Here is a 55,117-nt window from a genome sequence, read left to right as displayed (position 1 = left end):
CACCGCCGAGCCCGCCCGGCCCGGTCAGCCCACCCAGCCCGCCGATCCCGCCGGCTCCGCCGGACAGCAGGGCGAGGGCCGCGAGATTGCGGTTCTTGTTCTTGTTCTTCTTCTTGTTGTCGTCGTCCTGGAGCAGGGACATGGCCGAGAGCGTGCGCAGCGTGTCCCCGGGCATGGCCGCTAAGGCGTGCGCGGGCAGGCCGAAGGGCAGATCGTCATCGTCGTCCCGGTCGAGCAGGTCGTCCCAGGCCTTCTTCCAGTCGTCGGCGACATCGCCGTAGAAGTCCTTGATGGTGTCGATGGTTCCCACAGGAGTCCTTCCTGGTGCTGAGTGCTGAGTGCTGAGTGCTGAGTGCCGTGCCGCGGCAGCCCACGGCCAACCGCCGGCCGAGGGGCGGGGAGGGGAGGGGAGGGGAGGGGAGGGATGCGGGAGAGGTATCACCGCTGAATGTCCGGAAAAGGCATCCGAAGCGTTGAAAAACTTAGCAAGACGCACGGTAAGGAGGGAAGTAATAGAATTTTGCACTACTTGCGGATGTTTGCCTGATCTGTATATCGGCCTGAGCCATTGACCAGCACATATGCCAGAGGTGCGTGCCCCACCCCGGGTGGCCCGGCGCTGATTCCGTCGTCCCGGCTTCAGCCCTGGGAGTGAAATGTAGGGTTGTGAAGATGTGCGGACGGTACGCGTCGAGTCGTAGGCCCGAGGACCTGGCCGGAATCTTCGAGGTCGAGAAGTGGGAGCCCGAGGAGGCTCTGCAGCCCGACTACAACGTGGCCCCCACCAAGGAGGTCTACGCGGTTGTGGACCGGCCCCTGAAGGACGCGGACGACAAGCGGCCGGTCCGTCAGCTGCGCAGGCTCAAGTGGGGGTTGGTGCCGTCCTGGGCCAAGTCGCCCGAGGGCGGCGCCCGGATGATCAACGCGCGGGCCGAGACCGTGCACGAGAAGCCGTCGTACCGCCGCGCCTTCGCCGCCCGCCGCTGCATCCTGCCCGCCGACGGCTACTACGAGTGGGTCACCGCCAAGGAGGAGCGGGAACTGGAGGTCGAGGGCAGGAAGAAGCGGCCGCGCAAGCAGCCGTACTTCGTACTCCCCGCCGACGGCTCGGTGTTCGCCATGGCCGGGCTGTACGAGTTCTGGCGGGACCGGACGCTGCCCGACGAGCATCCACTGGCCTGGTGGGTGACCTGCTCGGTGATCACCACGGAGGCGGAGACCTCGCCGCTGGCGGTGGCGCCCGCCGAGGGCCCGCGGTCGCTGTTCGACATCCACCCCCGGATGCCCCTGATGCTCACCCCGGACCGCTGGGACGCCTGGCTCGACCCGGCCCGCACCGACGTCGAGGAACTGCGCTCGCTGCTCGCCCCACCGCCGGGGGGCCTGATGCGGGCCTACCCGGTCGCCACGGCCGTCAGCAACGTCCGCAACAACGGCCCGGAACTGCTGACCGAGCTGGAGGCACCGGAAGAGAGCACACTCTTCTAGCCGCTGCGGCCTTCCGCTCTTCTAGCCTTCTGGCGTGACCACTTCGAAGATCGTCGGTACGGAGGCGGGGGACGCCCGCATCACCTGGCACGAGGCGGAGAAGGCGCGGCTGGTGCTCGCCGTGAGCCATGGGGCGGGCGGTGGCATCGAGGCCCGCGACCTCCGCGCGATCGCCGCGGTGCTGCCTGGGCACGGTGTGACCGTCGCGCTCGTCGAGCAGCCCTGGCGGGTCGCCGGCAAGAAGGTCGCCCCGGCGCCGAAGACGCTGGACGTGGGCTGGCGGGGCGTGTGGCCGGCGCTCGCCGCGCCGGGGCTGCCGGTGGTGTCCGGCGGGCGCAGCGCCGGAGCCCGGGTCGCCTGCCGTACCGCCACGGAGCTGGGCGCGGCCGCCGTCCTCGCGCTCAGCTTCCCGCTGCACCCGCCGGGCCGCCCGGAGAAGTCGCGGGCCGGTGAGCTGCTGGGGGCCGGGGTGCCCACGCTCGTCGTCCAGGGCGGCAACGACCCGTTCGGGAAGCCGGCCGAGTTCCCGGAGGGCGACTACCGACTGGTCGAGGTGCCGGGCGCCGATCACGGGTTCGCGGTGCCCAAAAGGGCAGACATCGAGCCGGAACGGGCAGTGACCATCATCACGGACGCCGTCGTCGAGTGGATGGCGATCCTCGGGTGACGCCCGGGAATGTTGCGCGGCGGACCCATGTTTAAGCGGACAGAAGTGCTGGGGCACCAGCGCCGACGCCGAAGGAGAGGAAGTCCGCCGCATGGGTTCGACCATCTGCCCGAGCCGCAACAGCAGCGCTGACCTGGACTGGACAGTGCTGCACGCGGCCAAGACCGCTCCTATTCGAGCGGCGGCAGGCACGGGTCGTGTTCTATCCTCCGAGTCGAGTGGGATCGGTTTCGGTCCTGCCCTGGATCTTGAGGAGGTGGGTCCGGTCACTGGGACCGACGCAGGGACCGACAACGGCCAGGCGGAGCTGCCCGAGGGCCGGGGCGCGAGCGCGGAGTCGACCTCGGAGCGCACCGCGCGCTTCGAGCGGGACGCGCTGGAATTCCTCGACCAGATGTACTCGGCCGCGCTGCGCATGACACGCAACCCGGCCGATGCGGAGGACCTGGTGCAGGAGACCTACGCCAAGGCGTACGCGTCCTTCCACCAGTTCCGTGAGGGCACCAACCTCAAGGCCTGGCTGTACCGCATTCTCACCAACACCTTCATCAACTCGTACCGCAAGAAGCAGCGCGAACCCCAGCGCTCCGCGGCCGAGGAGATCGAGGACTGGCAGCTCGCCCGCGCCGAGTCGCACATGTCGACCGGTCTGCGCTCCGCGGAGTCGCAGGCGCTCGACCATCTGCCCGACTCGGATGTGAAGTCGGCGCTGCAGGCGATCCCCGAGGAATTCCGCATCGCCGTCTACCTTGCCGACGTAGAGGGCTTTGCGTACAAGGAGATCGCGGACATCATGGGGACACCCATCGGTACGGTGATGTCACGGCTGCACCGGGGTCGCCGTCAACTGCGCGGCATGCTGGAGGACTACGCGCGTGAGCGCGGGCTCGTCCCGGCCGGCGCCGGGGAGTCGAACGAAGCGAAAGGCTCGGGCTCATGAGCTGCGGAGAGCCGCACGAGACGGACTGCGGCGAGGTACTCGATCATCTGTACGAGTTCCTCGACAGTGAGATGCCGGACGTCGATCGCGTCAAGTTCAAGCAGCACTTCGACGAGTGCTCGCCCTGCCTGGAGAAGTACGGGCTGGAGCAGGCCGTGAAGAAGCTGGTCAAGCGGTGCTGCGGCCATGACGACGTGCCCAGTGACCTGCGGGCCAAGGTGCTGGGGCGGCTGGACCTGATCCGCTCCGGCCAGGCCGTCCCGGAGCACGACGTCACGGCCACCCAGACCGCACCGGTCACACAGGCCTCCCCGGTCGCCTCGCAGGAGAGCTGAGCGCTCCTCGCCGGGCGGTGCCGCCCCCGGTGGCCCGTCACCCGAATGTGCTAATCCTCCGGTCATAACCCCCCGACCCTCCGGCCCCCGCCTAGGCTCCGGAGCCTGGACGGGCATGGTCGGGGGAGGGGCGAGATGGAGGCGGTTCCGGCACGGGTGCGCGCCTACGTGACCTGTGTCGCCCTCTGCGCCCTGTGCTGTCTGCTGCCGCTGCCCGCCCTGCGCACACCCTGGTGGGCGGTGGCCCTGCTGGCCGCGCTGTACGCGGTCTGCGAGCACGTCGTACGACGGCGGCTCGGCGGCACCTTCTACCCGGTGCTGCTCGCCGGTGCCTTCCTGCTGCCGCCGCCGGCCGCCGCGCTGGTACCGCTGCCGGGCGCGTTGCTCTCGTACGTCGAGCAGCGGCCGCAGGCGCTACGGCGGATCTGGCGGGCCGCCGAACTGGCTCTCGCCGTGTGGGGCGCGGGGCGGGTCCACTGGGCCCTGGGCGGCCGGGACTCCGTCGTGGGCTGCGACTTCCCGTACGCGCTGCTGCCGTGTGCGGCGGCGGTACTCGCGTTCTGCGGGGTTCTCGCACTGCTGGACGGCGGGATCCTCGCCCTGGCCGAGCGCGTCCCGGTACGGCGGGCCTGGCGCGGGCTGCTCTCCCGCTCCCTCGCGCCGATCGGGGTGCACGGGCTCGCCGGGCTGATGATGGCCGTGCTCTGGCGCAGCCCCTTCGGTCCCGTCGCCGCGCTGCTCGTCCTGCTGCCGATGTGCCTGTCCTGGTGGGCGTTCGCCCAGTACCACCGGGAACGAGCCGCCCACCAGGCCACCATCCGGGCGCTCGTACAGGCCGTCGACATCAAGGACGGCTACACCCGCGGGCACAGCGAGCGGGTCGGACAGGCCTCCGTGATGATCGCGCGCGAGCTGGGCATGGACGACGAGCGGGTGGAGGTGCTCCGCTTCGCCGGGATCCTGCACGACGTGGGGAAACTGGGCGTCCCGACCCGGCTGCTGCGCAAGGACGGGCCGCTCACCCCGGACGAACGGCGGATCATCGAGCTCCATCCCGAGTACGGCCACGAGATGGTGCGCGGGATCTCCTTCCTCGGCGAGGCCAGGGCGGCGATCCTCCACCACCACGAGCGCATCGACGGCAGCGGCTACCCCTATGGTCTGGTCGGCAGTCAGATCCCCGAGTCCGCACGCGTGGTGGCCGTCGCCGACGCGTTCGACGCGATGACCTCGACGCGCTCCTACAGCCGGGCACGGCCGGTGGCGGCGGCGGTGCAGGAGTTACGGCGCTGCGCCGGCCTGCAGTTCGACGCGCGGGCCGTCGACGCCCTGGTCCGAGCGCTGGCCAGACAGGGCTGGCACCCCGCGGTGACCGCCGACGACGTCCCACCCGACCCACCGGTTCCCGGTCGTCCCAGAAACGAGGCCCAGAGCGTGGGCCGGGGTACCCCATGACGTCCGACGACCCGTCGCCCGCCCCGAACCGGACGGTCCCGGACGGCGCCGCGACTCCGAGGTCCACGCGGGAGGGGTTGTCCGGGGCCGCCGGCGGCGGGCGTGGGCTCGGTGGTCCGGTCGGGTTCCGGGGCGGCGGAGCCGGGGCTGCCGGAGGGGTCCCCGGATCCGGGTTCCGTCCTCCCGGCGTCCTGTGGGGCATCCGGGGCGTCGCGCTGCTTCTCGTCCTCGGCTGTTTCGGCGGCACGCTCTGGGCAGGACTCGCCGGCGGGGGGATAGCGCTCGCCTTCGGGGGGCTCGTCGCCGTCGGTGAGCTCAGCCGGCGGACCGGGACCGAGACGCGGGAGGCCGCTCCGCTCGCGGCCGCCGGAGGGCTCGCCTACGCCCTGCTCGGTGCCGATGGCGGGGCCGCCACGCACGACGGGGCCTTTCAGGTCGTCACCGTCGTCTGCGCGGCCTCGCTGCTCGGCAGCGTGCCCCACATAGCCGACGGGCGCCGGCCCACCCTCGACCGGCTCGCCCGCCGGGTGCTCACCGTCGGCTTCGCCGCCGTCTGCTTCCAACCCCTCTACAGCAGGGGCGTGTTGGAGCAGTGGGGCGGACCGGCGTACGCGCTGCTGCTGGTCGCGTTGCTGGTGCTCACCGCGCTGTGCGACGCCGTGCTCGCCGCCGCGCAGGCACACTCCCGCACCGGATGGCCGTTCGGGCCGCTGCTGCGGGACGAGCTGCGCGGACTGCTCGGCATCGGGGCCGCCGTCTGCGCCACCGGCGCGGTGATGGCGCTGGCCGTCGCCGTCGTCGGCCTCTGGGCGCTGCCCGTCTTCTGCCTGCCCCTCCTTCTCGCCCAGCTGTCCCTGCGCCGGTACGCGGCCGTCCGGGCCACCTACCGGCAGACCATCGCCTCCCTCGCCCGCGCCACCGAGATAGCGGGGTACACCCCGGCCGGACACGCCCGCCGGGTCGCCACGCTGAGCCAGGCTGTCGGGCGGGACCTGGGGCTGTCCGGAGCGGAGCTGACGGTGCTGGAGTACGCGGCGCTGATGCACGACATCGGCCAGCTGAGCCTGGTCGACCCGGTGCCGGCCGGGGCCACGGCCGCCCTGTCGCCGGCGCAACAGCGCCGGATAGCCCTGCTCGGCGGAGCCGTCGTACGGCAGACCGGGGTGGACGCGGCGGTCGCCGTGGTCGTGGAGCGGCAGGCCGACCCGTACCGGGAGCAGCCGCTCGCCGCGCGGATCGTGCGGGCCGTCAACGCGTACGAGGAGAAGACCCGGGACTCCGGGCCCGGCGGGCCGCTGACCGCACTGGAGGAGTTACGGCTGGCCACCGCGGGGGACTACGCTCCCGAGGTCGTGGAGTCCCTGGCCCGCGTGCTCTCCAGAGACTGTCTGACCTTGCGCGCGGCTGGGTAACCCATGGGTAATGAGCGGCCCTCCCGTCGTACGTGGTTGGATGCGAGGGAGAGGGTGATGTCCGGGGGCACAAGCCAGCCCACTGTGCGGAAATGGAACTGGCAGGCGGGAATCGTGAGGATCTTCGGCAAGGGACGGCACCGGCCCTCCGCCTCCTGGCGGCAGGCCACCGACCGCGCGTTCACGCTGATCGGTGACGGCCGGTACGAGGACGCGGGCGAACTGCTGACACGTGCTGCCGACCTGGAACCCTGGCTGTCCGAGTCCTGGTTCAACCTCGCCCTGCTGCACAAGTTCCGGCACGACTGGGAGCAGGCGCGGGCCGCCGGCCTGCGGGCGGTGGCCCTCCTCGACCGGGAGACCGGGGCGCCCGACTGGTGGAACGTCGGGATCGCCGCGACCGCGCTGCAGGACTGGCCGCTGGCCCGGCGCGCCTGGCAGGCGTACGGGCTGCGGGTGCCCGGCGGCGCCACCGCCTCCGCCGAGCCGGACGGGATGGACCTGGGCAGCGCTGCCGTACGGCTGTCCCCGGAGGGGGAGGCCGAGGTGGTGTGGGGGCGGCGGCTGGACCCCGCCCGCATAGAGGTGCAGTCCATTCCGCTGCCGTCGTCCGGGCGGCGCTGGGGCGAGGTCGTGCTGCACGACGGGGTGCCGCACGGTGAGCGGACGACGGCGACCGGGCACGCGTACCCCGTCTTCGACGAGATCGAGCTGTGGGCGCCGTCGCCGGTGCCGACCTGGGTGGTGCTGCTGGAGGCGGCGACGGAGGCGGACCGGGACGCGCTGGAGCAGCTGGCCGGCGACGCCGGGTTCGCGGCGGAGGACTGGTCCTCCTCGGTGCGGCTGCTGTGCCGGATGTGCTCCGAGTCGCGGATGCCGTCCGACGAGGGCGACGGGGTGCATCTGGATCCCCACGATCACAGTGAGCCGGGGCATCCGGGGCCGCTGGGGCATCGGACGGACGGGCAGCTGTGGGTGCCGGAGCGGGAGTGCGGGGTGGCTGCGCCGGCTTCGCTGGTGAGGGGGTTGCTGGACGGGTGGGTCGCGGACAGCCCTGATTCCAGGGATTGGCGGGATCTGGAAGAGGTCTGCTGAAGGCCGTGTTTCGGGTGCGGCTGGGTGGGGTGGGCGCCCACGCGGCGGTAGCCGCATATCGGATACAGCCCCGCGCTCCTTTGGGGCGCGCCCCTGGCAGGGCGGATCCACGTACCCTGTATCAGCAACATCTCCCCCTGTTTTACCTAGGAAGGCTTACGTCGGTCATGGCCCAGCAGGACACCGATCAGCAGCACGTGGGCGTGCTCCCCGTGGATGACGACGGGTTCGTCGTCGACACCGAGGGGACCGAGGAGCGCGAGAACGCCTGGCGTGCGCGGGGGACCTCGCGGCCCATCACCGTCGTCGGGAACCCGGTGCTGCACAAGGAGTGCAAGGACGTCACCGAGTTCGGGGACGAGCTGGCGCAACTGGTCGCCGACATGTTCGCCAGCCAGCGGACCGCCGAGGGCGTCGGCCTCGCCGCCAACCAGATCGGCGTCGACCTGAAGGTCTTCGTCTACGACTGCCAGGACGACGAGGGCGCCCGGCACGTGGGTGTGGTGTGCAACCCGAAGCTGGTCGACCTGCCGGCGGACAAGCGGCGGCTGGACGACAGCAACGAGGGCTGCCTGTCGGTGCCCACCGCCTACGCCCCGCTGGCCCGGCCCGACTACGCCGAGGTCACCGGCCAGGACGAGCAGGGCAACCCGATCAAGGTGCGCGGCACCGGCTACTTCGCTCGGTGTTTGCAGCACGAGACCGATCACCTGTACGGGTACCTGTACATCGACCGGCTCTCCAAGCGTGAGCGCAAGGACGCCCTGCGGCAGATGGCCGAGAACGAGCCCCGCTACCCCGTGGTCGCCAACGACTGAGACGGACAAGGACGGTTGTGACGCCTGGTCGGGATCGCCCCGGCCAGGCGTTCGTCATGTTCGGGCAGACTCGTTCGCCTGCCCGTCGTACATTCGATCCTTTGTGCGCCTCTAGCGATTCCTAATCAGTCACACAAGGGGAGATTCGCGGCATCGTGGGGTAGTGAATGGAGCAAATCCGTTCCCAGACCGGTCAGTTGTGGTGCTGAATGGGAAGTGCGGGGATACGCAACGGCGCACGCCCGGCACAGAGGGAGGGGTGTGCGCACCTGGCGGCTGAGAGGGGTATGTTCGTGCACGCTTTCTCACACAGCACCACATCGACGCCGACGGCGATCGCGGTTCCACCACAACTCGCCCTGCCCGTCATCGAGGCCGAGTTTCCTCGGCAACTGCATCCGTATTGGCCACAGCTCCAGGAGAAGACCCGCCTCTGGCTGCTGGAAAAGCGGCTGATGCCTGCGGACAAGGTGCAGGAATATGCCGATGGCCTTTGCTACACCGACCTCATGGCCGGGTACTACCTGGGCGCGTCCGACGAGGTGATCCAGGCGATATGCGACTACAGCGCCTGGTTCTTCGTCTGGGACGACCGGCACGACCGTGACGTCGTGCACGGCCGGGCGGCCGACTGGCGGCGGCTGAGGTTCCGTTTGCATACGGCCCTCGATGCCCCGCTGCACCATCTGCACCACCCGGACACCCTGGTCGCGGGGTTCGCGGACAGTGTCGCCCGGCTGTACTCGTTCCTGCCGGGGACCTGGAACCAGCGGTTCGCCCGGCACTTCCACGAGGTGATCGAGGCCTACGACCGCGAGTACCGCAACCGCACCACGGGATACATCCCGGAGGTCGAGGAATACCTCGCGCTGCGGCGCCTCACCTTCGCCCACTGGATATGGACGGACCTCCTTGAGCCGAGCGCCGGGACCGAACTCCCGGACGCCGTACGCAAGAATTCTGCATACCGTCGTCCGGCGTTGCTCAGCCAGGAATTCGCGGCCTGGTACAACGACCTCTGCTCGCTGCCCAAGGAAATAGCGGGCGATGAGGTGCACAATCTTGGAATCAGTCTCGTCACCCACGAGGGAATGAGCCTGGAAAAGGCGGTCGAAGAAGTCGGGCGACGCGTCGAGGAATGCATCAGCGAATTCCTGGCCGCCGAGCGGACCGCTCATCGATTCGCCGAACAGCTCGACGACGGCACCGTGCGCGGAAAGGAACTCGGTGCCGCGGTCCTGGCCTGTGTCGCCAATATGCGGAACTGGTTCAGTTCCGTCTACTGGTTCCACCACGAATCCGGCCGATACATGGTCGACAGCTGGGACGACCGGTCCACGCCCCCGTACGTCAACAACGAAGCGGCAGGTGAGAAATGACCGTCGAGTCCGTGAAGCCCGCGACCGCGGAGGCTTCCGAACACGGTGAACTGCGCGAACCGCCCCTCGCCGGCGGCGGTGTGCCGATGCTCGGCCACGGCTGGCAGCTGGTCCGTGACCCGCTGGCCTTCATGTCCCGGCTGCGCGCCGACGGGGACATGGTGCGCCTGCGCCTCGGCCCCAAGGAGGTGTACGCCGTCACCACCCCTGCGCTCACCGGGGCCCTCGCCCTCAACCCCGACTTCATCATCGCCGGCCCGCTCTGGGAGTCCCTGGAGGGACTGCTCGGCAAGGAGGGCGTGGCCACCGCCAACGGCCCCCGCCACCGCCGTCAGCGCCGCACCATCCAGCCCGCGTTCAACCTCTCCGCGATCCCCGACTACGGGCCGATCATGGAGGAGGAGGCACACGCGCTGACCGAGCGCTGGCAGCCCGGCTCCACCGTCGACTGCACCTCGGAGTCCTTCCGGGTCGCGGTCCGCATCGCCGCCCGCTGCCTGCTGCGCGGCGAGTACATGGACGAGCGCGCGGAGCGGCTGAGCGTCGACCTCGCGAGCGTCTTCCGCGGTATGTACCGGCGGATGGTCGTACCACTCGGCCCGCTGTACCGGCTGCCGCTGCCGGCCAACCGCGAATTCAACCGGGCGCTGGCCGATTTGCATCTCCTCGTCGACGAGATCGTCGCCGAGCGCCGGGCATCTGGTCAAAAGCCGGACGATTTGCTGACAGCATTGCTGGCGGCGAAGGACGAGAATGGCGAGCCCATCGGGGAACAGGAGATCCACGACCAGGTCGTCGCGATACTCACCCCCGGCAGCGAAACTGTCGCTTCCACGATCATGTGGCTGCTCCAGGTCCTCGCCGAACACCCGGAACATGCCGAGAAGGTGCGGACCGAGGTCGAATCCGTGACAGGAGGTCGACCGGTTGGATTCGAGCACGTTCGGCAGCTCACACACACCAACAATGTCGTCGTCGAGGCGATGCGTTTGCGGCCGGCCGTATGGATATTGACACGGCGCGCCAAGGCCGACACCGAGCTCGGCGGCTATCGCATTCCGGCGGGGGCCGACATCGTCTACAGCCCCTACGCCATCCAGCGCGACGCCGACTCGTACGACGCACACCTCGACTTCGACCCGGACCGCTGGCTTCCGGAGCGGGCCCGCGAAGTGCCGAAGCACGCCATGAGCCCCTTCAGCGTCGGCAACCGCAAGTGCCCCAGCGACCACTTCTCCATGACCCAACTCAGCCTGATCACGGCGGCGTTGTGCGCCAGGTACCGCTTCGAACAGGCCCCCGGGTCCAATGACGCCACCCGGGTGGGCATCACCCTGCGGCCGCACCGGCTGCTGCTCACGCCCGTGCCCTGGTGACCGGCCGACCGGCGGGTGACTCCTGATACCGGCGCGCGCTCAGGCGGCCTGCGGGCCCCGGAACGCGCGCCGGTAGGCGTTCAGGCGGCCTGCGGGCCCCGGAACGCGCGCCGGTAGGCGTTCAGGCGGCCTCCGGTCCCCGGAAGGCGCGCCGGTAGGCGTTCGGCGTGGTGCCCAGCTCCTTCACGAACTGGTGCCGCAGCGCGGCCGCCGTACCGAAGCCGGTGCGGCCCGCGACGGCGTCCATCGTCTCGTCGGTCCCCTCCAGCAACTCCTGGGCCAGCAGCACCCGTTGCCGCAGGATCCAGCGGTACGGCGTGGTGCCGGTCTCCTGCTGGAAGCGGCGGGCGAAGGTGCGCGGGGCCATCAGGGCGCGGGCGGCCAGCTGCTCGACGGTGACCTCCTCGTCGAGATGCTCCGCCATCCAGGCCAGCACCTCGCCGACCGTGTCGCAGCGGCCCTGCGGCAGCGGGCGCTCGATGTACTGGGCCTGGCCGCCGTCCCGGTGCGGGGGCACCACCATCCGCCGGGCGATCTTCTTGGCGACCTCGGGGCCCTGTTCCTTGCGGACGATGTGCAGACAGGCGTCGATACCGGCCGCGGTGCCCGCCGAGGTGATCACCGGATCCTCGTCGACGTACAGCACGTCCGGCTCGACCCGGGTGTGCGGGAAACGGCGGGCCAGCAGCTGCGCATGCCGCCAGTGCACCGCGCACCGGCGCCCGTCCAGCAGCCCGGCCGCGCCAAGCACGAAGACGCCGGAACACACGCTCAGCACCCGGGCGCCCCGGTCCACCGCCCGGCGCAGCGCGTCGAGCAGCTCGGGCGGGTAGCCCCGCTCGACATTGGACTCCGAGGCCGGCACCGCGATCAGATCGGCCTCGTCCAGCCGGTCCAGACCGTACGGCGTGGTGACCGTCAGGCCCGGCACATGGGTGCCGAGCGACGGCCCCTCCGCCGAGACCACCGCGAAGTCGTACACCGGCAGCCCCTCGTCGGAGCGGTCGAGGCCGAAGACCTCGCAGACCACCCCGAGCTCGAAGGGGTGCACACCGTCCAGGAGCACCGCGGCCACGTTCGTCAGCATGCTGCCAGTGTGCCTCGTCGCTGGCAGTAATTCGAGGGTGTGTGGCAGTGCTGTCACTCACGGTAAGGAGTATTCGGCGCGACAGTGGTGTCCATGAACGGAAACCAGATCGAAGGTCTCGTCGGAATGGTCCTGGTCCTCGGCATCCTGGTCCTCATGGCCCTCCCGTCCGTGCTCGGCGTCCTGCGCGACAGGCGCATCGACCGGCAGATCAGGGAGGCCCACGAGGACCGCGGGGAGCGGCAGACTCAGAAGGCTCAGAAGTCCTCGTCCAGGTCGACGGTGCCCTCCACCGCGACCTGGTACGCGGACGGGCGCCGCTCGAAGAAGTTCGTCAGCTCCTGAACGCCCTGCAGCTCCATGAAGGAGAACGGGTTCTCCGAGCCGTACACCGGAGCGAAGCCGAGGCGGCCGAGCCGCTGGTCGGCGACGCACTCCAGGTACTGGCGCATCGAGTCGGTGTTCATGCCGGGCAGGCCGTCACCGCACAGGTCACGGGCGAACTGCAGCTCCGCCTCGACGGCCTCCCGCAGCATGTCGGTGACCTGCTGCTGAAGCTCGTCGTCGAAGAGCTCCGGCTCCTCCTTGCGGACCGTGTCGACCACGTCGAACGCGAAGCTCATGTGCATCGTCTCGTCACGGAACACCCAGTTGGTGCCCGTGGCGAGACCGTGCAGCAGACCCCGGCTGCGGAACCAGTAGACGTACGCGAAGGCGCCGTAGAAGAACAGGCCCTCGATGCACGCGGCGAAGCAGATCAGGTTGAGCAGGAAGCGGCGCCGGTCGGCCTTGGACTCCAGCCGGTCCAGGTTCTCCACCGAGTCCATCCACTTGAAGCAGAACTCGGCCTTCTCGCGGATGGACGGGATGTTCTCCACCGCGGCGAACGCGGCCGTACGGTCCTCCGGGTCGGGGAGGTAGGTGTCCAGCAGCGTCAGATAGAACTGGACGTGCACGGCCTCCTCGAACAGCTGACGGCTCAGGTAGAGGCGCGCCTCGGGGGAGTTGATGTGCTTGTACAGCGTCAGCACCAGGTTGTTCGCCACGATCGAGTCACCGGTCGCGAAGAAGGCGACGAGGCGGCCGATCAGGTGCTGCTCGGAGGGGCTGAGCTTGGCGAGGTCGGCGACGTCCGAGTGGAGGTCGACCTCCTCGACGGTCCAGGTGTTCTTGATGGCGTCCCGGTAGCGCTCGTAGAAGTCCGGGTAGCGCATGGGGCGGAGAGTCAGCTCGAAGCCCGGGTCGAGCAGGTTCTTGGATGTCACAGCCTTGGTGTTGCTGGTCATTACTGGCAGGCCTCGCAGGACTCGGGGTTTTCCAGGGAGCAGGCGACCGCGTCTTCGGGAGCCGTCTGCTGGGCGGGAACGGTGGCTTGGGCCTGTGCGGCGCGGGCGATCCGGGTCGCCGGGCGCGAGCGCAGGTAGTACGTCGTCTTCAGGCCCGACTTCCAGGCGTACGCGTACATCGAGGAGAGCTTGCCGATGGTCGGCGTCTCCAGGAACAGGTTCAGGGACTGGGCCTGGTCCAGATACGGGGTGCGGGCCGCGGCCATGTCGATCAGACCGCGCTGCGGGATCTCCCACGCCGTGCGGTACAGCGCCCGTACGTCCGCCGGGATCCACGCGAAGCCCTGCACCGAGCCGTTGGCCTCGCGCAGCGCCTCCCGGGTGCGGGCGTCCCAGACGCCGAGGTCCTTGAGCTCCTGCACCAGGTAGGAGTTGACCTGGAGGAACTCACCGGACAGCGTCTCGCGCTTGAAGAGGTTCGAGACCTGCGGCTCGATGCACTCGTAGACACCGGCGATCGACGCGATGGTGGCGGTGGGCGCGATGGCGAGCAGCAGGCTGTTGCGCAGACCGGTGGTCGCGATCCGCGCGCGCAGCGCCGCCCAGCGCTCCGGCCAGGTGAACTCGACGCCGTAGTGGTCGGGGTGCAGCACACCCTGCGCGGTACGGGTCTTCTCCCAGGCCGGCAGCGGGCCGCCCCGCTCGGCGAGGTCGGCGGAGGCCTCGTACGCGGCGAGCATGATCCGCTCGGCGATCCGGGTGGAGAGCGCCTTGGCCTCGGCGGAGTCGAAGGGCAGCCGCAGCTTGAAGAAGACGTCCTGGAGACCCATGGCGCCGAGGCCCACGGGACGCCACTTGGCGTTGGAGCGGCCCGCCTGCTCGGTCGGGTAGAAGTTGATGTCGACGACCCGGTCGAGGAAGGTGACCGCGGTACGGACGGTCTCGTCCAGCCGCTCCCAGTCGATGTCACCGGTCGCCGTGTCCACGAACGCGCCGAGGTTCACGGAGCCCAGGTTGCAGACCGCCGTCTCGCCGTCGTCCGTGACCTCCAGGATCTCCGTGCAGAGGTTGGAGGAGTGGACGACATGGCCGGGGGTGGCCGTCTGGTTCGCGGTCCGGTTGGCCGCGTCCTTGAAGGTCATCCAGCCGTTGCCGGTCTGCGCGAGGGTGCGCATCATCCGGCCGTACAGGTCACGGGCCGGGATGGTCTTGCGCGCGAGCCCCTCGGCCTCGGCCTTGCGGTAGGCCGCGTCGAACTCGTCGCCCCACAGATCCACCAGCTCCGGCACGTCGGCCGGGGAGAACAGGGACCACTGCTCGTCGGCGTTCACCCGGCGCATGAACTCGTCCGGGACCCAGTGCGCGAGGTTCAGGTTGTGCGTACGCCGGGCGTCCTCACCGGTGTTGTCGCGCAGCTCCAGGAACTCCTCGATGTCGGAGTGCCAGGTCTCCAGGTAGACCGCGGCCGCGCCCTTGCGCCGGCCGCCCTGGTTCACCGCGGCGACCGAGGCGTCGAGCGTCTTGAGGAACGGCACGATGCCGTTGGAGTGCCCGTTGGTGCCGCGGATCAGCGAACCGCGGGAGCGGATCCGGGAGTACGAAAGACCGATGCCACCGGCGTGCTTCGAGAGCCGGGCCACCTGGTGGTACCGGTCGTAGATGGAGTCCAGCTTGTCCTTCGGGGAGTCGAGGAGGTAGCACGACGACATCTGGGGGTGCCGGGTACCGGAGTTGAAGAGGGTGGGGGAGGAGGGGAGGTAGTCGAGGCGGCTCATGAGCTTGTAGAGCGCGGCGACTTCGTCCAGGGCGCGGACTGTGTCGTCCTTGGCGAGACCCGCGGCGACCCGGAGCAGGAAGTGCTGCGGAGTCTCGATGACCTTGCGGGTGATCGGGTGCCGGAGCAGGTAACGGCTGTGCAGGGTGCGCAGGCCGAAGTAGCCGAAGCGGTCGTCGGCGTCCGGGTCGACCAGGGCGTCCAGGCGGGCCGCGTGCAGGCGCGCGAACTCGGCGGTGCGGTCGGCGACCAGGCCCTCGCGGTGCCCGACGGCGACGGACTCGGTGAAGGACGTCACGCCCTGCGAGGCGGCCTCGGCACGGACCGAGATCGTCAGCAGCCGGGCGGCGAGCCGGGAGTAGGCGGGGTCCTCGGAGATGAGCCCGGCGGCCGCCTCGGTGGCCAGCTCGCGCAACTCCGACTCGTCGGCCCGCGCGGACCGGCCGCGCAGCGCGGCGGCGGCGACCCGGCCGGGGTCGGCGTCGGGGAGGTCGGCGGTCAGCCCGGTCAGGGTCCGCAGCAACGCGGCGCCGGGACTGTCCTCGTCCACAGAGATGGTCGCTGAAGCCGGTTCGGCTGGCGCGATGGTCACGTGGGGCTCTCCCTCGCTCGGCACGGGGCCTGGCGGAGGGCAGGAGGCAGCACACGAGCGCACGCACGCGTGTCGCGTCCCCGGCCCACTCCACGAGACCCGGACGTCAGAACACCCGGGCCGGACGGCCGGGCGTGCTGTCGGCAGGTCCTCGGACTGACGCTTGTGCACAGATGTGCACAAGTACACCGTTGCGGGACAGTTCCGGATTCGCACCGGATTCCCCTGCGGCGACAGCGAGCATGAGCATACATCTAGTGCCGCGCTGTCGCGTCACCCCCACATGTTGTGTCGCGAACGGTCTCGCAGCGTCAACTCGTAGGTGAGGAGAGTGATGTCGTACAGCTGCGGCAAGGGATTCCAGTCCCGCCCGGGTGTGCGGACGAAGCCGAGGCGCTCGTAGATCCGGTGGGCGGATTCCATGGTGCGCTGCGTCGACAGAACGACCTTCTCGCAGCCGTCGAGGGCGCGTGCGCGGTCGATGCAGGCGCGGACGAGCGCCTCGCCGGCGCCATGGCCGCGGGCGGCTCGGCCGACGGCGAGCATCCGGATCTCGGCCTCTTGGGGGGCGGCGAGGTCGGCCATCGGACCGGGGCCGGGGACGAAGGTGACTCCGCCGAGGAGGGCGTTGCCGTTCACGGCGACGAGAACGGTGGCCGCGGCTGCCCGTTTCGCGACGTCCTTGAGTTCGGTGAGATAGGAGTCGCTCTCGCCGAAGTCGAGGAGGCCGTCCTGGAGGTAGGCCTGGGCGGTTATCTCGCCGAGGATGTCGTATTCGGTGGGTTGCGCTTCGCGGATGTGGATCGTCATGCGGAGGAGTGTGTACGACAGCGGGCCGCCGAGGGTGGGAATTCTCGGTGGCCCGCTGCGGGTTGTTCGTGGCTGGTCGCGCAGTTCCCCGCGCCCCTGACGGGGCGCGCTCTAGTGGGCGCCCTCCGCGACGGCCGGCGGGAGTTCGGCTTCCACTCCCGGGTCGCCCGCGTCGGCCGTGTAGTCCTCCGCCTTGGTCTCGTCGATGCCCTCGGGGGCCTTCAGGGCCTTCAGGGCGAACGTCAGGATCACCGTCACCACCACGTTCATCACGAACGCCGTCAGGCCGATGTAGCCGATCTCGCCGATGCCCGGGATCTCCTTGGCCGAGCCACCGAAGTGCTTCTGGGTGGGGGAGGCCACGCCGTACGCCGCGGCCGTGCCGTAGACCATGCCGACCGCCCAGCCCGCCAGCAGGGCCCAGCGGTGGAACCAGCGGGTGAACAGGCCGCCCACCAGCGCCGGGAAGGTCTGCAGGATCCAGATGCCGCCCAGCAGCTGGAAGTTGATGGCGACCGTCTTGTCCATGGTGAGGACGAAGACCAGCGCGCCGACCTTCACCAGCAGTGACACGAGCTTGGAGACCTGGGCCTCCTGCTTCGGTGTGGCGTCCGGCTTGATGAAGTCCCGGTAGATGTTGCGGGTGAAGAGGTTCGCGGCCGCGATGGACATGATGGCCGCCGGGACCAGGGCGCCGATGCCGATCGCCGCGAAGGCCACGCCCGCGAACCAGTCCGGGAACATGTTCTCGAACAGCTGGGGGATCGCCAGCTGGCCGTTGGTGACCTTGACGCCGGCCGCGATGGCCATGAAGCCGAGCAGCGCGAGCAGGCCCAGCATCAGGGAGTACAGCGGCAGGATCGTGGTGTTGCGGCGGATCACGTCACGGCTGCGGGAGGAGAGCGTCGCGGTGATCGAGTGCGGGTACATGAACAGCGCGAGCGCGGAGCCCAGGGCCAGGGTGGCGTAGGTCCACTGGCCGGCCTCTGGTGGCGCCAGCGCGCCGCGTGGTTTGCCGGTGGCCGGGTTGACCTGCGCGAACGCGTGGGCCGCCTTGGCGAAGATGTCGTCGAAGCCGCCCAGCTTGATCGGGATGTAGATGATCGCAACCGCGATGACGAGGTAGATCAGCCCGTCCTTCACGAACGCGATGAGCGCGGGCGCCCGCAGACCGGAGGAGTAGGTGTACGCCGCCAGGACGCCGAAGGCGATGAGCAGCGGGAGGTCCTTCACGAACCAGTTGGTGCCGTCGCCGCCGCCGACGCCCATGACGTCCAGGACGGCCTGGATGCCGACGAGCTGGAGCGCGATGTAGGGCATCGTCGCCAGGATGCCGGTCAGGGCGACGGCGAGCGAGAGGCCCTTGGAGCCGAAGCGCCCGCGCACGAAGTCCGAGGTCGTCACGTAGCCGTGCTTGTGGGAGACCGACCACAGGCGGGGCAGGAACGTAAAGATCAGCGGGTAGACGAGGATCGTGTACGGCACCGCGAAGAAGCCGGCCGCGCCCGCCGCGTAGATCGCCGCCGGTACGGCGACGAAGGTGTACGCCGTGTACAGGTCGCCGCCGAGCAGGAACCAGGTGACCCAGGTGCCGAACGACCGGCCGCCCAGGCCCCATTCGTCGAGGGAGTGCTCGTTCTCGGCCTTGCGCCAGCGCGCGGCCAGGAAACCCATGACCGTGACGGCCAGGAAGAAGAAGATGAAGACGCCGAGCGCGACGCCGTTCACACCGTCCTTCACTTCTGCGCACCCCCGCTCGTGCTCTCGGACTTGCGGGCGCGCTGGTCACGCTGCCACAGCTGGTACGCGGTCACGGTGAGCGCGGTGGATATCAGCACCCACAGCATCTGGTACCAGTAGAAGAACGGGATCCCGATGAACGTCGGGTCCGTCCTGGCGTAGGAGCCCACCCACAGCATCGCCACGAAGGGCGCGACGAGGCAGACGGTGATGACCACGCGTATCGGTGTCACCACCGGCTGCCTCACTTCAGGTACATCCGACATACCGCGGCTCCGTCCCCTCACCGTTCACCTGTGTAATGCGCAGGCAATCTAGGTCACGGCGTCACCGGAGCGGAAGTAGCTGTTCGGCTATCGGTATGTCGATTCTGTGAAGGGCGCCCCGCGTCAGTCCTGCGGACGCTTGAGCCGGGCCACGAACTTGTAGCGGTCGCCGCGGTACACCGAGCGCACCCACTCCACGGGCTGGCCCTCGCGGTCCAGGGAGTGCCGGGAGAGCATCAGCATCGGCAGGCCCACGTCGGTGCCGAGCAGGCCCGCCTCGCGCGGGGTGGCCAGCGAGGTCTCGATGGTCTCCTCGGCCTCGGCGAGATGGACGTCGTACACCTCGGCGAGGGCGGTGTAGAGGGACGTGTACTTGACCAGGGAACGGCGCAGGGCCGGAAAGCGCTTGGCGCTCAGGTGCGTGGTCTCTATGGCCATGGGCTCGCCGTTGGCCATGCGCAGCCGCTCGATGCGCAGCACGCGCCCGCCCGCCGTTATGTCGAGCAGGCCGGCGAGCCGGTCGTCGGCGGTGATGTAGCCGATGTCCAGCAGCTGCGAGGTCGGTTCCAGGCCCTGGGCGCGCATGTCCTCGGTGTACGAGGTCAGCTGGAGCGCCTGGGAGACCTTCGGCTTGGCCACGAAGGTGCCCTTGCCCTGGATGCGTTCCAGCCGGCCCTCGACGACCAGCTCCTGGAGGGCCTGGCGGACGGTGGTCCGGGAGGTGTCGAACTCGGCGGCCAGCGTGCGCTCGGGCGGGACCGGGGTGCCGGGCGCCTGTGTCTCCGTCATTTCGAGGAGATGTTTCTTCAGGCGGTAGTACTTGGGCACACGCGCGGTACGGACGGCTGTCCCGCTCTCGTTCTCCGCACTGCTGACGTCGGTGCTCATGCTCCGCCTTCCCGGCTCCTGATCCGGCCACTTCGTGGCACGGCAGCGTACCGGGATATCCCCAGCACGCTGCGTGATCCCCTCTGTATACCGCCGCGGGCTCTTTTGGTCTAGTCCACCACTCGAGTGGTCTACCGGAATTGTCTCGTCCGCGCCCCGGGTTTTCGAGGGCTTCTTACTTAAAGGTTCTTGCATATGTAGGTCGCATAACGGCTGGTCGGAGCCCATTCGACCACCCTTGACAGGCCTGCTGGTCTGGGCCAAGCTTCCCGCACTGGTCTACACCATTGGTCCAGGTCCCGGCCCAACGCTCGCGCGGGGAGGCAGGGGGGTATGTGGCATCCCTGAGGAGGGTGGCGTGAAGCGCAAGCTGATAGCCGCGATTGGTATCGCGGGCATGGTCGTCTCCATCGCGGCGTGTGGCAGTGACAAGAAGGACGACAACAAGGCGCAGGGGGCGGACGCCAAGGAGCTGACCGTCTGGCTCACCGTGGACGCCCAGAACAACTGGCCCGACCTGGTGAAGGCCGCCGACGCGGCCGTGCAGAAGAAGCACCCCGGCATCAAGATCAAGCACGAGTACTACGGCTGGCCGGACAAGAACACCAAGCTGGACGCCGTCCTCGCCACGGACAAGGCCCCCGACGTGGTCGAGATGGGCAACACCGAGATGCTCGGCTACATGGTCAAGGGCGCCTTCGCTCCCGTCGAGGCCTCCCAGTTCACCAATTCCGGCCAGTGGCTCGACGGCCTCAAGGCCTCGGTGACCTACGACGGCAAGTCCTACGGCGTGCCGTACTACGCCGGTGGCCGCGTCGCCAACTGGCGCAAGGACATCGCCGCCTCGGCCGGCATCAAGACCACGCCGAAGACCTACACCGAGCTGACCGCCGACCTGGACAAGATCCAGAAGAAGGAAGGCGACAAGTTCAGCGCCTGGTACCAGCCCACCCGCGACTGGTACGCGGCCATGTCCTTCGTCTACGACGCCGGCGGCTCCATCGCCGCGGAGTCCGGTGGCCAGTGGAAGGGCAACCTCTCCTCGCCCGAGTCCATCAAGGGCCTCACCGAGTTCAAGAGCGTCATCGACAAGTACATGCACGGTGACAAGACCAAGGACGAGTCCGACCGGTACATCGTCTACGGCCAGGGCAAGTCGTCCATGATCTTCGGCGCCGCGTGGGAGGGTGCCACCGCGGCCGACCCGAAGAACGACAAGACCGGCGGCAAGCTGAAGGACAACCTCGTCAACTTCGTGATGCCCGGCCCGTCCGGCAAGAACATGCCGGTCTTCCTGGGCGGCTCCGACCTCGCCATCCCGGTGAAGTCCAAGGCGCAGGGCGTCGCGGCCGAGTGGATCAACGCGTTCACCGGTCCCTCCGGTCAGAAGGGCCTGATGGCCAAGGGCAACCTGCCCAACAACAAGACCGACCTCGCGACGCTGAAGAACGACCCGGCGACCGCGGTCCCGGCCACCGCGGCCGAGTCCAACTGGTTCGTCCCGATGGCTCCGGGCTGGGGCCAGGTCGAGAAGGCGCAGGTCCTGCAGACCATGCTGCAGAACATCGGTACGGGCAAGCAGACGGTCGAGGCGGCCGCCAAGACCGCGGACGCCGCGATCGACAAGGTCATCAACACCAAGTAGTCGACATCCGGCCGGGCCTGGTCGACGGGGGGTCAGGCCCGGCCGGTGGGTGAGTTCAGAAGGTGCCGCGTCGGGTTGTGGGGCGGCTGCGGGTCCGGGTGGGGCTGGCCGCGCAGTTCCCCCCAGCCTTCGGCCGGGGGTACCCCCAGCGCCCCCGAAGGGGCGCCACCCCGACGTATCCAGATCTGTTGAGGAGCGCGCGATGAGTGCCGCTGATACGACCACACCTGCCAAGGTGCCGGCGCCGCGGCCGGCGCCGGCGTCGGGCACCCCGGTACGACCACGGACCGACCGGAGATCCGGCGGACCCGCCGTCCCCTGGCTGCTGCTCGCGCCCTGTCTGGGGATTCTCGGGCTCGTGCTCGGCTACCCCTTCTACCGGCTGGTCGCCCTCTCCTTCCAGGAGTTCGGGCAGTCCCAGCTGTGGGGGTTCAAGCCGGCCGAGTGGGTCGGGTTCGGGAACTTCTCCGACGTGCTGGGCGACACCGAGTTCTGGCAGGTCGTGCTGCGCACGATCGTCTTCGCGGTCGGCAGCGTGGTCTTCACCATGGTCGTCGGCATGCTCATCGCCCTGCTGCTGCAGCGGGTCTCCGGCTGGGTGAAGACCCTGGTCAACATCGTGCTGGTGGCCAGCTGGGGCATGCCGGTCATCGTCGCCACCACGCTCTTCAAGTGGCTCTTCGACTCCGACTACGGCATCCTCAACGCCCTGCTCAGCAAGATCCCCGGGGTCGACCTGATCGGCCACAACTGGTTCGCCAGCGGACCCCAGGGACTCGCGGTGATCATGCTCCTGGTGGTCTGGGGAGCGGTGCCCTTCGTGGTCATCACGCTGAGTGCCGGCCTGACCCAGGTCCCGGCGGAGCTGGTGGAGGCCGCCCGCCTCGACGGCGCGGGCGCCTGGGGCGTCTTCCGTTACGTCACGCTCCCCATCCTCAAGCCGATCATCGTGATGCTCACGACCCTCTCGGTCATCTGGGACATGGGCGTCTTCCCGCAGGTCTTCGTGATGCGCGGCGGCCACCCCGAGCCCGAGTTCCAGCTGCTGACCACCTACTCCTACGACCGCGCCTTCGTGGTCAACGACTACGGACAGGGCTCCGCGATCGCCCTGCTCACCGTGCTCCTCCTGCTCGGTGTCGTCGCCGTGTACATGCGCCAGATGCTGAAGATCGGAGAGGTCGAATGAGCACCGCAGCCGCCCGCAGGGGACCCCGTCTGGGCTGGAACCTCCTCGGCCTTCTGGTCTTCGTCGTCGTCGGCTTCCCCGTCTACTGGATGCTGAACACGGCGTTCAAGCCGGCGAAGGACGCGATCGACCCGGACCCGAGCCTGCTGCCCACGGGCCTGACCCTGTCCAACTTCCGCCGGGCGCTGGACATCGCCGACTTCTGGGGCCCGGTGGGCCGCAGCCTGATCGTCTCCCTGTCGGTCGTGGCGATCGGCATGGTCGTCGGCCTGCTGGCCGCGCTGGCCATCTCCCGGTTCGCCTTCCGCGGCCGCAAGGTAGTGATCGTCGGCATCCTCGCGGTCCAGATGGTCCCGCTGGTCGCCATGATCATCCCGGTCTTCCTGCTCCTCAACGACCTGGACCAGTACGACAAGCTCAGCGGCCTGATCATCACCTATCTGACCTTCATCCTCCCGTTCACGGTGTGGACCATGCGCGGCTTCATCGTCAACATCCCGAAGGAGCTGGAGGAGGCCGCGATGGTCGACGGCTGCTCGCGCACCGGCGCCTTCGTCCGCGTGGTCTTCCCGCTGCTGGCCCCGGGCCTGGTCGCCACCTCGGTCTACGCCTTCATCCAGGCCTGGAACGAGTACATCTACGCCCTGATGCTGCTCAGCCAGGACCACCAGACCGCGACCGTCTGGCTCGCCAACTTCACCACCAAGCACGGCACCGAATACGCCCCGATGATGGCCGGCTCCACCATGATGGCCGTGCCGATCGTCGTCCTCTTCCTCCTCGTCCAGCGCAAGATGGCCGCGGGCCTGACCGCGGGCGCCGTGAAGGGATAACGCCACCCGATGACGACACTCGCCAGCGGTACGGACACACTCACGCGCGACGCGCTGACGGTCCTCCAGCCCGGCTTCACCGGCACCACCGCCCCCGACTGGCTGCTTCGCCGGCTCGGCGAAGGCCTCGCCGCCGTCGGCCTGTTCGGCCGCAACATCGCCTCGCCCGAACAACTCGCCGCCCTCACCGCCCAGTTGCGCGCCGAACGGGACGACGTCCTGGTGGCGATCGACGAGGAGGGAGGTGACGTCACCCGCCTCGAGGTGCACACCGGCTCCTCCTTCCCCGGCAACCACGCCCTCGGCGCCGTCGACGACGTGGAACTGACCCGGGAGGTCGCCCTCGAACTGGGTCGCCGCCTCGCGGCCTGCGGGGTGAACTTCAACTGGGCCCCGTCCGCCGACGTCAACTCCAACCCGGCCAACCCGGTGATCGGTGTCCGTTCCTTCGGCGCCGACCCGGACCTGGTCGCCCGCCACGCGGCGGCCTATGTCACCGGACTCCAGTCGGCCGGGGTGGCGGCCTGCACCAAGCACTTCCCGGGCCACGGCGACACCGCCGTCGACTCGCACCTCGCGCTGCCCCGCATCGACGCGACCGCCGACGTCCTGCACGCCCGTGAGCTGGCCCCCTTCCGTGCCGCCATCGCCGCCGGCACCCGCGCCGTGATGAGCGCGCACATCCTGGTCCCGGCCCTGGACCCGGACCGGCCGGCCACGCTCTCCGGCACGATCCTCACCGATCTCCTGCGCGGCGAACTCGGCTACGAGGGCCTGATCGTCACCGACGGCATGGAGATGCAGGCCATCTCCGCGACGTACGGCATCGAACACGGCAGCGTCCTGGCCATCGCCGCCGGCGCCGACGCGATCTGCGTGGGCGGCGGCCTCGCGGACGAGGAGACGGTACGACGTCTGCGCGACGCCCTGGTCGCGGCGGTCCGCTCCGGCGAACTCCCCGAGGAGCGCCTGGCCGAGGCGGCGGACCGGGTACGGTCACTGGCCCGCTGGACGGCGACGACGGAGCGGGCCCACCCGGACCACACGGCCACGGACATCGGCCTGGTCGCGGCCCGCCGCGCGCTCGATGTGACGCGCGTCGACCCCTACCCGCCCCTGATCACGGCCCCCTTCGTGGCCGTGTTCACCCCGGAGTCCAACATCGCAGTGGGCGCGGAGACCCCCTGGGGAGTGTCGGCGGAACTCTCCCGCCGACTGCCCGGCACGCAAACGGGCGGCTTCACGGGTGACCACGCCGGCGAGGAGGCCCTGTCGGCGGCCGGCGACCGCAGGATCGTGGCGGTGCTCCGAGACGAACACCGCCACCCGTGGATGACCACGGCCCTGGACGTACTCCTCAAGTCCCGCCCCGACACGATCGTGGTGGAAATGGGCGTCCCCCAGGCACCCCCCAGGGGCGCCCTGCACATCGCGACCCACGGCGCGGCAAGGGTCTGCGGGGTGGCGGCGGCGGAGGTGATCGCACCCCGCTAGCTGCAGCGCCCCGTCAGGGGCGCGGGGCTGTGTCGATATGCGGCTCCGCCGCGTGGGCGCGATCAGCCCCCACCGAGCGGCCACCCGCCAACGCGCCGTACCCGGCGCACGGAACCGCTAAATCCCCTGCCACGCCGGCTTGTTGGCGAACGTGTACCGGAAGTAGTCCGCAAGCTTCAGCTTGGAGGCGGCAGCCTCGTCCACGACCACCGTCGCATGCGGATGCAACTGCAGCGCCGACGCGGGACACACCGCGGCGACCGGCCCTTCCACGGTCGCCGCGACCGCGTCCGCCTTCCCCTCACCCGTCGCGAGCAGCACCAGATGCCGCGCCTCCAGGATCGTCCCGATCCCCTGGGTGATCACATGGTGCGGCACCTGCGAGATGTCCCCGTCGAAGAACCGCGCGTTGTCGACCCGGGTCTGCTCGGTGAGCGTCTTGATCCGCGTCCGCGAGGCCAGCGACGAGCACGGCTCGTTGAAACCGATGTGCCCGTCCGTCCCGATCCCGAGCAACTGCAGATCCACGCCGCCTGCCTGCGCCAGCGCCCCGTCGTACGCCTCGCAGGCGGCCTGCACGTCCTCGGCCGCGCCGTCGGGGCCGAGGAACGCGTCCATCCCGATCCCGAGCGGCTCCAGCACCTCGCGCCGCAGCACCGACCGGTACGACTCCGGATGCTCGGCCGGCAGTCCCACGTACTCGTCGAGCTGGGCTATGCGCGCCCGCGAGGTGTCCACGGCACCGGACCGCACCTTTGCGGTGAGCGCCTGGTAGATGGGCAGCGGGGTCGAGCCGGTGGCCACCCCGAGCAGCGCGTCCGGCTTGCGGCGGAGCAGCTGGGCCATGGCCTCGGCGATCAGCTCGCCACCCGCGGCGGCGTCCGGAACGATGACAACTTCCACGCTGGGCCTGCCGTTCTGTCTATGTGGTTTAGACCAATCCGATGGGACCAATCTAACAGAACCAGCCCCCCTCGCCCCGGGGGCGGGTACAGGAAAGGGGATAAGTGTGAGGTTACGTGAATACGTCAGAACGGGTGAATCAAGGAAAAATCCCGCCCGTCGACCGGGGTGTCGGAAATTGCCGCTCCGCATCGGGCCCCACAACCGCCTCCGGCGGGCTACGCTGCGATCGCATCGACTGTGAACAGTCTCCAACGCATGGACACACACCGTGGTCTAGTCCACAATTGCGTACGACGACTGAAGGAGTACGGCGGGACCGTACGACACAGTCACACTCTTCCGTCTTCCCCGCACAGGAGGACGGACCGAGGAACCGGAGCTCTCTGCCCTGACTGCCCCGGGTCCTCACCTTCGGCCGATCGGGACCGCACACCCCGTGGCCGTTGCTGCTCCGGGCTGCGGTGCCGGGAGGGTTGAGGGTCCCTCCCAGGCGCCGCGGCCCGCGGGTGTTTTCGGCCGCTTTTAGGCCATGAACAGACCCGCGGGTACGCTCGCAGACGTGCCCTCCATGAATGAACTGGTCCGCCAGCACACCGCCCTCGACGACTCCGACCTCGAGTGGCTCCATCTGCTGGTCTCGGAGTGGCAGCTGCTCTCCGACCTCTCCTTCGCCGACCTGGTCCTGTGGGTTCCCACCGAGGACGGCACCCGCTATGTCTCGGTGGCGCAGATGCGCCCCAACACCGGGCCCACCTCCTACCAGGACGACATGATCGGCCATCTGGTCCCGCGGGGTCGCCGTCCCATGCTGGACATCGCCCTGGACGAGGGCCGGATCGTCCGCGAGGGTGACCCGGAGTGGCGGGAGGAGGTCCCCGTACGGGTCGAGTCCATCCCGGTACGGCGCGAGGGCCGGGTTCTCGGGGTCATCGCCCGCAACACCAACCTGCTGACCGTGCGCACCCCGAGCCGGCTCGAGCTCACCTACCTCCAGAGCGCTTCCGATCTGGCGCAGATGATCGCTGCCGGATCGTTTCCCTTCCCGAACCAGCAGGTCGACATGGACGCCTCGCCGCGGGTCGGCGACGGCCTGATCCGGCTGGACGCGGACGGCATCGTCCAGTACGCCTCCCCGAACGCCCTCTCCGCCTACCATCGCCTCGGCCTCGCCTCCGACCTGCTCGGTCACCACCTGGGCCGGACCACGGCCGAACTCGCCCCGACCCGGGGGCCGGTGGACGAGGCGCTCGCCAAGGTCGCCAGCGGCTGGGCGCCGCGCGAGTTCGAGATCGAGTCCAGCGACGGCGCGATCCAGTTCCGGGCGATCCCGCTCAAGCCCAAGGGCACCCGCATCGGTTCCCTGGTACTGCTCCGGGACGTCACCGAACTCCGGCGCCGTGAACGCGAGTTGATCACCAAGGACGCGACCATCCGGGAGATCCACCACCGGGTGAAGAACAACCTCCAGACGGTCGCCGCGCTGTTGCGCCTGCAGGCCCGCCGGATCGAGTCCGAGCGCGGCCGGGAGGCCCTGGAGGAGGCCGTCCGACGGGTCGGCTCGATCGCGATCGTGCATGAGACGCTGTCCCAGAACCTGGACGAGCGCGTGGAGTTCGACGAGATCGCCGACCGGGTGCTGGCGATGGTCGCCGAGATCTCGCCGGGCAAGGTCACCGGCCGGCGCACCGGACGCTTCGGAATACTCGACGCCGAGGTGGCGACCCCGCTGTCGATGGTCCTCACCGAGATTCTGCAGAACGCCCTCGAACACGGCTTCCGCGAGGGCGAGACCGGCACCGTCGAGGTCACGGCGGTCCGCGGCGGCACCACCAAGGAGGCGCGACTCCTGGTCACCGTCCAGGACGACGGCGTCGGTCTGCCCGAGGGTTTCGACCCGCACCGCTCCGGCAACCTCGGTCTGCAGATCGTACGGACGCTGGTGGAGGGCGAGTTGGGCGGCACGTTCGACATGGTGGCGGCGCCGGAGCGGGGGACCCGGGTGATCCTCGACGTTCCGGTGCAGCCGCAGAAGTAGCCCGATCGGGGGACTTCGGGCGCCGGGGCACAGCGTCGGGTGTCTGCGCACAGCAAAGAGCCCCGGACCTGGTGGGTCCGGGGCTTATTACTCGTTGCTGCTATTAAGCGCATCGGGGGTACTGCGCGCTGCGGCTCGGGGGCGGGAGATGCGTACTCGCTGTACGCGCCGCCAAGCTCAGGCTGTCACCAGGGGTGGGACTGTCAGGCGGTGGCCTGACGGGCTCGGTTGCGGGCGGCACGGCGCTTCATCGCGCGACGCTCGTCCTCGCTGAGACCACCCCAGACGCCGGAGTCCTGACCGGACTCAAGCGCCCACTGCAGGCACTGGTCCATAACAGGACAGCGACGGCAGACGGCCTTGGCTTCCTCGATCTGCAGCAGCGCAGGACCGGTGTTGCCGATGGGGAAGAAGAGCTCGGGGTCTTCCTCGCGGCAAACGGCGTTGTGACGCCAGTCCATGGCTGCTACCTCTCCTTGGTATTACATGCACGTTGCTTGTGAATGTGAACGCTTTCACGAATCCCTCAACAAGTGAAGGGCCGACCGCCAGGTTCCCTGGCAGGGGTCCTGTGAGTTGAAGGGGGATTCCGGTGATCAGTGGACGCCAGTGTTGCGGGCTGTCCCGACCGCCACGTAGAGCCTCGCAAACCTCAGCGACGGATACAACCCCTTCCGGAAAGTTTTTTTTGATTCCTCGGTGTCGACTGGGTCACAGCCGTACTTCCATGGGGTGGATCCTGGCCTAAACGTTCGAGTGAAAGGACTTTGGCCCGTTCCGCTCACACAATCACACGCAGTGCGCGGCGTACGCCTGTGAACGTCACGCTCGTACGCAGTCCTAGGTGGTCGCCGTCCATCTGAAGGGGGAGGGGGACCTTCGAATGCAAGGTGAACTGGTCCAGGTCGTGCAGGGACACGGCGTGCTTGCCATGGGGTCCGCGCTCGGGGGACGAAGTGAGCAACTGGGTGCCATACCGGGCAACCGCGGCGGTCGACAGACGGCTGAGACCGAGTACGTCGATGCCTTTATCGAACGAGGCCTTAGGCGACGTGTACATCGGGCGATTGCCGAGATACGTCCAGGGCGAGGTGTTCGAGACTATCGCCACCACAAGATCCGTGATCGGGTCGGCGCCGGGCTGTTCAAGGGTGATCGTGCCGTGCCGGCGGTGCTGCTCGCCGAAGAACTGACGGACGACCTGTCGTACATACAGGGCGTGCGTCGATTTCTTGCCGAGCTCGCGCTGCTGCTCGACCCGGCCGACCACGCCGGCGTCGAAGCCGAGTCCCGCGTTGAAGGTGAACCAGCGGGCCGGGGCCGCCTCGTCCGCGGTGCCGGGGGTGCCGGCCGTCAGCCCGAGGCCGACGACCCGCTCCTGTTTCTCGCGCAGTGCGTCGAGCAGGGCGCCGGTGGCCTCGACCGGGTCGTTGGGCAGGCCGAGGGCGCGTGCGAAGACGTTGGTCGAGCCGCCGGGGACCACGGCGAGTCCGGGCAGCCGGTCCGGGTCGGGGCCGGCGTGGAGGAGACCGTTGACCACCTCGTTGACCGTGCCGTCGCCGCCGAGGGCCACGACCAGGTCGATGTCGTCGCTCTCCGCCGCCTGTCGGCCCAGGTCACGGGCGTGGCCGCGGTACTCGGTGGTGACGGCCTCCAGTTGGACCTCGCTCGCGAGCGCGTGGATCAGGACATCGCGCCTACGTGCGCTTGTGGTGGTTGCCGCCGGATTGACCACGAGAAGTGCACGCATGGATTGCAGCGTACCTACTGGGAAGTACCGGGCCCAGGCCGTGTTAGGGATCCGGTAAGAGAAAGAGGCGTGAGTCTGAACACGTGACCCTGCGGGGCGGGGACGGCGTTTTCGGGCGAGGGCTACCCTTCTGGCGTGAGCAATGCGCCTACGGCTGAGAAGGCCGACGTAACCGACGGGCCCCGTCCGCGACGGCTGATGTATGCGGCCGCGCTGAGCGGACTGGAAGGGCTCGCGCTGGCGGTCGGCGGGGTGTGGATGCTCGTCCTCGGACTCACCGGGTCTCCGGACGACCGGGGGCAGGCGGTCACCGGGGGCATCACCGTGATCGTGCTGGCGCTGCTGCCGCTGCTGGCGGCGCGGGGGTTGCTGCTGCGCAAGAGCTGGAGCCGGGGGCCCGCGGTGATCACGCAGATCATGGCGCTGCCGGTGGCCTACAACCTGCTGCAGGCCGACAGCGCGGCCATCCCGGCGGGGATCGCGTTGGCCGTGGTGGCCATCGCTTCGCTGGTTCTGCTGGTGAACTCGGCTACCACCCAGGCCCTTGGGATCAAGGGGCCGGGGCGTAGTAGCTGATCTCTGGTCCTCTACGGAAAAGACCTACTCCTCGACCAGCAGCTTCTCCCGGAGCTGGGCCAGCGTCCGGGCCAGCAGCCGGGAGACGTGCATCTGGCTGATGCCGACCTCCTGGGCGATCTGGGACTGCGTCATGTTGCCGAAGAAGCGGAGGAGAAGGATCCGCTTCTCGCGGGGCGGAAGGTCTTCCAGCAGCGGCTTGAGGGACTCGCGGTACTCGACGCCCTCCAGGGCCTCGTCCTCCGCGCCGAGCGTGTCCGCGACCGCCGGGGACTCGTCGTCGGTGTCGGGGACGTCCAGGGACAGCGTGGAGTAGGCGTTGGCCGACTCCAGGCCCTCCAGGACCTCCTCCTCCGAGATCGCGAGCTTCTCGGCCAACTCGTGGACCGTGGGGGAGCGGCCGTGCTGCTGGGACAGCTCCGCCGTGGCGGTCGTGAGCGCGAGACGCAGTTCCTGGAGACGGCGAGGGACGCGGACCGCCCAGCCCTTGTCGCGGAAGTGCCGCTTGATCTCGCCGACCACGGTCGGGGTGGCGTACGTGGAGAACTCCACGCCCCGCTCCGGGTCGAACCGGTCGACCGACTTGATCAGGCCGATGGTGGCGACCTGGGTGAGGTCGTCCAGCGGCTCGCCACGGTTGCGGAACCGGCGTGCGAGGTGCTCCACGAGCGGCAGATGCATCCGGACCAGCTTGTTGCGCAGTTCCGCGTACTCGGGGCTGCCGTCCTTCAGCTTGCGCAGCTCGATGAACATGGCGCGCGCTCCGCTGCGGTCCTGAGGTTGGTGGTGCTGGGTCGCCTGCACAACCTCCGCGGCCAGCGCCTGGTCCTCGGCGTATCGCTCGTGCTCGCTCATCGTCCCGCCCGTCGCCCTTCCACGAGCCTTCGCCCCGGCTCGGTTCGGGGCCGCGACCCCGTTCCGACCGTCCGGAGGCGCGCTCTGCACGGCACCGTCCAGCCCGACCGGCGCGGAGGGTTCCTCCGGGTGCGGCCTGGCCTGTTCCGGGATGCCGTCGATGCCGTCAGCCATGCGGCGGGAGCCGGCCTCGGGGTCTTCGCCCCCGGCCGACAGCTCCCGTGTGCCGCGCTCTTCGTCCCGCACCGGCCCGTCCCCGTTCCTCACGCCGGCCCGGGTCCCGCGCCGCGCTGTTTGTAGAGGCTGATCGACACGGTCTTGTCCTCGTCGACGGCCGACGAGACCTTGCCCGCCAGGGCCGAGAGCACGGTCCAGGCGAAGGTGTCGCGCGAAGGGGCGTGGCCGTCCGTGGTCGGGGCGGAGACCGTGACCTCCAGCGAGTCGTCGACGAGTCGGAAGACACAGCTGAGCACCGAGCCGGGAACGGCCTGCTGGAGCAGGATCGCGCAGGCCTCGTCCACCGCGATGCGCAGGTCCTCGATCTCGTCCAGGGTGAAGTCCAAGCGGGCGGCGAGACCGGCCGTGGCCGTCCGCAGCACCGACAGGTAGGCACCCGCAGCCGGCAGCCGGACTTCCACGAAGTCCTGGGTCGCGGGCTCGCCTGCGATCTGGGACACCCTCACCTCCATGGTGGTACAAGCTTTTCGGGGCCGAGGGTCGCCCCCCGGGGTAACGCACTACGTGGTTCAGCGGTGACGCTACCGCGCTCCGAACTTTTCTGTCCCGGGACCCCAACCCCCTTGCGTCACTCACAGTAAACCTGTGGATACGCTCCGTGTCTAGGGGTGCGGCTTGCCCAATTGGGAAGAGCGCGCGCCGGGTTGACGTACCCCGGCGTCGAACCGTCGAACCGTCACCACGGCCGCCGTCGGCGGCCGTAGTGCAGTGTCACACGAGGACGTGGTCGACGAAGCACCAGCGCCAGTCCTCGCCCGGCTCGAAGGTCCGCATCACGGGGTGACCGGACGTCTCGTGGTGCCCCGTCGCATGTCTTCCCGGTGACGAGTCGCAGCAGGCGACATGGCCACAGGTCAGACAGAGCCGCAGCTGGACGGGGTGCCAGCCCCGCGAGAGACACTCCGGGCAGGTCTCGTTCAGCGGTTCGGGTTCCGGGTGCGGCAGCGCGCCGGCGTGCGTGCACTGTTTCATGATTGCCAGATTACGACGGGTGTGCGGGTGGCCGCGCGAAAAATGAGGGCGGGCGAGGATCATGGACGTGTTGCCACTGCTGTTGCTGGTCGCGGGAAGCGCGGCGATCGCCGGCGCGGCGCGTCGCACCCCGGTGCCGGCGCCCCTGCTGCTGGTCGCCGTCGGACTGGCGGTCTCGTACATTCCCGGAGTCCCCGGCTACACGCTCGACCCGGACGTCGTGCTGCCGCTGGTGCTGCCCCCGCTGCTGTACAAGGAGGGCACCGAGAGCTCGTACCTCGACCTGCGGGCCAACATGCGGCCCGTGGCGCTGCTGTCGGTCGGGTACGTGCTCTTCGCGACCTTCGTCGTCGGCTGGGCCGCCTACGGGATCGTGCCCGGGCTGCCGCTGCCCGCGGCGCTGGCGCTGGGCGCGGTGCTGGCGCCCACGGACGCCGTCGCGGCCGCCGCGATCGCCCGCCGGGTGGGGCTGCCGTCCCGGCTCACCACGATCCTGCAGGGCGAGTCCCTGCTGAACGACGCCACCGCGATCACCGCCTACCGGGTCGCCGTCGCGGCCGCCATCGGCGAGGGCGCCTCCTGGATGCACGGGGTCGGCGAGTTCCTGGTGGCCGCGATCGGCGGCGTGCTGGTCGGCCTGGCGCTGATGGTGCCGATCCACTGGCTGCGCACCCATCTCCAGGAGCCCCTGCTCCAGAACACGCTGTCGCTGCTGATCCCGTTCGTCGCCTACGGCGTCGCCGAGCAGTTCCACGCCTCCGGTGTGCTGGCGGTCGTGGTGGTCGCCCTCTATCTCGGCCACCGCGCCTGGGAGGTCGACTTCGCCACCCGCCTCCAGGAGGACGCGGTGTGGCGCATGGTCGCGTTCCTGCTGGAGTCGGCCGTTTTCGCCCTGATCGGACTGCAACTGCCGGTCGTCCTGAAGGGCCTCGGCGCGTACCGGGGCATCGAGGCCACCTGGTACGCGGTCGCCCTCTTCCTCGTCGTGGTCGCGGCCCGGTTCGTGTGGATCTACCCCGCGACCTTCCTGCCGCGCATGCTCTTCCGGCGCGTCCGCGAGCGGGAGGAGAACCCCACCTGGAGAACGCCCGTCGTCGAGTCCTGGGCCGCCATGCGCGGGGTCGTCTCGCTGGCCATCGCCTTCTCGATCCCGCTCACCGTGCACGACGGCAGCCCCTTCCCGCAGCGCAACCTGATCCTGTTCCTGACCTTCACGACCGTCATCGGCACCCTGGTGGTGCAGGGCCTCAGCCTGGCCCCGCTGATCCGGCTGATGAAGTTCCCGCCCCGGGACGTGCAGGCCGAGACCCTCGCCGAGGCCAACGCCCAGGCGCAGGCGTCCCGCGCGGCCGAGAACCGCCTCGACGAACTCCTCTCCGACGAACGCAACGAGTTGCCGCCGCCGCTCGCCGACCGCCTGCGCACGGTCCTGGAACGCCGCCGCAACGCCGTCTGGGAACGCCTCGGCCAGACCAACCCCGTCACCGGCGAGACGGTCGACGACACCTACCGCCGGCTGTCCCGCGACATGATCAGCGCCGAACGCGAGGTGTTCGTCCGCCTACGCGACCACCGCTACATCGACGACGAGATGCTGCGGACCCTGCTGCGCCGACTGGACCTGGAGGAGGCGGCGGCGTACCGGGAGGCCGCCTGAGTCCGCGGTGGAAGCGCTGGTCAGGCGGTGATCACCGCCGCCACCCGGGTCCCGCGCCGCAATGCGCCCTCCGCGGCCAGCTCGACAAGCCCATACAGCAATTTGGCGACATACAGCCGCTCCACCGCCAGACCGTGCCGGTCCTCGAAGTTCCTGGCGAAGTCGTCGAGTTCGGGCGTCCTCCGCGCGTACCCGCCGAAGTGGAACCGCTCGTCGAGCGACCAGTCCCCCCGTCGTCCCCCGAACGCCTCCCGCTGGAGCCGCTCCGTCTCCCCTGCCAGGAACCCGCCCCGCAGCACGGGCACCCCCAGTGCCCGCTGCCCCGCGCCCAGCCCGGCGGCGAGCCCGGCCAGCGTGCCGCCGGTTCCGCACGCGATCGCCACCACGTCGGCCCGTCCGCGCAGCTCCCCGCCCAGGGCCCGGCACCCGCGTACCGCGGCCGCGTTGCTGCCGCCCTCCGGCACCACATAAGCGTCCTCGGCTCCCGTCGCCCGGGCCAGCGCGGCCAGCACCTCCGGCTCGGTCTTGCGTCGGTACGTCGACCTGTCGACGAAGTGCAGACGCATGCCGTCGGCCGCGCACCGCGCCAGCGAGGGGTTCAGCGGCCGGGCCGCCAGTTCCTCGCCCCGGACCACGCCCACCGTCGGGAAACCGAGCAGGCGCCCCGCCGCGGCCGTCGCCCGCAGATGGTTGGAGTACGCCCCGCCGAAGGTGAGCACCGGCCGTCCGGCCGCCGCCTCGATGTTCGGGACCAGCTTGCGCCACTTGTTGCCGATCAGCTCCGGGTGGATCAGGTCGTCCCGCTTGAGGAGGAGCCGGACGCCGTGGCGGGCGAACCGGTCGTCGGCCACCTCCTCGAGGGGGGACGGGAGCCGGGGGGTGAGTATGTCGGCGCTGGTCACGCCGTCATTGTCGCCCGGAGCGTGCACAGGGGGTCACTTCAGACGGTCCCGGACGCGCTCGCGCAGCCAGGCCATCGTGAAACCACGGGGATCCGCCTTCCCCGGCTGCCACTCCGCGTGGCCGATCACCGACCGCTCGGACCAACCGTGCCGCCGGCACACCGCCGCGGCGACCTTCTCGATCGCCTCCAGCTGGGCCTCGGGCCAGGGGTCCTCGCCGTCGCCCAGGTTCTCGCACTCGAAGCCGTAGAAGTGCCGGTTGCCGTCGGTGTTCGCCTCGTTGTCCGGGGGCAGGGCCTTCTCGGCGATCACGGCGCGCAGGACGTCGTCGTCGCCCGGTCCCGCGTGGTTGGCACGGCCGTGGCCGACGAGGTGGACCGTGCCGTCCTTGGTGATCACGCCGTGGCAGAGCGGGCCGGGGAGGTCCGGGCGGCCGTCGTAGCAGATCCGGACCGTGGGTTCGGTGCCGTGGGTCACCGTGTGGTGGATCATCACGCCGTGCACCGGGCCCCAGGGCCCCTTGTGGTTCCGGTTGTGTTCTCGCCAGTCGCCGACCTCGACGACCGTGACGCCCTCGCTCCGCAACGCGTCGAGGAAAGCGTCCGCGGACATGGGTGGGGCCATGACCGCCTCCTTAGCTTTTGTGCTGACTTGTCCCGAACCTTCTACAGAAGTCGGCTGTCCCGGACCAGCCCCCACGAAGGTGTTCGGATCGTGTGCGAGCCGATCCGGACAAGTCGCCATATCGCGGGTCAGGTGAGCGGATATTCGCCCGGCATGCCCACTTGTTCGATGATCTATTCCCGCTCTTTCGGGTAATGGCCTGGACACGTTCTGTGATGACAGGGTGGCCGGTGAGACCGATGCGTGGGCAGTTCGGCGTCCGCGCAGGTATGGGAGGGCATTTCCTTATGTCGGTAGGCGAAGAGGTCCGCACGGATCAGGGCAAGCCGCAGCAGTCTCTGGACACGGCGGCCGCGCGGAACCTGGCCACCACGACCAAGTCCGCGCCCCAGATGCAGGAGATCAGCTCCCGCTGGCTGCTGCGGACGCTGCCCTGGGTCGATGTCCAGGGCGGCACGTACCGAGTGAACCGGCGGCTCACCTACACGGTCGGTGACGGCCGTATCACGTTCCTGAAGACCGGAGACCGGGTCGAGGTCATCCCCGCGGAGCTGGGCGAGCTGCCCGTCCTGCGGTCGTACGAGGACCAGGAGGTGCTGGGGGAGCTGGCCCAGCGCTGCCGGCAGCGCGACTTCGCCGCGGGCGAGGTCATCGCCTCGTTCGGCAGCCAGGCGGAGGAGGTCTATCTGCTGGCCCACGGCCGTGTCGAGAAGATCGGCACCGGCCCGTACGGCGACGACGCGGTGCTCGGCGTCCTCGCCGACGGCGCGCACTTCGGCGAGCAGGGCCTGATCGACCCGGACGCCATCTGGGAGTACACCGCCCGCGCGGACACGGCCTGCACCGTGCTGACCCTGTCCCGGCAGGACTTCGAGCAGGTCGCGGAGCGCGCCGACTCGCTGCGTGAGCACCTTCAGCAGCTGCGCGCGATCCCCGAGCAGCGCACCAACAAGTTCGGCGAGAAGGAGGTCGCCCTCGCGGCCGGCCACAGCGGCGAGCCCGAGATCCCGCACACCTTCGTCGACTACGAGGCCCGGCCGCGTGAGTACGAGCTGAGCATCGCCCAGACCGTGCTGCGCATCCACACCCGGGTGGCCGACCTCTACAACCAGCCGATGAACCAGACCGAGCATCAGCTCCGGCTCACCGTCGAGGCGTTGAAGGAGCGCCAGGAGCACGAGCTGATCAACAACGCGGAGTTCGGTCTGCTCAGCAACTGCCAGTACGACCAGCGGCTGCAGCCGCACGACGGCGTGCCCAGCCCGGACGACATGGACGAGCTGCTCAGCCGCCGCCGCGGCACCAAGCTCTTCCTCGCCCACCCGCGGGCGATCGCCGCCTTCGGCCGTGAGCTCAACAAGCGCGGACTGGTCCCCGAGTCCGTCGAGGTCGGCGGCAACCGCATCCCGACCTGGCGCGGGGTCCCGATCTACCCGTGCAACAAGATCCCGGTCTCCGAGGCCCGTACCACCTCGATCATCGCCATGCGTACGGGCGAGGCGGACCAGGGCGTCATCGGGCTGCGCCAGTCCGGGATCCCCGACGAGATCGAGCCGAGCCTCTCGGTGCGCTTCATGGGCATCAACGAGCAGGCCATCATCAACTACCTGGTCACGGCCTACTACTCGGCGGCCGTCCTGGTCCCCGACGCGCTCGGCGTGCTGGAGAACGTCGAGATCGGCCGCTGGAGGTGACGTTTCCGCACTTCGCGGCCGTGTTCCCGCCCTCCGGGGCGGGTACACCCTCGGGGTACGTGCCGAGCCGGGGCGGAGACGCCACCGTATGCGCACTCCGCGAGGGGGAGGCCATGGCCGAGTTCGTGACGGAGCGCCCGGAGCGTGCCACGGGGGTGCCGCCGGAGGGGTCCGAGGCACTCGACGGGGCCGAGGCGATGGCCATACTCGAGCGGGCCCGGGCATCCGTCGACCCCGAACTCCACGCGGCCGTCGACTCGTTGCCCGGTTCGATGCGGCGGATCGCGCGCTACCACTTCGGGTGGGAGCACGCGGACGGCACCCCGGCGGCCGGCGACGCGGGCAAGGCCATCCGGCCCGCCCTCGTCCTCGCCGCCGCCGACGCGCTCGGCGGACCGGCAGCCCGCGCGGCCGCCCTAACGGCCGCGGCCGCCGTGGAGCTGGTGCACAACTTCACGCTGCTGCACGACGACGTCATGGACCGGGACACCTCCCGCCGGCACCGGCCCACGGCGTGGACCGTGTTCGGCGACGCCGACGCGATCCTCGCCGGGGACGCTCTCCAGGCGCTGGCCCTGCGGCTGCTCGCCGAGGATCCGCACCCGGCGTCCGGCCCGGCCGCCGCCCGGCTCGCACAGTGCGTCCTCGAACTGTGCGCCGGTCAGCACGCGGACACGGCCATGGAGGACCGGGCCCCCGGCGAGGTCACCCTCGACGAGGTGCTCGTCATGGCCGAGGCCAAGACCGGGGCGCTGCTCGGCTCCGCCTGCGCCCTGGGCGCGCTGTACGCGGGGGCGACGGAGGAGGAGGTGGCGGCGCTCGACGGCTTCGGCCGGCAGGCCGGGCTCGCCTTCCAGCTGATCGACGACGTCATCGGGATATGGGGAGATCCACGGCGCACCGGCAAGCCGGCCGGCGCGGACCTGGCGGCCCGCAAGAAGTCCCTGCCGGTCGTCGCGGCCCTCACCTCCGGTACCCCGGCCGCGGGCGAACTCGCCGAGCTGTACGCCAAGCCGCGGGTGCAGGCCGACGCCGACGAGATCACGCGTACGGCGCTGGCCGTGGAGCGGGCAGGCGGCCGTGACTGGGCGCAGGCCGAGGCGGCCGACCGGATGGCCCGGGCGATGCAGGAGCTCGCCCGTGCCGTGCCCGACCCCGAGTCCGCCGGCGGTCTGCTCGCGCTCGCCGAGTTCGTGACCCGGCGCAGCAGGTGAAGACCCCGGGGCCCCCGGAACCGCGCGGCTCCTGACCCCGCACGGCTCCCCGGGGGCTCCGGCCCAACGGGTCCCGCACATCCCCACGGCGTGCGGGGCCCGTCGTTTGCCACGGGGTGTGGGACCCGCCGCCTTCCACGGCGTGCGTGGGCCGCCGACTTCCACTGGGCGGGGGCCCGTCGCCCTTCTGCCGGGCTCTGCCGGTTTCCTTCGGATCCCGGAGATCTCCGTTTCGGCCTAGGCTGGAGATATGGACAGCCAGGAGCGGCTCTGTCCGGAGTGCGGGCAGGCCGTCGAGACAGTGGTGCGTCGGCACAAGACGCTGGGCGCGTGGGTTCCCGTCTGGGGGCCCGGTCCCTGCCGTAATCCCGACTGCGCCGGGAATCGTGCGGGGGAGCAGCCGCCGCCGCAGTCCCCGCCGTCCGAGGCCGCCGGGAAGAACGACCCGGCGACGCCCTAGCGTTACGGTATGACCGGACTTCCGAACATCCTGCACCTCACCGAGCGCTCCCTGTGGGAAGAGGCCCGCGCGCGGGGCAGCTACGAGCTGTCCACCCGCGGCCGCACCCTCCAGGAGGAGGGCTTCATCCACTGCTCCACCCGCGACCAACTCCCGCGCACAGCCGCCTTCCTGTACGGCTCCTACGACGGCCCGGACGAGCTGGTGGTGCTGGTCGTGGACCCGGCACGGGTCGGTGTACCGGTGAAGTGGGAGGCGGCGGAGCCGGGCGGCGAGGAGTTCCCGCACGTGTACGGGCCGATCCCGGTCGCGGCCGTGGTGGACGTCGAGCCCTGGGGCTAGCCCCTGCTCGGGAGCCCGCCCGTCTCCGGGTCCCGGCCGGTCAGGCAGTAGACACCGCCCGCCGGGTCGCGCAGCACCGTCCAGTGCCGGCCGTCGGCCACCTGGACGGCGCCGAGTTCCTCGTGCCTGGCCCGGGTCGCCGCGATGTCCGCGCAGGCCAGGTCGAGGTGGGCGGTGGCGGCCCGCTCGTCGGCCAGCCGCTGGAGCAGGATCCGCACGGGCAGCCCGGCCGGCGGCCTGAGCACCCGGAACTCCGGCAGCGAACCGGTCAGCAGCTCCCAGCCGGTCAGCTCCGCCCAGAACGCGGTCTCCGTCTCGTACGCGGACGGCGGGATGTCGAGGCTGACCTGGTCGAGCCGGCTGCCCGCGACGACCGGCGGCCGTACCGACTCGCCCTGCCAGGGCACCGCGCACCACAACTGCCCGGCCGGCGACCGCAGTACGGCCCAGCCCTCGTGCTCGGCGACCGGTTCGGCGCCGAGCTCCCGGGCCCGCTTCACCAGCCCCGGCACGTCCTCCACGCAGAGGTCCAGGTGGGCTCCGCCGGGCCCCGAGTCGACCCCCTGGACCTTGACGCAGGCGTCGACGCCGGTGGTCGGCAGCAGCGTCACGAACTCGTCGTTCTCCCCGCGGGGTGCGGAGAGGAAGGTGCCCGTGACGGCCGTCCAGAAGGCCTGGGCGGCGGCGAGGTGCGCGGCGGGGCGGTCGGCGAAGGCGTACGTCCAGCGGATGGTCATGGAGGGGATCGTAGAGGGGCTAATTGTCGCGGCGTTCCGTGAAGCGCAGCAGGTTGCCCGCCGGGTCCCGGAACGCGCAGTCCCGGACCCCCCAGTGCTGGTCCGTCGGCTCCTGGATCACGTCACCGCCGTGTTCCCGTACCCGTTCGTACAGCGCGTCGCAGTCGGTGGTGGAGAAGATCACCCCGCGCAGCATCCCCTTGGCGAGCAACTCCGCCATGGCCTGCCGGTCGGCGGGGGAGGCGTCCGGGTTGGCGCCCGGCGGCTCCAGCACGATCTCCACGCCTGGCTGCTGGGGCGACCCGACGGTCACCCAGCGCATCCCCTCGAACGCCACGTCGTTGTGGACCTCCAGGCCGAGAACGTCCCGGTAGAAGGCCAGGGCCTTGTCGTGGTCGTCGACGGCGATGAAACACTGCGCGAGTTTTACGTCCATGGGGTCAGGCTAGGAGGAAACGGCCGACCGTGCCGGGTCAGCTCATGGCCCAGACGTAGGGGTCGTGGCCGGGGGGCGGGGCGGCCCGATCGGTGGGGTCGGGGGCGCGGATGCCCGAGGCGGTGGCGAGGGCCCGGGTGACATGGGCGGCCGTGACGGCCGGCGGGCCGTCCGGGGGCGGGTTCGCGCGGGCGGTGTGGGTGGTGTCGGCCCGTGCCAGGGCCGCCGCCTCGTCGAGGAGGCCGAGGGCCGAGCCGGGCAGCGCCCGGTCGGGGACGTGGTCGTGGGCGAGGGCGGCGGCCGCCGCCAGGGCCTCGTCGGTGAGTGTCACGGCGTGGTGTTCCTCGAGGCGCGCCCGCCCGGCGCGGAGGATCTCGCGTACGTCGGCCGCGGGCGGTTCTTCGAGCGGGACGGGCTGGACGAGGCGGTCGAGGCCGGGGTCGGGGTCCCGGCGGTCGTAGTCCGTGGGTCCGCAGTCGCCGAAGACCAGCACGCCCGGGGTCTCCAGGAGCGGGCGGAGCAGGCCGAGGGGGGTGGTGGTGCCCTCGGGCAGGTGCAGCGGGGTGAGGGCGCCGGGCAGGTGGAGGAGGAGGCCGGTGCTGTCCCTGATCTCGTCGAGGAGGCCGGCGACCAGGGCGGTGCCGCGGGCGCGGTGGCGGGGGTCGGTCAGGACGGCGCCCAGGTCGAGGGCGCGGACCCGGCGGCCGAGAAGGGCGTCCGGTACCCGGCCCTCCTCGACGGCCCGCGCGACCCCCACGGCCACGGCCCTCTTGCCCACGCCGGGCGGGCCGGTGAGGAGCGGGACCCGGCGGTCGCGGCGGGTGAGCGTGCGCAGGACCCGGTCGATCTCCGCGGCCCGGCCGATGACGGGCGCGGCGCCGGCGGCCGGATCCCGGGTGAGGGAGTCCAGCAGGGCGGCGGGGGTGGCCGGGGCGGTGAAGGAGGCGCGGACCCGCCAGGGATCGACCTGGTGTTCCGCGAGGACGTCCACCAGCACGGTGTTCGCGGTGGCCAGCAGGGCGAACAGGATGTGAAAGGGCTGCACGAGCCGGTGACCGAGCCGGTCGGCCTCCTGGGCCGCCAGCTCGAACACGGCGGTGGCCTCACCGGTCAGCGGCAGGAAGTCGCCCGGTTCGACCGTGCCCCTGCCCAGGGCCGTGGTCAACGCCGTGCGCAGCCGTCCGGCGGGTGTGCCGAGCAGTCGTACGACCTCGGTCTCGTCCGCGTCGAGCAGCCCGAGCAGGACATGCCCGGGCTCGACGTACCAGTGCCTGAGCGCCCGTGCCTCGTCGCGGGCGAGGTCGACGACGTCCCGCGCCCGGTCACTGAACCTCTCGTACATGACTCACCGTTCCTAGAGACTGAGTGGGAGTGAGTCCTGTTGCCAGGATTCGTGCTCAGCCGAACACCCCGGACGGTGTTGGGCGTTCTGGTTGACCGCGTTCGCTCCGCGTCCGGCGCCAGTGGATCGTGTCCGTGGTCCGGGGTTGCGTGGGCGGTTTCCCTCACGTCCTGGGGCCGCCGAACTGGCCTGGACGGTCCGATGCCCGGCACCATCGCTCTGGTGGTGCCGGGGCGGTGCCGTCCGTCGCCGGATCGGGTGTCCCAGGGCGCGTCTTCCGATTGCCACGGCGGCTGCGTCGTGGCGGGTGGTCTTCCTGGTCTTGGTGGTGAGGGGTTTCTGCCAGTGCTGGGCGCCCCACTTGCTGGTGTAGGCGGGGTCGACGGCGATGACGGGGATGCCGAGTTCGGCCGCCATGCTGACCAGTCGGGCCCGCAGCCGGGAGGTGGGCATGCCGGAGATGAGCTTGCGGAACCGCCTCTTGCGGCCGTGCTTCTCCCGGGTGGTCTCGGCGGTGAAGTCGAGGTCCTCGATGGCGATCGCGAGACGATGGCGTCTGGCCCAGTGCAGCAGCCGGATCAGCGCGTGCCGGAGTTGGGCGTCGCGGTGCTGGGCGGTACCGGTGAGGTCGTAGCCGAACCGGAGCGGCTGGCCGACGGGGTTGCCGTGCCGGTCGAGGTGCCAGGCGGCGAGGTGGTCGGCGTTGGTGTCGACGCCGACCAGGCCGTTCGCGCGTGCCGCGTCCAACGGCACGGTCTGGACCGGTGGGATGGTCCAGGAGGCGGTGAGGTACCAGCGTCCCCGCACGGTGTCCTCATGGATGCGGTAGGCGACGGCACGGTTCGCGATGATCCGGCCGGCCCACTGCTCGCCTTGGTGCGCGAACGACACCGTCGCGGCCAGGACGTACCGGCCGTGCGGGGCGTTGGCCAGGTGCGCCAGCGGCGTAGGGAGCTTGAGGGAGACCTCGCCGCCGGGGGTGACACGGATGGTCTCGTTGCCGTACCGCTTGCCGGACTCGCCGTCCGCCTGGAGGAACCGGCGGCCGGCCCGCCACCGTGTGCGCCACTCCTCTTCGGCCAACTGCGCCTGCTCCAGGTGGTGCTTGGTGGTCAGCAGCCGCTTCCCGCCGCGCACCACATGCACAACACCTGCCTGCCAGTCGGCTCGCGCGGCCTGAAGCCGGTCTTCGAGGACGTGCAGGCGACGGGACTTGGCGAACCACTCCTGTTTGCTGCGATAGCCGCCCGGAACACGCTTGCCACCTTTCTCGCCCAGAGGCAGGGACAGCCGGTGCCTGATCGTCTGCACCCCGTCCTGAAGGCTGTGGATGTGCGCGAGCCGACCTCGCCGGGCGAGCGCCCACTGATCGTGGGTGGCCTTCGTGATGCTGCCGGCCCAGCGGGAGGAGGACTCCTCGGTGAGGGCGCGCTTGCGCTGCGCCCACTGCTCGCTGTCGTGGTCCAGCCCGGCCGCACACCGCGCCTTCAGATCACGGGAGGCGAGCGAACCCAGATGGTCACCGACCAGGCACAGCACCTTCATGTCCTCGCCGGCCAGACCCTTGAGCCGGGTACGGACCGCGACCCCCGAAGGACCGGGCACCACGAACGGTGCCGCCACCTCCCGCAGCCCACCCACCGCCCCACCCCCGACTCGGTGTCGCCGAATTCCGTCACCCACCCAACGACCAGCACCGACCAAGGTCACACATTCGAGACAAGAAACTTCGTTCTCCACCCGGCGCGTGCGCCCGCCACCGCCCGAAGACTCACTCATTCGTGCCAGAACGCGCTCACCTACCGTCGATCACCACCTGTTCACAACCCCCGCCAGATCCTCCCGGGCTCTTCGGGTGTGCGGATGCTCCGGGCCCAGCAGCCGCTCCCGCACCGCCACCACCTCCCGCAGCAGCGCCAGGGCCTCCTCCCGGCCGTCCGCGAAGGCCAGGTTGCGGGCCAGCAGATGCCGGGTCCGCAGCGTGTGCGGATGGTCCGTGCCCAGCACCCGTCCCCGGTCCGCGAGCAGCACCCGGAGCATCCCGACCGCCTCCTCCCGGTGCCCCGCCTCGCCCAGGTTGACGGCGAGGAACTGCCGGGTGCGCAGGGTGTCCGCATGGTCGGGGCCGAGCAACCGCAGCTGGTCGGCGAGGAGGTGGCGCAGCAGCCCGGCCGCCGTCACGGGGCTGCCGGCGCCGCCGAGGCTGTGTGCGTGGGACTGGCGGCCGCGCAGGGTGTCCTCGTGCTCGGCGCCCAGGATCCGGGTCTGTTCGTCGACGATCTCCCGGAGCAGCGCGGCGGCCCCGGTCCAGTCCCCGGCCCGGCCCTGCTCGACGGCGGCCGTGTGGCGGCGGCGCAGCTCGGGTCCGGCGGTGGCGCCGAACGCGCGGTTGATGCCCAGGGCGATCGAACCGGCCGTGCCGGCGCCCCGGTTGAGCGGGGTGGGCAGGCCCTCGGCGGCCATGACGGCGCTCAGCCGGCGGTAGAGGTCGTCGACCGTGAGCAACTCGGGCCCGCCGACGACGCCTTCGCGCAGCAGTCGTATCAACCGGCCCGAGAACGCGGTGTGTTCCTCGTCGGGGAGGGCGAGGGCGACCTGGTCGCGCTGGGCGGAGGTCAGGACGTAGGTGCCGGCCACCTCCAGCCGGTCGATCCGCCCGGTGTCGCCGTTGAGCGAGTCGCCGACGGCCCGGCCGGAGAAACAGCAGTCGAGGACGACCACCTTGGTCTCGGCGGGGGAGTCGAGGACGGCGTCGCGCAGTTTGTCGTACTCCAGGGAGTTGAACTCGGGCGCCTCCCAGCGGCTGTCCGGCAGCGCCAGGTACAGGGTGTGCCGGCGCCCGGCGACCAGGCCGTGACCGGCGTAGTAGACCAGCAGGAGGTCCTCGGCGTCGCCGACGGCGGCGCGCAGCCGGTCGCCGACCGTGCGCAGGTCGCCGTCGTCGAGCAACACCGTGCAGTGGCTCTCGGGGACGAGCCGGTACGGAGGTTCGGTGAGCAGCCCGGCGAGATCGGTGACGGTCCGCTCGACCACCGGCAGATCGGGCAGCGCCGGGTCGGAGTAGCGGCTCGCGCCGATCAGGACGACCCGGGAGCGGTGGGGGTCGGGGAGCCGCACGTCACTCGCCCTGTTCCGGCCGCTCCTCCAGGGCCTGCCGCAGGATCTCCGCCACGTCCTCGCGGCTGACCCGCCTGGCGTCGATCTCGACGGCCGGGCCGCGCTCGTGCCGGACGCTCAGTTTCACGTCGCTGCGGCGCGGTTGGGTGATCCAGGCGCGCAGGCAGGACGCGAGCACGGTGAGCGGGCCGCCCGCGCCCAGCAGTACGGACACCGTGTCGAGTGGGACGCCCAGCTGCCCCTCGGCCGGGCCGTCCCCGGTCAGCCGGACCTTGCCGGCGAGCGCCGGCTCGCCTCTGAGCCAGTCGGTCAGGGACTCGGCGTCCGCGACCGGCTCGGGGCTCAGGACAGAGATGATTGCATTTGCCACGGATCCCCCCGGTGCGTGCACAGACCTTGTCGGGCAACGGTGTTGACCTTGACGGCCAGTGTAGGGCCGGGGCAGCGGAACGTGACCTGGTCAATACGGGCGGCGACGGGGCCGGGTGAACGTACGGGCCACGCAGGACGGGATCACCGTGCTCTCCTCGTGGTCCCGCGCCCGGTACGCGCTCGGCGTCTCCCCGACCAGTTCGGTGAACCGCGAGCTGAAGGATCCGAGCGACGTACAGCCGACGGCCATGCACACCTCCGTCACGGTGAGGTCGCCGCGCCGCAGCAGCGCCTTGGCCCGTTCGACCCGCCGGGTCATGAGATAGCTGTACGGCGTCTCGCCGAAGGCCTTGCGGAAGCTGCGCTGGAAGTGCCCCGGCGACATGAGGGCCGTCCGCGCGAGCTCGGTCATGTCGAGCGGCTCGGCGTACTCGCGGTCCATGCGGTCGCGCGTTCGGCGCAGCCGCCTCAGGTCCTCCAGGGTCATGGCCTCAGCATGGCATGCACATCGCGCCCACGGACCGGGTCTGTTCTTGAGCCTTCGTTTGCCTCCGGTTCTCGCGCAATTGGCTCGCGCTTGTTTGCATAAAGGAATGGACCACATCACGTTCCTCGTGGCGGTCGTGATCGTCACTGCGCTTGCTTTCGACTTCACCAATGGGTTCCACGACACGGCGAACGCGATGGCCACGTCCATCGCGACAGGTGCGCTCAAACCGAAGACGGCCGTTCTGATCAGCGGGGTGCTGAACCTGGTCGGAGCCTTCCTCTCGACGGAGGTCGCCAAGACGATCTCCGGCGGCATTGTGAACGACGCCAAGGTGACCCCAGGGATGATCTTCGCGGGGCTGGTGGGTGCGATCCTCTGGAATCTGCTCACCTGGCTGGTCGGACTGCCCTCCAGTTCCTCGCACGCTCTGTTCGGCGGGCTGATCGGCGCGGTGTGGGTCGGCGCCGGCTCCGGCGCGGTCAACTTCGACAAGGTTCTCGAGAAGATCATCATCCCGGCGTTCGCCTCGCCGGTGGTGGCGGGCATCGCCGCGCTGATCGCGACGTACTGCGCCTACAAACTCACCGCCCGCGGCCGCGAGTCCTCGGTGACCAAGGGATTCCGGCTCGGGCAGATCGGCTCGGCCTCGCTGGTCTCGCTCGCGCACGGCACCAACGACGCCCAGAAGACCATGGGCATCATCACCCTGACCCTCATCTCCGTCGGTGCGCTCCCGGGCGATTCCGGCCCACCGGTCTGGGTCATCTTCACCGCCGGGCTCGCCATCGCCCTCGGCACCTACATCGGCGGCTGGCGGATCATCCGCACCATGGGCAAGGGCCTGACCGAGATCCAGTCCCCGCAGGGCTTCGCGGCGGAGACCGCCTCCACGGCCGTCATCCTGACCTCGGCCCACATGGGCTTCGCCCTGTCCACCACGCAGGTCGCCTCCGGTTCCATCCTCGGCGCGGGCCTCGGCCGCAAGCTCGCGGAGGTCCGCTGGGGCATCGCCGGCCGCATGGTGGCCGCCTGGCTGATCACCCTGCCCTGTGCCGCGCTGGTCGGCGGCCTCTCCGCGGCCGCGGTCAAGCACGGCGGCAACTTCGGCACGATCGTGGTCGCGCTGGTCGGCGCCGCGCTCGCGGCGGGCATCGTCCTGCTGTCGCGTCGCAACCCGATCGACGCCAAGAATGTCAACGACGGCCACGAGGTCGCCGTCCGCACCACGCCCCCGTCCAACGTCGGCACCGCCGCCTGAGTGAGGGAGTCCCCATGAACATCGACTGGACCGCACTCGGCGAGGTCACCGCGGTGAGCATCGGAGTTACATTCGCAGTGGTGGTTGTCTTCGCCTTCGGCGTCCTCGGGCTCGCCCGCCACGAGGGGGCCAAGGAGCAGGGCGGCACCAGCGCCGTGGGCGCCGCCCAGGCGGGGCTGTGCTTCCTCGCCTGCGCGGCGGTGGTGGCGTACGGCATCTACCTGATCGTGCCGCAGTTCCACTGACCCACAAGCCGCTGAGGAGGACTGGATGACGACGCCGGACCTGCTGTCCGACCTGGCCGACCTGAAGGTCGACTACAGCGACCCGGACGACCCCGTACTCATCCGCCCGGACGGATCCCCGATCGACACCTGGCGGGAGAACTACCCGTACCCGCAGCGCATGGAGCGCAAGGAGTACGAGTGGCACAAGCGGCTCCAGCAGATCGAACTGCTGAAGCTGCAGACCTGGATCAAGGAGACCGGGCGCCGGATAGTCATCGTCTTCGAGGGACGGGACGCGGCCGGCAAGGGCGGCACCATCAAGCGCTTCACGGAGCACCTGAACCCCCGTGGCGCGCGGGTGGTGGCGCTGGAGAAGCCCTCCGAGCGCGAGAGCGGCCAGTGGTACTTCCAGCGCTACGTCGAACACCTCCCGACGGCCGGTGAGATCGTCCTCTTCGACCGGTCCTGGTACAACCGGGCCGGCGTCGAGCGGGTCATGGGCTTCTGCTCGGACGACGAGTACCGGCGCTTCATGCGTCAGGCCCCGCTGTTCGAGCGGATGCTGGTGGACGACGGGGTGGACCTGGTGAAGTTCTGGTTCTCGGTCTCGCAGAGCGAGCAGCGGACCCGCTTCACCATCCGCCAGGTCGACCCGGTACGGCAGTGGAAACTCAGCCCGATGGACCTGGCCTCGCTGGACCGCTGGGACGACTACACGGCCGCGAAGGTCGCGATGTTCCGGGAGACGGACACCGAGTACGCCCCCTGGACGGTGGTCAAGAGCAACGACAAGAAGCGGGCCCGCGTCGAGGCCATGCGCAGCGTTCTGGCCCGCTTCGACTACGCCAACAAGGACGAGGAGGTCGTCGGCAGCCCGGACCCGAGGATCGTGGGTGCGGCGGCGGGCCTCCTGGAGGCCGGCGAGGACGACCACCACTAGCCCCGACCCCGAAGAGGCCGGCCGGTTCCCCGGCCGGCCTCTTTGCTTGCGAAACCCGTTGAACGGGGCTCGGCGCGGGGCGCCGGCCTCTTCCGCATGATCCGCACCCGACCGCCGCGACGAAGCGTCCGGTGAGGGCCTCCACCTGTTCCGGGGAAAACGACCGCACCCGGGCCGCCTTGGACGCCGTGGGCGGCGGCCTGCGGGCCGGGTGCGGGCTGGTGGACCGGAAGGTCAGGCCTTCTTGGTCTCCCAGAAGATCTTGTCGATCTCGGCGATGAGCTCCAGGGCCTTCTCGCCGGTCTTCGGGTCCGTGGACGCCTTGGCGGCGGACAGGGCCTTCAGGGTGTCGTTCACCAGAACGTGCAGCTGGGGGTACTTCTCGAAGTGCGGGGGCTTGAAGTAGTCACTCCAGAGCACCGACACGTGGTGCTTGGCAAGCTCGGCGCGCTGCTCCTTGATGACGGTGGCGCGAGCCTGGAAGTGCGGGTCGTCGTTGGCGGCCATCTTCTCCTGCACGGCCTTCACCGACTCCGCCTCGATGCGGGCCTGGGCCGGGTCGTACACACCGCAGGGCAGGTCGCAGTGTGCGCTGACCTTGACCTTGGGGGCAAACAGGCGGGAAAGCATGGAGCATTCCTTCCTCGTGATCGTCTTCTCAGGTGGGACATTACTCCCTGGGAAGCCTGATTTCGCGAGTGCCCCCATGGGCTTAGGACAAAAGTCCAGGGTCAGACTGAGACTGGTGGAGGAACGGACCGGGGAGGTGCCGGCGATGCCGGAGCTGTCGCAGGAGACCGAGCGGGGGAGGGGCGCCGCGCCCTTCGGGCTGGCCGAGGTGACCGGCCCGTCGATGGTGCCCACGCTGTACCAGGGGGATCAGCTCCTGGTGCGGTACGGGGCCCGGGTGAGGGCCGGTGACGTCGTCGTCCTGCGCCATCCTTTCCAGCAGGACCTGCTGGTCGTCAAGCGGGCCGTGGAGATGCGCGAGGGCGGCTGGTGGGTGCTCGGGGACAACGCGTACGCGGGCGGGGACAGCACCGACTACGGGACCGTGCCGGAGGAACTGATCCTCGGCCGCGCCCTGTTCCGCTGGCGGCCGCTCCGGGCCGGTCAGCGTTCGCCGCTGGCGCTGGCGCGCTGGGCGCTCTCGGCGGCCCGCCCGGTGCTCGCCGACCGCTCGGGCAGGTCGGGCCGGTCCGCCTCCAGGCGTTTGCGGGCCCGGTAGGCGGCCACGTTGGCGCGGGTCGCGCAGCGGTCCGAGCAGTAGCGCCGGGAGCGGTTGGTGGAGGTGTCGAGGTAGGCGTTGCGGCACGGCGCCGCCTCGCACAGGCCGAGCCGGTCGACGCCGTACTCGGTGAGGTGGAAGGCCAGGCCCATCGCCGCGATCGCCGCATAGCCCGCGGTGGCGTTGGAGGGGTGGTCGGCCAGGTGCATGTGCCACAGCGGGCGGTCGTCCTCGTCCCGGTGGTCGTGGCCGGAGATCTGCGGTGACACCGGGAATTCGAGCAGCAGTGAGTTCAGCAGGTCCACGGCCAGCGTCTCGTCGCCCCTGTCGGCCGCCTCGAAGACCGCGCGCAGCCGGGCCCGTACCGAGCGGAAGCGGGTGACATCGGCGTCGGTGGTGCGGCGGGCCGCCGACGCGTTGACCCCGAAGAGGTCGCGGACGGCCTCGACCGAGGTCAGGGAGTCCTTGCCCCGGGCCGGTTCCTCGCTGTTGACGAGTCGGACGGCGTAGTCCGAGTAATAGGCCAGTTCCACTTGTAGTCCTTACGGGGGTGTTCTACGGTCAGTGGTGCGGTCGGGTAACAGCCGGTCGTGCTTCCAGGGTATTACGGGACTCGTACGGCGGAGGGTTGCCATGACGGACGCGCAGACGACCACGACCGGGGCCGACTGGCGGGCCTGGCAGGAGAGCTGGGACCGGCAGCAGGAGTGGTACATGCCGGACCGTGAGGAACGGTTCCGGATCATGCTCGACATGGTCGAGGCGCTCGTCGGTACGGCCCCGCGGGTCCTCGACCTGGCGTGCGGCACCGGCAGCATCACCGCCCGGCTGCTCGACCGCTTCCCGGCGGCGGTGAGCGTCGGAGTCGACCTCGACCCGGCCCTCCTCGCCATCGCCGAGGGCACCTTCGCGGGTGACGAGCGGGCCACGTTCGTCACCGCCGACCTCAAGGACCCCGAGTGGAGCGCGGGGCTGCCGTACGACTCGTACGACGCCGTCCTGACCGCCACGGCCCTGCACTGGCTGCACAGCGAACCCCTCGCGGCCCTCTACGGTCAGGTCGCGGAACTCGTCCGCGACGGCGGTGTCTTCATGAACGCGGACCACATGATCGACGACAGCACGCCCCGGATCAACGCGGCGGAACGGGCGCAGCGGCATCGCCGTATGGATCAGGCCAAGGAGTCGGGAGCGCTCGACTGGGCCGAGTGGTGGCAGCTGGCCGCGCAGGACCCGGTACTGGCCGGGCCGACGGCCCGCCGGTTCGAGATCTACGGCGAGCACGCGGAGGGCGAGATGCCCCCGGCGGCCTGGCACGCACGCGTGCTGCGGGAGAAGGGCTTCGGCGAGGCCCGGGCGGTGTGGTGCTCGCCGTCGGACACGCTGCTGCTCGCGGTCAGGTAGGCGCCGACGGAGCGGAGCGCCGAAGCCCGAAGCGCGAAGGGGCGGTACGAGCATCCTCGTACCGCCCCTTTCCCGTCGCACCGCGACTTCGCGTCGTACCGCGAGGGAATCGTCGTACTCGCTACAGCACCTTCGACAGGAACGACTTCGTGCGGTCGTGCTGGGGGTTGGTCAGAACGTCGCGCGGGTGGCCGGACTCGACCACCACGCCGTCGTCCATGAAGACCAGGCTGTCGCCGACCTCGCGGGCGAAGCCCATCTCGTGGGTGACGACGATCATCGTCATGCCGTCCTCGGCCAGGTCCCGCATCACGTCCAGGACCTCGCCGACCAGCTCCGGGTCGAGCGCGGAGGTCGGCTCGTCGAAGAGCATCAGCTTCGGCTGCATGGCGAGGGCGCGGGCGATCGCGACGCGCTGCTGCTGGCCGCCGGAGAGCTGCGCCGGGTAGTGGCCCTTGCGGTCGCCGAGGCCCACCCGGTCCAGGAGCCGCTCCGCGCGCTCCCGGGCCACCGCCCTGGACTCGCGCTTGACCTGGACCGGCGCCTCCATGACGTTCTCCAGGGCCGTCATGTGCGGGAAGAGGTTGAAGCGCTGGAACACCATGCCGATGTCCCGTCGCTGCGCCGCGACCTCCTTCTCCTTCAGCTCGTAGAGCTTGTCGCCGTGCTGGCGGTAGCCGACCAGACGGCCGTCGACGTACAGCCGGCCGGCGCTGATCTTCTCCAGATGGTTGATGCACCGCAGGAACGTGCTCTTGCCGGAACCGGACGGGCCGATCAGGCAGAACACCTCGCGCGGCAGCACTTCCAGGTCGATGCCCTTGAGGATGTGCGACAGCCCGAACGACTTGTGCACGCCCTCGGCCTTGACCATCGGGGCGCCGCTGCTCGGCGGGGTGATGTCCTTGGCGAGACCGCTCATCGGGCCACCTCCGGGCGGCGGAACGAACCCCACTGGGCCAGATTCTTCCGCAGCCGCTGCAGCGGGGTGGGCGGGAGGTTGCGCGAGGAGCCGCGGGCGTAACGGCGTTCGATGTAGTACTGGACGATGCTGAAGATCGTGGTCAGGAACAGGTACCAGATGCAGGCGACGAAGTACATCTCGACGACCGCCAGCGAGGTGCTGGAGATGTCCGTGGCCTTCTTGATCAGCTCGGGGAGCTGGACCGCGTAGGCCAGCGACGAGGTCTTCAGCATGTTGATGAACTCGTTGCCGGTCGGCGGGATGATGACCCGCATGGCCTGCGGGAGGATCACCCGGCGCAGCGTCTGGCTCTGGGTCATCCCCAGCGCGTGCGAGGCCTCGGTCTGCCCCTCGTCGACCGACTGGATGCCGGCGCGGACGATCTCCGACATGTACGCGGCCTCGTTCAGGCCGAGCCCCAGCAGGGCGGTGAGGACCGGCGTCATCACCTGGTTCATCTCGTCCTTGTAGAACCCCAGGTTCAGGATGGGGAAGACGAGCGCGATGTTGTACCAGAGCAGCAGCTGGACCAGGACCGGGGTGCCGCGGAAGAACCAGATGTAGAACCAGGACACCGTGCTGGTGACCGGGTTCGACGACAGCCGCATCACGGCGAGGACCACGCCGAGCGCGACGCCGAGCACCATGGCCAGCACCGAGATGTAGAGCGTGGTCCAGGCGCCGGAGACGATGCCCTGGTCGAAGAGGTAGTCGGGGATGACGCTGTAGTTGATCTTCGCGTTGGAGAAGGCGATCCCGATCAGCACCACGAGGGCGACGACCACGACGCCGGACACCCAGCGCCCGTAGTGGCGCACCGGGATGGCCTTGATCTGCTCCGGCGGCACGGACGGCGCCGGAGTCTTGTCGACCGTGTCAGTCACAGTGACGGCCCTTCAGTCGTGCCCGGCCGCTCAGGAGCCGCCGTTGGTCTTGGCCTCGGTGACCGCGCCCTGCGCGACGTTCCACTTCTCCAGGATCTTCTGGTAGTCGCCGTTCTTGATGATGGCGGCCACGGCGGCCTGGAGCGCGTCGCGCAGCTGGGTGTTGTCCTTGCTGATCGCGATGCCGTACGGACCGGCCTCGATCTGCTCGCCGACGACCTCGAAGTCCTTGCCGCCGCCGGAGGTCTTGGCGTTGTAGGCGGCCACCGGGAAGTCGTTCAGGTCGGCGACGGAGGCGCCCTGCTTCAGACGGAGCAGCGCCTCGGGGTCGGTGTCGAAGGTCTGGAGGTCGATGGCCTTGTTGCCGTCCTTCGTACACTTCTCGCTCTGAGCCTTGGCGATGCCCTCGGACGTGGTGCCCTTCTGCAGGGCCACGACCTTGCCGCACAGGTCGTCCAGCGACTTGATGCCCTTCGGGTTGCCCTTCTGGACCAGGATCGAGGTGCCGGCGGTGAAGTAGTCGACGAAGTCGACGCCGTTGCCGACCTTCTTGCCGGTGTCGGAGTCGATGCCGTTCTGGCGGTCCTTGGTGTCGTTCATCGCCGACATGATCACGTTGAAGCGGTTGGCCTGCAGGCCCACGATCAGGTTGTCGAACTTGCCGTTCTGGAACTCGAACTTCACACCCAGCTGCTTGCCCAGCGCGTCCGCGATGTCCGGGTCGACACCTACGGCCTTGCCGCTCTGCATGTACTCGACCGGCGGGTAGGCGATGTCCGAGCCCACCTTGATCACGCCGGCCTTGCGGATGTCGTCGGGCAGCTTGCTCGCCAGCGGGGCCGAGGACGTCGAGGAGGAGCCGCTGTCGCTGCCCTTGTCCGTCTGGTCACCGCAGCCGGTGAGGATCAGGGCGCCTGCGACCGCGATCGCACCGAACGCTGCGGTCCTGGAGCGCGCGACAGTGGTACGACGGGTGGAGCTTGCGGTCATGGTGGGTTCCTCCGGCGGTGGGTTGAACAAGCCGATATACCGAGATGCCTGATATGTCGATATGCCGATGGGTCGACGGAAACACACACCTTCGGGTGTCGCGACCTCGTGGGTTTACGGCATCCTGCCATTGGGATTGCTCCAAGCAGACGTGTCACCATGTCAAAATCGGATAACGGGTGACCCCCGTGACGCGTCAGGCCGGTCCTTCCTCGACCCGCCGCCCCGCACATCTGCGGGAATCCGACCTTCCGGCCGGAAGATCTTCGGTTCACCGCCGGTTCATCCCGGGCTGTGCCTCGTGGCCGTCCGCCGGTCACTCGGCCGCTCATCTGTCGGCTACCTACGACATCCGTGATGTGACCTTGCGCCTATTCGACTCGTCGTGGGCGCCGTCCGTCCGGTAAGAAGGTTCTTTACACCCCTCATCCGGGGCTCCAGGGCGCGTGTGCGGCGCGCCCGTCGCGCAGGTGCTCGTGCGTGCCACTCGTACGTATCAGTCATCGGGCCCTGCGCGGTGCCCGTCCACTTCCTCACCGGGAGTGGCCGACCCTCAACCATGCATACCTAAGGGGTAAGACAAGTGGCAGCGGAGATCGTCAATCCTCGCAGCGACAGCGCGTCGGGCAATTCGGACCAGGACGGTGGGGCCGAGCCCCTCGATTCCTTCGATCCGGTGTTCGCCCTGCACCGCGGCGGCAAGATGGCCGTGCAGGCCACCGTGCCGATCCGTGACAAGGACGACCTTTCCCTCGCGTACACGCCCGGAGTCGCGCGCGTGTGCACCGCGATCGCGGAACAGCCCGAGCTGGTCAACGACTACACATGGAAGTCGTCCGTCGTGGCCGTCGTCACCGACGGTACGGCCGTGCTCGGACTCGGGGACATCGGCCCCGAGGCATCCCTCCCGGTGATGGAGGGCAAGGCGATCCTCTTCAAGCAGTTCGGCGGCGTGGACGCGGTCCCGATCGCCCTCGCCTGCACCGACGTCGACGAGATCGTGGAGACCGTCGTCCGGCTCGCCCCGTCCTTCGGCGGGGTCAACCTGGAGGACATCTCGGCGCCGCGGTGCTTCGAGATCGAGCGCAAGCTCCAGGAGCGGCTCGACATCCCGGTCTTCCACGACGACCAGCACGGCACGGCCGTCGTGACGCTGGCGGCGCTGCGGAACGCGGCGCGGCTCAGCCGCCGGGAGATCGGCCAGCTGCGGGCGGTGATCTCGGGCGCCGGCGCGGCCGGGGTCGCGATCGCCAAGATGCTGGTCGAGGCCGGCATCGGGGACGTCGCCCTGGCCGACCGCAAGGGCATCATCTCGGCGGATCGTGACGACCTCACCGCCGTCAAGCGCGAGGTGGCCGGGTTCACCAACAAGGCCGGGCTCAAGGGCACCCTGGAGGACGCGCTGGCCGGCGCCGACGTCTTCATCGGCGTCTCCGGCGGTACGGTCCCGGAGGAGGCCGTCGCCTCCATGGCCGAGGGCGCGTTCGTGTTCGCCATGGCCAACCCGAACCCGGAGGTGCACCCCGACATCGCCCACAAGTACGCGGCGGTCGTCGCGACCGGGCGGTCGGACTTCCCGAACCAGATCAACAACGTGCTGGCGTTCCCCGGGATCTTCGCGGGCGCGCTCCAGGTGCGGGCCTCCCGGATCACGGAGGGGATGAAGATCGCGGCGGCGGAGGCGCTGGCGTCGGTCGTCGGCGACGATCTTGCCGCCGACTACGTCATCCCCTCCCCGTTCGACGAGCGGGTCGCCCCGGCGGTGACCGCGGCGGTGGCCGCGGCCGCGCGGGCCGAAGGTGTTGCCCGGCGGTAACTCGAATGGCCCCGCCCTTCTGGGCGGGGCCATTTCTTTGCCCGCCACCCACCCGTTCGGGTGCCGGTGAGGTGACCGTTGTCCTGGGGGGGGGGGGGGGCCCGCCACCCCCCCCGGCC

At 70.0% G+C, this 55,117-nt stretch carries 56 protein-coding genes and 1 riboswitch (1 of these 57 running past the window's edge); of the genes, 28 read left to right on the top strand and 28 right to left on the bottom strand.

Going from position 1 to position 55,117, the window contains the following annotated elements:
• Window positions 1–310: the 5' portion of a hypothetical protein gene (locus tag ACWGJB_RS13860; protein WP_453380383.1), read on the bottom strand. The gene continues 248 nt to the left of window position 1, outside the view; only the first 310 of its 558 coding nucleotides appear in the window; the start codon lies at window positions 308–310; its stop codon lies beyond the left edge, outside the window.
• A 362-nt stretch (window positions 311–672) separates the two neighbouring features.
• Here ACWGJB_RS13860 and ACWGJB_RS13855 point away from each other — a divergent pair, with 362 nt between their 5' ends.
• From ACWGJB_RS13855 to ACWGJB_RS13810, 10 genes are all read left to right on the top strand, one after another.
• Window positions 673–1,488, top strand: a complete 816-nt coding sequence (locus ACWGJB_RS13855) for an SOS response-associated peptidase (protein WP_453380382.1) — start codon at window positions 673–675, stop codon at window positions 1,486–1,488.
• Between the two features lie 34 nt (window positions 1,489–1,522).
• The gene (locus ACWGJB_RS13850; protein ID WP_453380381.1) at window positions 1,523–2,155 is read left to right on the top strand and encodes an alpha/beta hydrolase family protein; all 633 of its coding nucleotides are present in this window, start codon (window positions 1,523–1,525) and stop codon (window positions 2,153–2,155) included.
• A 256-nt stretch (window positions 2,156–2,411) separates the two neighbouring features.
• Window positions 2,412–3,095 carry an RNA polymerase sigma factor SigR gene (sigR, locus tag ACWGJB_RS13845; RefSeq protein WP_453380380.1) on the top strand — a complete coding sequence of 228 codons (684 nt, stop codon included), beginning with the start codon at window positions 2,412–2,414 and terminating at the stop codon, window positions 3,093–3,095.
• Window positions 3,092–3,430 (top strand): mycothiol system anti-sigma-R factor, encoded by a 339-nt coding sequence (gene rsrA / locus ACWGJB_RS13840; RefSeq protein WP_453380379.1) that lies wholly within the window; start codon window positions 3,092–3,094, stop codon window positions 3,428–3,430. Before sigR ends, rsrA begins: the two co-directional genes overlap by 4 nt.
• A gap of 135 nt (window positions 3,431–3,565) precedes the next feature.
• Entirely contained in the window at window positions 3,566–4,885 is a 1,320-nt protein-coding gene (locus ACWGJB_RS13835) for an HD-GYP domain-containing protein (RefSeq protein WP_453380378.1), read from the top strand.
• The gene (locus tag ACWGJB_RS13830; protein WP_453380377.1) at window positions 4,882–6,297 is read left to right on the top strand and encodes an HD-GYP domain-containing protein; all 1,416 of its coding nucleotides are present in this window, start codon (window positions 4,882–4,884) and stop codon (window positions 6,295–6,297) included. Before ACWGJB_RS13835 ends, ACWGJB_RS13830 begins: the two co-directional genes overlap by 4 nt.
• A gap of 114 nt (window positions 6,298–6,411) precedes the next feature.
• Window positions 6,412–7,392, top strand: a complete 981-nt coding sequence (locus ACWGJB_RS13825) for a hypothetical protein (protein WP_123981390.1) — start codon at window positions 6,412–6,414, stop codon at window positions 7,390–7,392.
• A 167-nt stretch (window positions 7,393–7,559) separates the two neighbouring features.
• Window positions 7,560–8,210, top strand: a complete 651-nt coding sequence (gene def, locus ACWGJB_RS13820; RefSeq protein WP_351704917.1) for a peptide deformylase — start codon at window positions 7,560–7,562, stop codon at window positions 8,208–8,210.
• Window positions 8,211–8,503: 293 nt separating this feature from the next.
• Window positions 8,504–9,589 (top strand): epi-isozizaene synthase, encoded by a 1,086-nt coding sequence (gene cyc1, locus ACWGJB_RS13815; RefSeq protein ID WP_453380376.1) that lies wholly within the window; start codon window positions 8,504–8,506, stop codon window positions 9,587–9,589.
• On the top strand, window positions 9,586–10,965 hold the full coding sequence (locus ACWGJB_RS13810; protein ID WP_453380375.1) for a bifunctional albaflavenone monooxygenase/terpene synthase: 1,380 nt from the start codon (window positions 9,586–9,588) through the stop codon (window positions 10,963–10,965). The genes cyc1 and ACWGJB_RS13810 overlap by 4 nt, the downstream gene beginning before the upstream one ends.
• Before the next feature lie 121 nt (window positions 10,966–11,086).
• Here ACWGJB_RS13810 and ACWGJB_RS13805 read toward each other — a convergent pair whose 3' ends face one another.
• Window positions 11,087–12,052: a helix-turn-helix domain-containing protein gene (locus ACWGJB_RS13805; protein ID WP_453380374.1), complete on the bottom strand. Its 966-nt coding sequence runs from the start codon at window positions 12,050–12,052 to the stop codon at window positions 11,087–11,089.
• A gap of 93 nt (window positions 12,053–12,145) precedes the next feature.
• Here ACWGJB_RS13805 and ACWGJB_RS13800 point away from each other — a divergent pair, with 93 nt between their 5' ends.
• Window positions 12,146–12,397 carry a hypothetical protein gene (locus tag ACWGJB_RS13800; protein WP_453380373.1) on the top strand — a complete coding sequence of 84 codons (252 nt, stop codon included), beginning with the start codon at window positions 12,146–12,148 and terminating at the stop codon, window positions 12,395–12,397.
• Here ACWGJB_RS13800 and ACWGJB_RS13795 read toward each other — a convergent pair.
• The 6 genes from ACWGJB_RS13795 to ACWGJB_RS13770 all read right to left on the bottom strand — a co-directional run bounded on the left by ACWGJB_RS13795 (window position 12,310) and on the right by ACWGJB_RS13770 (window position 19,408).
• Entirely contained in the window at window positions 12,310–13,338 is a 1,029-nt protein-coding gene (locus ACWGJB_RS13795; RefSeq protein WP_453380372.1) for a ribonucleotide-diphosphate reductase subunit beta, read from the bottom strand. The genes ACWGJB_RS13800 and ACWGJB_RS13795 overlap by 88 nt on opposite strands.
• The gene (locus tag ACWGJB_RS13790; protein WP_453380371.1) at window positions 13,338–15,704 is read right to left on the bottom strand and encodes a ribonucleoside-diphosphate reductase subunit alpha; all 2,367 of its coding nucleotides are present in this window, start codon (window positions 15,702–15,704) and stop codon (window positions 13,338–13,340) included. The genes ACWGJB_RS13795 and ACWGJB_RS13790 overlap by 1 nt, the downstream gene beginning before the upstream one ends.
• Before the next feature lie 125 nt (window positions 15,705–15,829).
• Window positions 15,830–15,954: riboswitch (cobalamin riboswitch) on the bottom strand.
• Window positions 15,955–15,977: 23 nt separating this feature from the next.
• Window positions 15,978–16,514 carry a GNAT family N-acetyltransferase gene (locus tag ACWGJB_RS13785; RefSeq protein WP_453380370.1) on the bottom strand — a complete coding sequence of 179 codons (537 nt, stop codon included), beginning with the start codon at window positions 16,512–16,514 and terminating at the stop codon, window positions 15,978–15,980.
• 111 nt (window positions 16,515–16,625) lie between these two features.
• Window positions 16,626–18,254: a monocarboxylate uptake permease MctP gene (gene mctP, locus ACWGJB_RS13780; protein WP_453380369.1), complete on the bottom strand. Its 1,629-nt coding sequence runs from the start codon at window positions 18,252–18,254 to the stop codon at window positions 16,626–16,628.
• Window positions 18,251–18,520, bottom strand: coding sequence for a DUF3311 domain-containing protein (locus ACWGJB_RS13775; protein ID WP_453380368.1), 270 nt, complete (start codon window positions 18,518–18,520; stop codon window positions 18,251–18,253). Before ACWGJB_RS13775 ends, mctP begins: the two co-directional genes overlap by 4 nt.
• 123 nt (window positions 18,521–18,643) lie before the next feature.
• Window positions 18,644–19,408 (bottom strand): GntR family transcriptional regulator, encoded by a 765-nt coding sequence (locus ACWGJB_RS13770; RefSeq protein ID WP_089098851.1) that lies wholly within the window; start codon window positions 19,406–19,408, stop codon window positions 18,644–18,646.
• 358 nt (window positions 19,409–19,766) lie between these two features.
• Here ACWGJB_RS13770 and ACWGJB_RS13765 point away from each other — a divergent pair, with 358 nt between their 5' ends.
• The 4 genes from ACWGJB_RS13765 (at window position 19,767) to ACWGJB_RS13750 (ending at window position 24,569) form a co-directional block, all read left to right on the top strand.
• Entirely contained in the window at window positions 19,767–21,053 is a 1,287-nt protein-coding gene (locus ACWGJB_RS13765) for an extracellular solute-binding protein (RefSeq protein WP_453380367.1), read from the top strand.
• 202 nt (window positions 21,054–21,255) lie between these two features.
• Window positions 21,256–22,242: a carbohydrate ABC transporter permease gene (locus ACWGJB_RS13760; RefSeq protein WP_453380366.1), complete on the top strand. Its 987-nt coding sequence runs from the start codon at window positions 21,256–21,258 to the stop codon at window positions 22,240–22,242.
• On the top strand, window positions 22,239–23,075 hold the full coding sequence (locus ACWGJB_RS13755; protein ID WP_453380365.1) for a carbohydrate ABC transporter permease: 837 nt from the start codon (window positions 22,239–22,241) through the stop codon (window positions 23,073–23,075). Before ACWGJB_RS13760 ends, ACWGJB_RS13755 begins: the two co-directional genes overlap by 4 nt.
• Before the next feature lie 9 nt (window positions 23,076–23,084).
• Window positions 23,085–24,569, top strand: coding sequence for a glycoside hydrolase family 3 protein (locus ACWGJB_RS13750; protein WP_453380364.1), 1,485 nt, complete (start codon window positions 23,085–23,087; stop codon window positions 24,567–24,569).
• A gap of 117 nt (window positions 24,570–24,686) precedes the next feature.
• Here the strand turns inward: ACWGJB_RS13750 and nagB are convergent, their stop codons facing one another.
• Window positions 24,687–25,472 carry a glucosamine-6-phosphate deaminase gene (nagB, locus tag ACWGJB_RS13745; protein WP_453380363.1) on the bottom strand — a complete coding sequence of 262 codons (786 nt, stop codon included), beginning with the start codon at window positions 25,470–25,472 and terminating at the stop codon, window positions 24,687–24,689.
• Between the two features lie 571 nt (window positions 25,473–26,043).
• On the opposite strand from nagB, the gene ACWGJB_RS13740 reads away from it, so the two are divergent.
• On the top strand, window positions 26,044–27,510 hold the full coding sequence (locus ACWGJB_RS13740; RefSeq protein WP_453380654.1) for a sensor histidine kinase: 1,467 nt from the start codon (window positions 26,044–26,046) through the stop codon (window positions 27,508–27,510).
• Window positions 27,511–27,713: 203 nt separating this feature from the next.
• Here ACWGJB_RS13740 and ACWGJB_RS13735 read toward each other — a convergent pair whose 3' ends face one another.
• Window positions 27,714–27,971 carry a WhiB family transcriptional regulator gene (locus ACWGJB_RS13735; RefSeq protein WP_010353616.1) on the bottom strand — a complete coding sequence of 86 codons (258 nt, stop codon included), beginning with the start codon at window positions 27,969–27,971 and terminating at the stop codon, window positions 27,714–27,716.
• A gap of 320 nt (window positions 27,972–28,291) precedes the next feature.
• Window positions 28,292–29,260 carry a diacylglycerol/lipid kinase family protein gene (locus ACWGJB_RS13730; protein WP_453380362.1) on the bottom strand — a complete coding sequence of 323 codons (969 nt, stop codon included), beginning with the start codon at window positions 29,258–29,260 and terminating at the stop codon, window positions 28,292–28,294.
• 198 nt (window positions 29,261–29,458) lie between these two features.
• On the opposite strand from ACWGJB_RS13730, the gene ACWGJB_RS13725 reads away from it, so the two are divergent.
• Window positions 29,459–29,836 (top strand): hypothetical protein, encoded by a 378-nt coding sequence (locus ACWGJB_RS13725; RefSeq protein ID WP_453380653.1) that lies wholly within the window; start codon window positions 29,459–29,461, stop codon window positions 29,834–29,836.
• Between the two features lie 24 nt (window positions 29,837–29,860).
• Here the strand turns inward: ACWGJB_RS13725 and ACWGJB_RS13720 are convergent, their stop codons facing one another.
• The 3 genes from ACWGJB_RS13720 to ACWGJB_RS13710 form a co-directional block, all read right to left on the bottom strand.
• A complete protein-coding gene (locus ACWGJB_RS13720; protein ID WP_453380361.1) occupies window positions 29,861–30,937 on the bottom strand; it encodes an RNA polymerase sigma factor SigF in 1,077 nt (358 codons plus the stop codon).
• A gap of 17 nt (window positions 30,938–30,954) precedes the next feature.
• The gene (locus tag ACWGJB_RS13715; RefSeq protein ID WP_004925829.1) at window positions 30,955–31,368 is read right to left on the bottom strand and encodes an ATP-binding protein; all 414 of its coding nucleotides are present in this window, start codon (window positions 31,366–31,368) and stop codon (window positions 30,955–30,957) included.
• Window positions 31,369–31,639: 271 nt separating this feature from the next.
• A complete protein-coding gene (locus tag ACWGJB_RS13710) occupies window positions 31,640–31,900 on the bottom strand; it encodes a UBP-type zinc finger domain-containing protein (protein ID WP_365801712.1) in 261 nt (86 codons plus the stop codon).
• A gap of 61 nt (window positions 31,901–31,961) precedes the next feature.
• Between ACWGJB_RS13710 and ACWGJB_RS13705 the strand changes: the two genes are divergently transcribed.
• Window positions 31,962–33,557 (top strand): Na+/H+ antiporter, encoded by a 1,596-nt coding sequence (locus tag ACWGJB_RS13705; RefSeq protein WP_453380360.1) that lies wholly within the window; start codon window positions 31,962–31,964, stop codon window positions 33,555–33,557.
• Between the two features lie 20 nt (window positions 33,558–33,577).
• Here ACWGJB_RS13705 and ACWGJB_RS13700 read toward each other — a convergent pair whose 3' ends face one another.
• Window positions 33,578–34,459 carry a 1-aminocyclopropane-1-carboxylate deaminase/D-cysteine desulfhydrase gene (locus ACWGJB_RS13700; RefSeq protein ID WP_453380359.1) on the bottom strand — a complete coding sequence of 294 codons (882 nt, stop codon included), beginning with the start codon at window positions 34,457–34,459 and terminating at the stop codon, window positions 33,578–33,580.
• A gap of 33 nt (window positions 34,460–34,492) precedes the next feature.
• Window positions 34,493–35,083, bottom strand: a complete 591-nt coding sequence (locus tag ACWGJB_RS13695) for an N-acetylmuramoyl-L-alanine amidase (RefSeq protein ID WP_453380358.1) — start codon at window positions 35,081–35,083, stop codon at window positions 34,493–34,495.
• A 287-nt stretch (window positions 35,084–35,370) separates the two neighbouring features.
• Here ACWGJB_RS13695 and ACWGJB_RS13690 point away from each other — a divergent pair, with 287 nt between their 5' ends.
• From ACWGJB_RS13690 to ACWGJB_RS13675, 4 genes are all read left to right on the top strand, one after another.
• A complete protein-coding gene (locus tag ACWGJB_RS13690; protein WP_450755067.1) occupies window positions 35,371–36,777 on the top strand; it encodes a family 2B encapsulin nanocompartment shell protein in 1,407 nt (468 codons plus the stop codon).
• 113 nt (window positions 36,778–36,890) lie between these two features.
• Entirely contained in the window at window positions 36,891–37,991 is a 1,101-nt protein-coding gene (locus tag ACWGJB_RS13685; protein WP_453380357.1) for a family 2 encapsulin nanocompartment cargo protein polyprenyl transferase, read from the top strand.
• Window positions 37,992–38,241: 250 nt separating this feature from the next.
• Window positions 38,242–38,451: a hypothetical protein gene (locus tag ACWGJB_RS13680; RefSeq protein WP_453380356.1), complete on the top strand. Its 210-nt coding sequence runs from the start codon at window positions 38,242–38,244 to the stop codon at window positions 38,449–38,451.
• 9 nt (window positions 38,452–38,460) lie between these two features.
• A complete protein-coding gene (locus tag ACWGJB_RS13675) occupies window positions 38,461–38,793 on the top strand; it encodes a DUF952 domain-containing protein (protein WP_453380355.1) in 333 nt (110 codons plus the stop codon).
• On the opposite strand, the gene ACWGJB_RS13670 is transcribed toward ACWGJB_RS13675, so the two are convergent.
• The 7 genes from ACWGJB_RS13670 to ACWGJB_RS13640 form a co-directional block, all read right to left on the bottom strand.
• A complete protein-coding gene (locus tag ACWGJB_RS13670) occupies window positions 38,790–39,530 on the bottom strand; it encodes a VOC family protein (RefSeq protein WP_453380354.1) in 741 nt (246 codons plus the stop codon). The two genes, ACWGJB_RS13675 and ACWGJB_RS13670, sit on opposite strands and share 4 nt — an antisense overlap.
• Before the next feature lie 19 nt (window positions 39,531–39,549).
• Window positions 39,550–39,966, bottom strand: a complete 417-nt coding sequence (locus ACWGJB_RS13665; protein ID WP_384480609.1) for a VOC family protein — start codon at window positions 39,964–39,966, stop codon at window positions 39,550–39,552.
• Window positions 39,967–40,003: 37 nt separating this feature from the next.
• Window positions 40,004–41,308, bottom strand: coding sequence for a Clp protease N-terminal domain-containing protein (locus ACWGJB_RS13660; protein ID WP_453380353.1), 1,305 nt, complete (start codon window positions 41,306–41,308; stop codon window positions 40,004–40,006).
• Window positions 41,309–41,320: 12 nt separating this feature from the next.
• On the bottom strand, window positions 41,321–42,949 hold the full coding sequence (locus ACWGJB_RS13655) for an IS200/IS605 family accessory protein TnpB-related protein (RefSeq protein ID WP_453380352.1): 1,629 nt from the start codon (window positions 42,947–42,949) through the stop codon (window positions 41,321–41,323).
• Window positions 42,950–43,117: 168 nt separating this feature from the next.
• Window positions 43,118–44,425: a caspase, EACC1-associated type gene (locus tag ACWGJB_RS13650; protein WP_453380351.1), complete on the bottom strand. Its 1,308-nt coding sequence runs from the start codon at window positions 44,423–44,425 to the stop codon at window positions 43,118–43,120.
• A 1-nt stretch (window position 44,426) separates the two neighbouring features.
• Window positions 44,427–44,795, bottom strand: coding sequence for an effector-associated constant component EACC1 (locus ACWGJB_RS13645; RefSeq protein ID WP_453380350.1), 369 nt, complete (start codon window positions 44,793–44,795; stop codon window positions 44,427–44,429).
• Window positions 44,796–44,885: 90 nt separating this feature from the next.
• The gene (locus ACWGJB_RS13640; protein ID WP_453380349.1) at window positions 44,886–45,284 is read right to left on the bottom strand and encodes a helix-turn-helix transcriptional regulator; all 399 of its coding nucleotides are present in this window, start codon (window positions 45,282–45,284) and stop codon (window positions 44,886–44,888) included.
• Window positions 45,285–45,390: 106 nt separating this feature from the next.
• Between ACWGJB_RS13640 and ACWGJB_RS13635 the strand changes: the two genes are divergently transcribed.
• The 3 genes from ACWGJB_RS13635 to ppk2 are packed head-to-tail and all read left to right on the top strand — an operon-like array spanning window position 45,391 to window position 47,712.
• Window positions 45,391–46,545 carry an anion permease gene (locus tag ACWGJB_RS13635; protein ID WP_453380348.1) on the top strand — a complete coding sequence of 385 codons (1,155 nt, stop codon included), beginning with the start codon at window positions 45,391–45,393 and terminating at the stop codon, window positions 46,543–46,545.
• Between the two features lie 14 nt (window positions 46,546–46,559).
• Entirely contained in the window at window positions 46,560–46,790 is a 231-nt protein-coding gene (locus ACWGJB_RS13630; protein WP_360477050.1) for a hypothetical protein, read from the top strand.
• Window positions 46,791–46,815: 25 nt separating this feature from the next.
• Window positions 46,816–47,712: a polyphosphate kinase 2 gene (gene ppk2 / locus ACWGJB_RS13625; protein ID WP_450755082.1), complete on the top strand. Its 897-nt coding sequence runs from the start codon at window positions 46,816–46,818 to the stop codon at window positions 47,710–47,712.
• A gap of 234 nt (window positions 47,713–47,946) precedes the next feature.
• Here the strand turns inward: ppk2 and sodN are convergent, their stop codons facing one another.
• A complete protein-coding gene (gene sodN, locus ACWGJB_RS13620) occupies window positions 47,947–48,342 on the bottom strand; it encodes a superoxide dismutase, Ni (protein ID WP_055634112.1) in 396 nt (131 codons plus the stop codon).
• Window positions 48,343–48,487: 145 nt separating this feature from the next.
• Between sodN and sodX the strand changes: the two genes are divergently transcribed.
• Window positions 48,488–48,940: a nickel-type superoxide dismutase maturation protease gene (sodX, locus tag ACWGJB_RS13615; protein WP_453380652.1), complete on the top strand. Its 453-nt coding sequence runs from the start codon at window positions 48,488–48,490 to the stop codon at window positions 48,938–48,940.
• Here sodX and ACWGJB_RS13610 read toward each other — a convergent pair.
• Window positions 48,826–49,473 (bottom strand): CGNR zinc finger domain-containing protein, encoded by a 648-nt coding sequence (locus tag ACWGJB_RS13610; RefSeq protein ID WP_453380347.1) that lies wholly within the window; start codon window positions 49,471–49,473, stop codon window positions 48,826–48,828. The two genes, sodX and ACWGJB_RS13610, sit on opposite strands and share 115 nt — an antisense overlap.
• A gap of 100 nt (window positions 49,474–49,573) precedes the next feature.
• Between ACWGJB_RS13610 and ACWGJB_RS13605 the strand changes: the two genes are divergently transcribed.
• Window positions 49,574–50,344 carry a class I SAM-dependent methyltransferase gene (locus ACWGJB_RS13605; protein WP_453380346.1) on the top strand — a complete coding sequence of 257 codons (771 nt, stop codon included), beginning with the start codon at window positions 49,574–49,576 and terminating at the stop codon, window positions 50,342–50,344.
• 121 nt (window positions 50,345–50,465) lie between these two features.
• On the opposite strand, the gene ACWGJB_RS13600 is transcribed toward ACWGJB_RS13605, so the two are convergent.
• From ACWGJB_RS13600 to ACWGJB_RS13590, 3 genes are read right to left on the bottom strand one after another with little or no spacing between them, the layout of a single operon-like run.
• The gene (locus ACWGJB_RS13600) at window positions 50,466–51,266 is read right to left on the bottom strand and encodes an amino acid ABC transporter ATP-binding protein (protein ID WP_351705042.1); all 801 of its coding nucleotides are present in this window, start codon (window positions 51,264–51,266) and stop codon (window positions 50,466–50,468) included.
• Entirely contained in the window at window positions 51,263–52,192 is a 930-nt protein-coding gene (locus ACWGJB_RS13595; protein ID WP_351705045.1) for an amino acid ABC transporter permease, read from the bottom strand. The genes ACWGJB_RS13600 and ACWGJB_RS13595 overlap by 4 nt, the downstream gene beginning before the upstream one ends.
• 30 nt (window positions 52,193–52,222) lie before the next feature.
• Complete coding sequence (locus ACWGJB_RS13590; RefSeq protein ID WP_351705048.1) at window positions 52,223–53,182, bottom strand: ABC transporter substrate-binding protein; 960 nt, start codon at window positions 53,180–53,182, stop codon at window positions 52,223–52,225.
• 583 nt (window positions 53,183–53,765) lie between these two features.
• On the opposite strand from ACWGJB_RS13590, the gene ACWGJB_RS13585 reads away from it, so the two are divergent.
• Entirely contained in the window at window positions 53,766–54,998 is a 1,233-nt protein-coding gene (locus ACWGJB_RS13585; RefSeq protein ID WP_453380345.1) for an NAD(P)-dependent malic enzyme, read from the top strand.
• The last annotated feature ends 119 nt before the right edge of the window (window positions 54,999–55,117 follow it).

This window comes from Streptomyces sp. NPDC054813 (assembly GCF_053611365.1).
Note: the sequence above shows the minus strand (reverse complement) of the source record. Positions and strands in the feature narration are given on the sequence as shown.

Excerpts from the sequence above, each read along its gene's own strand:
- ACWGJB_RS13830 (WP_453380377.1), top strand. The coding sequence starts at position 4,882 with ATGACGTCCGACGACCCGTCGCCCGCCCCGAACCGGACGGTCCCGGAC.
- ACWGJB_RS13735 (WP_010353616.1), bottom strand. The coding sequence starts at position 27,971 with ATGGACTGGCGTCACAACGCCGTTTGCCGCGAGGAAGACCCCGAGCTC.
- ACWGJB_RS13660 (WP_453380353.1), bottom strand. The coding sequence starts at position 41,308 with ATGTACGAGAGGTTCAGTGACCGGGCGCGGGACGTCGTCGACCTCGCC.
- ACWGJB_RS13740 (WP_453380654.1), top strand. The coding sequence starts at position 26,044 with ATGAATGAACTGGTCCGCCAGCACACCGCCCTCGACGACTCCGACCTC.
- ACWGJB_RS13835 (WP_453380378.1), top strand. The coding sequence starts at position 3,566 with ATGGAGGCGGTTCCGGCACGGGTGCGCGCCTACGTGACCTGTGTCGCC.
- ACWGJB_RS13805 (WP_453380374.1), bottom strand. The coding sequence starts at position 12,052 with ATGCTGACGAACGTGGCCGCGGTGCTCCTGGACGGTGTGCACCCCTTC.
- ACWGJB_RS13670 (WP_453380354.1), bottom strand. The coding sequence starts at position 39,530 with ATGACCATCCGCTGGACGTACGCCTTCGCCGACCGCCCCGCCGCGCAC.
- ACWGJB_RS13590 (WP_351705048.1), bottom strand. The coding sequence starts at position 53,182 with ATGACCGCAAGCTCCACCCGTCGTACCACTGTCGCGCGCTCCAGGACC.
- ACWGJB_RS13640 (WP_453380349.1), bottom strand. The coding sequence starts at position 45,284 with ATGACCCTGGAGGACCTGAGGCGGCTGCGCCGAACGCGCGACCGCATG.
- ACWGJB_RS13725 (WP_453380653.1), top strand. The coding sequence starts at position 29,459 with ATGTATGCGGCCGCGCTGAGCGGACTGGAAGGGCTCGCGCTGGCGGTC.
- ACWGJB_RS13695 (WP_453380358.1), bottom strand. The coding sequence starts at position 35,083 with ATGGCCCCACCCATGTCCGCGGACGCTTTCCTCGACGCGTTGCGGAGC.
- ACWGJB_RS13635 (WP_453380348.1), top strand. The coding sequence starts at position 45,391 with ATGGACCACATCACGTTCCTCGTGGCGGTCGTGATCGTCACTGCGCTT.
- ACWGJB_RS13680 (WP_453380356.1), top strand. The coding sequence starts at position 38,242 with ATGGACAGCCAGGAGCGGCTCTGTCCGGAGTGCGGGCAGGCCGTCGAG.
- ACWGJB_RS13795 (WP_453380372.1), bottom strand. The coding sequence starts at position 13,338 with ATGACCAGCAACACCAAGGCTGTGACATCCAAGAACCTGCTCGACCCG.
- ACWGJB_RS13775 (WP_453380368.1), bottom strand. The coding sequence starts at position 18,520 with ATGTCGGATGTACCTGAAGTGAGGCAGCCGGTGGTGACACCGATACGC.
- ACWGJB_RS13800 (WP_453380373.1), top strand. The coding sequence starts at position 12,146 with ATGAACGGAAACCAGATCGAAGGTCTCGTCGGAATGGTCCTGGTCCTC.
- ACWGJB_RS13675 (WP_453380355.1), top strand. The coding sequence starts at position 38,461 with ATGACCGGACTTCCGAACATCCTGCACCTCACCGAGCGCTCCCTGTGG.
- ACWGJB_RS13630 (WP_360477050.1), top strand. The coding sequence starts at position 46,560 with ATGAACATCGACTGGACCGCACTCGGCGAGGTCACCGCGGTGAGCATC.
- ACWGJB_RS13600 (WP_351705042.1), bottom strand. The coding sequence starts at position 51,266 with ATGAGCGGTCTCGCCAAGGACATCACCCCGCCGAGCAGCGGCGCCCCG.
- ACWGJB_RS13760 (WP_453380366.1), top strand. The coding sequence starts at position 21,256 with ATGAGTGCCGCTGATACGACCACACCTGCCAAGGTGCCGGCGCCGCGG.
- ACWGJB_RS13785 (WP_453380370.1), bottom strand. The coding sequence starts at position 16,514 with ATGACGATCCACATCCGCGAAGCGCAACCCACCGAATACGACATCCTC.
- ACWGJB_RS13665 (WP_384480609.1), bottom strand. The coding sequence starts at position 39,966 with ATGGACGTAAAACTCGCGCAGTGTTTCATCGCCGTCGACGACCACGAC.
- sodX (WP_453380652.1), top strand. The coding sequence starts at position 48,488 with ATGCCGGAGCTGTCGCAGGAGACCGAGCGGGGGAGGGGCGCCGCGCCC.
- ACWGJB_RS13730 (WP_453380362.1), bottom strand. The coding sequence starts at position 29,260 with ATGCGTGCACTTCTCGTGGTCAATCCGGCGGCAACCACCACAAGCGCA.
- def (WP_351704917.1), top strand. The coding sequence starts at position 7,560 with ATGGCCCAGCAGGACACCGATCAGCAGCACGTGGGCGTGCTCCCCGTG.
- ACWGJB_RS13750 (WP_453380364.1), top strand. The coding sequence starts at position 23,085 with ATGACGACACTCGCCAGCGGTACGGACACACTCACGCGCGACGCGCTG.
- sodN (WP_055634112.1), bottom strand. The coding sequence starts at position 48,342 with ATGCTTTCCCGCCTGTTTGCCCCCAAGGTCAAGGTCAGCGCACACTGC.
- ACWGJB_RS13690 (WP_450755067.1), top strand. The coding sequence starts at position 35,371 with ATGTCGGTAGGCGAAGAGGTCCGCACGGATCAGGGCAAGCCGCAGCAG.
- ACWGJB_RS13705 (WP_453380360.1), top strand. The coding sequence starts at position 31,962 with ATGGACGTGTTGCCACTGCTGTTGCTGGTCGCGGGAAGCGCGGCGATC.
- ACWGJB_RS13770 (WP_089098851.1), bottom strand. The coding sequence starts at position 19,408 with ATGAGCACCGACGTCAGCAGTGCGGAGAACGAGAGCGGGACAGCCGTC.
- ppk2 (WP_450755082.1), top strand. The coding sequence starts at position 46,816 with ATGACGACGCCGGACCTGCTGTCCGACCTGGCCGACCTGAAGGTCGAC.
- ACWGJB_RS13855 (WP_453380382.1), top strand. The coding sequence starts at position 673 with ATGTGCGGACGGTACGCGTCGAGTCGTAGGCCCGAGGACCTGGCCGGA.
- ACWGJB_RS13685 (WP_453380357.1), top strand. The coding sequence starts at position 36,891 with ATGGCCGAGTTCGTGACGGAGCGCCCGGAGCGTGCCACGGGGGTGCCG.
- ACWGJB_RS13810 (WP_453380375.1), top strand. The coding sequence starts at position 9,586 with ATGACCGTCGAGTCCGTGAAGCCCGCGACCGCGGAGGCTTCCGAACAC.
- ACWGJB_RS13605 (WP_453380346.1), top strand. The coding sequence starts at position 49,574 with ATGACGGACGCGCAGACGACCACGACCGGGGCCGACTGGCGGGCCTGG.
- rsrA (WP_453380379.1), top strand. The coding sequence starts at position 3,092 with ATGAGCTGCGGAGAGCCGCACGAGACGGACTGCGGCGAGGTACTCGAT.
- ACWGJB_RS13710 (WP_365801712.1), bottom strand. The coding sequence starts at position 31,900 with ATGAAACAGTGCACGCACGCCGGCGCGCTGCCGCACCCGGAACCCGAA.
- ACWGJB_RS13755 (WP_453380365.1), top strand. The coding sequence starts at position 22,239 with ATGAGCACCGCAGCCGCCCGCAGGGGACCCCGTCTGGGCTGGAACCTC.